This is a genomic window from Kribbella sp. NBC_01484 (assembly GCF_036227145.1).
In the GTDB taxonomy this organism is placed as follows: Bacteria; Actinomycetota; Actinomycetes; order Propionibacteriales; family Kribbellaceae; genus Kribbella.
This window is the reverse complement of sequence record NZ_CP109437.1, coordinates 7,763,582-7,819,124: the sequence shown is the minus strand read 5'-3', so window position 1 is coordinate 7,819,124 and position 55,543 is coordinate 7,763,582. Positions and strand designations below refer to the sequence as shown.

The window sequence follows — 55,543 nt, the reverse complement described above, 5'->3', positions numbered from 1 at the left end:
CCCTCGCGCCCCGCGTCGCTGGGGCTGCGTGACCGCGGCGTCGATCGCCGCTCAGGTGCGATCCGGCGAGCGGACTGCACTCGAGGTGATCGACCAGGCGCTCGAGGCTGCACTTCGCCTCGACCCGCTGCTCCATTTCGTCGACGAGCTGGACGTCGTTGGCGCCCGCGCAGCAGCCGAACGACTCGAGCCCACCGGTCCGTTCGCGGGTGTCCCGTTCTTCATCAAGGCAAGGACGCCGGACAACTCGCCGATTATCAGCCGGCTCGTGGCGGCCGGCGGGATCCCGATCGGTACGGCGACGCGCGCCAGGCCCGGCGCGGTGTCGCAAACCTTCGGATGGAACGGCCAGGACTACACCCGCAACCCGTGGGACTTGTCGCGATCGCCAGGTGGCTCGACCGCTGGTGGTGCGGCGGCGGTCGCGGCCGGCGTCGTACCGCTGGCAACTGGTGGAGACTCCGGCGGCTCACTGCGGATCCCGGCCGCGTTCTGCGGAGTGGTCGGCTTCAAAGGCACGTATGGCCGCATCCCGCGCCCGGTCGGTCGCATCCTCGGCGGGCTCACCACCGCCGGCTTCATCGGCGCCGAGCTCGACGACGTGATCCTGGCGACGAGCATCGCCAGCGGTCCACACCGCCTGGACCCGACCGCGCTGCCGGCGTGGCCGGTCCCGACCGTTCACGATCGTTCGTGGCGGATTGCGTATCGCTCCACCCTCGGCTGTCATCTGGCGGACCCTGCGGTCGACCACGTGATCCGCGAGCGGCTGACTCACGCCGGCGTCACCGTGGTCGACGTACCGCTCGAGCTTCTCCCGACTGATGAGGCGTGGCCTGTGCTGTCGGGTCTGGATGCCGGCCGCGGTGCGGAAGCGGCCGCGGCGAACCGGGCTCGCGAGGTGCGCGACAACAACAACACCGCGCTCGCCGATCTCTTCGCCGAAGTGGATGCCCTGATCACCCCGACCACGCTGACTGTTGCGCACGGCTACGACCAGCACGAGTCCAGCATCGTCACCGGCGACCCGTGCTGGGCCTTCAATGTGACCGGGCACCCCGCGGTCAGCGTCCCTGCGGGTCTGGCGGACGGATTGCCTGTGGGTGTTCAGGTTGTGGCGCCCCATGGGTCGGACGACGTCGCGCTCGCGGTGGCACGGCGGGTGCAGGTTGCCCTGCCCCCACCACCGATCCGCTGACGGGTCTCAGCGCGGGTGCTCCGACCGCCAGTGCTTGATCATCTGGTCGAGGTCGGTCTTGATGAAGGCGAAGAAGTCGGCGGCTTCGGTGAGGCGGTGGCCGACGGGGGAGTCGGGGCCGAAGAGGTCGGCGCCGGCGCGGCTGCTGGCCTCCCATTCGCCGAGGGCGTCGTTGCGGCGTTCGAGGATCGCGGCGAAGACGTCGTCGCGGATCCGGTAGTGGTCCTTGCGGGACCCGGGCAGCCGCTCGCGGGAGATGAACGACACCTGGAGCAGTTGCCGGACCGCACCGGAGACGGCGGGCTGGCTGATCCTGAGCGACTCGGCCAACTCCGCGGCGGTCATCGTGCCGGTCGGGCTGACCAGCATCCGGCCCATCACCCGGGCCGACATCGTCGGGACGCCGCTGTTGGCCAGCACGCCGGCGAAGCGCTCGACGAACTGGCTGATCTCTTCCGGGCTCGGTTCCTGCGCCATGGTTGAAGCTTACAATAATTTGATGTATCGCAACTATCACAAACTTTTGATAATTTGAATCCATGACCTCGACCTCCCACGCCGAACGGCCGACGCTGACCGGCGCGCGCCGCTTCGGAGTACTCATCGCGCTCTGCCTCGCCGTCCTCGTCCTCGGCCTGGACACGACCGTGCTCAACGTGGCACTGCCGACGCTGGCGTCCGACCTCGATGCCTCCACCAGCCAGTTGCAGTGGATGGCGAACAGCTACAACCTCGTCCTCGCGGCCCTCCTGCTGCCGGCCGGTCTCCTCGGCGACCGGTACGGGCGGCGCACGATCATCGCGATCGCGCTCACCCTGTTCGGCGCCGCCTCGCTCGCCTGCGGCCTGGCCGACTCGGCCGAGGGCCTGATCGCCGCTCGGGCGTTCCTGGGCGTCGGTGCGGCGATGATCGTTCCGGTGGCGCTGTCGCTGATCACCGTGCTCTTCCGCACCGAGGAGGATCGGAAGAAGGCGATCGGGTTCTTCGTCGTTGCCAACAGCATCGGTATGCCGCTCGGCCCGATTGTCGGCGGACTGCTGCTCGACCACGCCGGCTGGCAGTGGATCTTCTTCATGAACGTCCCGATCGCGTTGATTGCGGCCCTTGCGGTCACGCTGCTCGTGCCAGAGACCCGAAGCTCGCGGCGACCGGCCATCGACTGGCTCGGCATCGTGCTCTCCAGTGCTGGTCTGGCGTGCTTGGTGTACGGCGTGACCAAGGCCGGCGAGACGTCGTGGACCGATGGTGTCACGGTGCTGTTCCTCGGACTGGCCGTCGTACTGATCGCCGGGTTCCTGCTCTGGCAGCGGCGGACCACGCGGCCGTTGATCGAACTGCGGTTGTTCCACGAGAAGACGTTCACCGGCGGGGCGGTGCTGCTCACGGTGTCGGTGTTCGCGATCTTCGGGTTGCTGTTCACGATGCCGCAGTACTTCCAGGGCATCAACGGATCGGACGCGCTGCACACCGGGCTCAAGTTGCTGCCGTTCATCGGCGGGATGACGCTCGGCGCGAAGGTGGCCGAGCCGGTGGAGGCGAAGGCCGGAACCCGGCTGGTGGTGATGGCCGGGTTCGTGGTGATGGCCGTCGGGTTCGTGCTCGGGGCCTTCACGGGGCTCGGCACCGGGTACGGGTACACCGCGATCTGGTTCGTGGTGGTCGGCTTCGGTCTCGGGTGTTCGATGCCGCAGGCAATGAACGCGGCGTTGGGTGTGCTCGACCCGGAGCGGGCCGGGACCGGATCCGGTCTGCTGCAGGCGTTCCGCCAGGTCGGCGGCACAGTCGGTGTCGCGGTTCTGGGCACGGTGCTGAACTCGGTCTACCGCGCAGGAGTCGACACGACCGGACTGCCCGCGCAGGCCGCGGATGCGATCGAGAAGGGACTTGGTGGCGGGCTCGCCGTTGCGGCGAAGTCGGGCTCCGCCGACCTGCTGAGCGATGTCCGGGACGCCTTCATGACCAGTCTCAACACCACCATGTGGGTGTCGGCGGGAATCGCAGTCGCGGGCGCCGTGCTCGCCGCCGTGTTGATGCCACAACGGCGAGCGCCCGCTCCCAAGAGTGTGGAAGCGGGCGCTGCGCGAGTCAGCTGAGCTCGAGGCCCGGGTACAGCGGGTGCTTGTCGAGCAGTTCGGACGAGGCGGCCTTCGTCTTGTCCGCGACGCCGTCGGCGAGCACGTACTTCGCCTTGGACGGGGCACCGGCCGACGTCGTGGTCGGCGTCGTGGCGGAGATGACGTCGACGATGAGCTCGGCGACCCGGTCGAACTCGTCGCCGCCGAAACCACGGGTGGTCAGCGCCGGCGTGCCGATCCGGACACCCGAGGTGTACCAGGCGCCGTTCGGGTCGCGCGGTACGGCGTTCCGGTTGGTCACGATGCCGGCGTCGAGCAGCGCGGACTCGGCCTGCCGGCCGGTGATGCCGTACGACGAGACGTCGAGCAGCACGAGGTGGTTCTCGGTGCCGTCCGTCACGAGCTTCACGCCACGCTTCATCAGGCCCTCGGCCAGCGTGACTGCGTTGTCGGCGACCGCCTGCGCGTACACCTGGAACGAAGGCTGCCGGGCCTCGGCGAGCGCGACCGCCTTCGCCGCCATCGTCTGGCTGAGCGGACCACCCAGCACCATCGGGCAACCGCGGTCGACGGAGTCGGCGTACTCCGGCTGGCACAGCACCATGCCGCCGCGCGGGCCGCGCAGCGACTTGTGCGTGGTGGTCGTGGTGACGTGCGCGTGCGGGATCGGGTCGAAGTCGCCGGTGAACACCTTGCCCGCGACCAGGCCGGCGAAGTGGGCCATGTCGACCATCAGGGTCGCGCCGACCTCGTCGGCGATCTCGCGCATCTTCGCGAAGTTCACCTTCCGCGGGTACGCCGAGTAGCCGGCGATCAGGATCAGCGGCTTGAACTCGCGCGCCTTGCGGGCCACCTCGTCGTAGTCGAGCAGCCCGGTCTCCGGGTCGGTGCCGTAGGAGTGCTGGTTGAACATCTTGCCGGAGATGTTCGGCCGGAAGCCGTGGGTCAGGTGACCGCCGGCGTCCAGGGACATACCGAGCATCTTCTGGTCGCCGAGCGCCTTGCGGAGCTTGGTCCAGTCCTCGTCGGACAGGTCGTTGACGTGCTTGGCGCCGGCCTCGGCCAGCGCCGGGGACTCGATCCGCTGGGCCAGGATCGCCCAGAAGGCGACCAGGTTCGCGTCGATGCCGGAGTGCGGCTGGACGTAGGCGTGCGGTGCGCCGAACAGGGCCTCGGCGTGGTCGGCCGCGGCCTGCTCGACGGTGTCGACGTTCTGGCAGCCGGCGTAGAAGCGGTGCCCGATGGTGCCCTCGGCGTACTTGTCCGAGAGCCAGTTGCCCATCGTGAGCAGGGTGGCGGGGGAGGCGTAGTTCTCGCTCGCGATCAGCTTCAGCGACGAGCGCTGGTCGGCCAGTTCGGCCTTGATCGCGCCGGCGATCGTGGGTTCCACCGCGCCGATCACCTCGAGCGCGTTGCGGTACGCGGCCGATGCGGCGGCGGCATCGAAGGGTTGAGTCATCGTTGTCTCTCCTGCGGTTGCAGTGGGTCGAAGGCACCCAGGCGCACGGTGCCGACGGTCTTCGCTCCCCGGTGGTTCTCCACCTCAGCGCGCCAGTCGCGACCCGCTCACCCTATCGCGTACACACCCTTCTCTTGCGGCTTGTGTCCGAAGAACTGTGGCCTATAACCCTCGGATCTTCGGACGCAACGCGATCAGACGGCGCGGGCGAGGATCGGGGTGAAGGGAGTGGTGCGGGGGAGGGTGCCGAAGACGCCGGCCCAGTCGCCGGCCAGCCTGGACGCGACGAAGGCGTCGGCGACCTCGGGTGCCGAGTGCCGGACGAGCAGGGACGCCTGGAGGCAGACGGCCATCCGGGCGGCGAGGCGGCGTGCGCCGGCCTCCGCCTCGGACACATCGGCAAGCGTTTCCAGTACGTCGTTCACGGCGGCATCGAGGCGGTCGTCCGCACCCCGTGCCGCGCCGACCTCGAGCAGCCACGCGTCCAGCGACTCCGGCCTTCTGAGCGCACGGAGGACGTCGAGCGCATTGACGTTCCCCGATCCTTCCCAGATCGAGTTCAGCGGCGACTCGCGGAACAGGAGGGGAAGGCCGGACTCCTCGACGAACCCGTTACCACCCAAGCACTCCAGCGCCTCCGCCACCATGAAAGGCGTTCGCTTGCACACCCAGAACTTCGCCAACGGCAGCCCGATGCGCCGGAATGCGGCGGCCTGCTCGTCTCCACCGACCGACGCGTCGGCCGCAGCCGCAAGCCGCATCGCCAGCGCGGTTGCCGCCTCACTCTCCAGGGCCAGGTCGGCCAGGACGTTCTGCATCGCGGGCTTGTCGGCGAGGAGCCCGCCGAAGGCCGAGCGGTGGCGGGTGTGCCAGCTGGCTTCGACGAGCGCTCGTCGTTGGAGGGCGGCGGAGCCGAGGACGCAGTCGAGGCGGGTGGCGGCAACCATTTCGATGATGGTGCGGACGCCGGCGCCCTCGTCGCCGAGGCGGTAGCCGATCGTGCCGTGGAACTCGACCTCGCTGGACGCGTTCGACCGGTTCCCGAGCTTGTCCTTCAACCGTTGCAGCGCGAACGCGTTCCGGTTGCCATCGGCAAGCACCCGCGGCACGACGAAGCAACTCAGTCCGTCCGGCGCCTGCGCGAGTACGAGGAAGACATCGACCTGCGGCGCCGAGCAGAACCACTTGTGACCGTTCAGCTGATATTCACCGTCCGGCCCGGTCGGCGTCGCGGTGGTCAGGTTGGCCCGGACGTCCGAGCCGCCCTGCTTCTCGGTCATCCCCATCCCCGCGAGGACGCCGGTCTTCTCGGCCGCGGGCAACCGGCGTACGTCGTACGACGTGGCCGCGAGTTGCGGGATCCACTCCTTCGCGAGCCGCTCGTCCGCCTTGAGTGCCGGGACCGCGGCGTACGTCATCGAGATCGGGCAGCCGTGACCCGGCTCGACCTGGGACCAGACGTAGAACCCGGCGGCCCGGGTCAGATGCGGCGCCGGACGGTCGCTCGTCCACGGCGCGGCCTGCAGCCCGAACCCGACCGCACGCTCCATCAGCCAGTGCCAGGACGGGTGGAACTCGACCTCGTCGATCCGGTTCCCGTAGCGGTCGTGGGTGCGCAGGACCGGCGGGTGCTGGTTGGCCGGGAGGGCCTGCGCGAGCGCCTCCTCGGAGCCCGCGACCGCGCCGATCCGGTGCAGACCCGGGTCGCCGGCGAGATCGGCGTACGGACGCAGAGCGTCACCGAGTGGGGTGTCGTCGGTGAAGAAGTTCACCCCCCGCAGTGGGGGAGCCTGGTTCGTTACAGCAAATGGGTCCGCCATGTCAGTACGGTAAGCGGTATGGCACGTTCAGGGGCAGGACCCCGTGGTGGGAGCTCCCTCTCATTGGCATGGGTCCGCAAAGTCCCCGCGACGACCTGGAAGCTCCTGACCCAGACCGTCGGGGTGTGTCTGCGCTACCGGGTCACCGGTCTCGCGGCCGAGGGGGCGTTCTTCGCCATCCTCTCGCTGCCACCGCTGATCTTCGGGCTGGCCGGAAGTCTCGGCTACATCGCGAGCAAGTACTTCGAAGTCGAGACGATCGCCGACATCAAGCTGCAGATCGCCACGCTCGCCGCCCGCGCGCTCACCGACGATTCGGTGCAGAGCGTGATCGTGCCGACCCTGAACCAGGTGCTCAACGGCGGCCGGCCGGATGTGATCTCGATCGGTTTCGTGCTGGCGCTGTGGTCCGGCAGCCGCGCGCTGAACGTGTTCGTCGACACGATCACGATCATGTACGGGATGGGCGGCAGGCGCGGCATCGTCCGGACCCGGGCGCTGTCGTTCTCGCTGTACTGCGCCGCCCTCGTCATCGGTGTGATCGTGCTGCCGCTGGTGCTGGCCGGCCCGAACGCGGTCGACGCGCTGCTGCCGCACCGGCTGGACTTCCTGAACCAGCTGTACTGGCCGGTCGTGACGATCCTGTCCGCGGGCTTCTTGAACACCCTCTACCACCTGTCGGTGCCGCTGCGGACGCCGTGGGTGTCGGACCTGCCGGGGTCGTTCCTGGCGTTGTCGATCTGGATCCTGGGCAGCTTCGTGCTGCGGTGGATCCTGCAGAGCACAGTCGGCGGTACGTCGATCTACGGTCCGCTGGCGGCGCCGATCGCCGTACTGATGTGGCTGTACATGACTGCGATCGCGGTACTGATCGGTGCGGCGCTGAATGCCGTCGTCGACCGCCTGTGGCCGCACAAGGCGCGGGTGGTGGAGCTCGCCGACCAGAAGCAGGCCGAGGAGGACGAGGTCGAGCCGGTGATGAAGGCGGAGCCGGAGCGGCACCACCACGAGCACCCGGTGACCCCGCTGACGGTGGAGGAGCGGCCGGAGACCGCCATTGCGCGGAAGGTCGAGGGGCTCAGTGAGCATCGGCCGCGCGTCGTCGAGGCGCCCGCGGCTTCTGACGCGCCCGCCGTTCCTGCTGCGCCCGCCGCTTCTGCCGCCCCGGCCCTGCCTGGTGCGGATGACGTGCCTGTCGTGGACGACGTGCCTGGTGCGGACGGCGCGAAGCCGGCGGACGCTGCCGACGAGGCCGATCGCAAACCTGCCTCGGTCGGAAAATCTGGTGCGCAACGTGAGGGCGACGACCTACGCTGACGGCATCGCGACAAGCGGTCCTCGATCAGGACCGCAGGACTGGAAGGGAGGCACCGCCATGAGCTTCCATCGGGCCCACCGGGCCGATGTCTCCCACACCGTCCGTCCGCTGAGCTGATCTCGCGGCCGGACCCTCCGAAAGGTTCGCCGCATGTCAGCCACACTCCAGGCCCTGGGACTCGACAGTTCCACGGCCGACTTCCTGCAGTCCGTCCCGCATGACCTCGTACCGGGACGCGTCGCCCGGGTCGACAAGGGTCTGGCGACGGTACTCACCGAGGACGGGCCGGTCCGCGCGACCTGGTCCGGTGCGATCCTCGCGGCGATGGCCGGTGACGCCCAGGCCGGCCCATGCACAGGGGACTGGGCCGTACTGCGGTTCTGGCCGGACGAGCGGATCACGCTCGAGTCCCTGGCGCCTCGTCGTTCGGCGATCGTCCGCGCCGAGGTCAGCGGTACGTCGAAGGGCCAGGTGCTGGCCGCCAACGTCGACATGATCGCGATCGTGGTCGGCCTCCATCCCGAGCCGAACATCGGCCGGATCGAACGCTTCCTCGCGCTGGCGTGGGAGAGCGGTGCGCGGCCCGTCGTCGTACTGACCAAGGCCGACCTTGTCGGCGACGCCGACGCTGTTGCCGAGGACGTGGCGAACGCTGCGCCTGGTGCCGACGTACTGGTGTGCAGTGCGACCACTGCCGACGGTTTGGAGGCAGTGCGGTCGCTGCTGGACGGCAACGCGACTATGGCGTTGCTGGGATCGAGTGGCGCGGGCAAGTCCTCGCTGGTGAACGCACTGGCCGGTGTGGAGCTTCTGGATGTGCAGGACATCCGTGACGACGGCAAGGGACGGCATACGTCGGTGCGGCGCGAGCTGATCGTGCTGCCCACCGGCGGGATCGTCATAGACACGCCAGGGCTGCGGGGAATCGGCCTGCAAGAGTCGGGGGAGGGGCTGGCAGCTGCGTTCCCGGACATCACGGCGCTGGCCGAGCAGTGCAAGTTCAAGGACTGCGCGCACCTCACAGAGCCAGACTGCGCGGTCCAGGCGGCCTTGGCGGACGGGACGCTCCCGGTCCGTCGCTACGAGAGCTGGACGAAGCTGCAGCGCGAGGCCGCGTTCATGGCCCGCCGCAACGACCTCCGCCTCCGCGCCGAGACCAAGAAACAGTGGGCGCGTGCCTCCAAGTCGTACCGCCGGGACGTGAACCCGCGGCCGTAGCCCGTGCTCCCGTGATGAAAGGATCGGGAGCATGAATCGTTCGGTACTGGTGACGGGAGCCTCGCGGGGGATCGGTGCGGCGACGGCGCGGGCCTTCGCCGCCGCGGGGGATCGCGTGGCGGTGCACTACAGCGCATCGGCCGACGCAGCGGCCCAGGTACTGAAGGAGTTGCCGGGGACCGGACACGTGCCGGCACACGCCGATCTCGCCGACCCGGTCGCGATCCAGACGATGGTCGACGACGCGGCGACTGCTCTGGGCGGCATCGACGTACTGGTCAACAACGCCGGCGTCTACCATCCGCACCGCATCCGCGAGACGACGTACGCCGAATGGCAGCAGGCGTGGGCCGACACTCTGGCCGTGAACCTGGTCGGCCCGTCGAACGTCACCTGGTGCGCCGTCCGCCACATGAGCCGCGGCGGCCGCATCGTCAACGTCTCCTCCCGCGGCGCGTTCCGCGGCGAGCCCAACCAGCCCGCGTACGGCGCCTCGAAGGCAGCGATCGTCTCCTTCACCCAGTCCCTGGCCCGGGCGCTCGGGCCAGAGGGGATCGCGGTGACGGCGATCGCCCCCGGCTGGACGGTCACCGACATGGCCGCCGTACACCTGGATGGCGATGGCTACGACCGCCGCCGCCTGGAAAGCCCGCTCGAACGAGTAGCCGACCCTTCGGAGGTCGCCGCCGCGATCCTCTATCTCGCCTCCCCGGAAGCCGAGTTCGCGACCGGCACCGTCCTCGACTTCAACGGCGCCTCCCAACTCCGGATGTAATTCAGTCGGCAGACGCGCCCGGACTGGCTAAGGTCCTGATCATGCATCGCATTATCACTCCGCCGACCGCCGCCTAGGCGGACGGTCAACCGGTAGTGCCCAGGCTCTGACCTGGGCTCCTTCGGGCTGTTCGCAGAAGCCCCACGTCACCTTGCGAACACCCCCGGAGTCTGCAATGCATCACCGTCTCGCGTCCTCATCCAGGCGCGGCTTCCTCTACGTCACCCTGGCCGGCATCGCCTGGGGCACCGGCGGCCCGACCGGCGCGCTGTTGTTCGACCACGCCGCCCTGGGTTCCACCGCCGTGTCCTTCTGGCGCCTCGCCGCCGCCGCTCTGTGGCTGGCCCTGGCCCGCCTCGTTCTCCGCCGAGCCCCGATCCGCCCGCTGCTCGCCGCATCGCCGGTCCGCTACCTACTGACCGGCCTCGGCCTCGCCGTCTGCCAACTCGGCTACTTCGCCGCCATCCCACAGGTCGGGGTAGCTGTAGCCACCGTCGTCGCCTTGGGCGCCGGCCCGTTCTTCATCGCCCTAGGTGCCCGGGAACGCATCACCCCGGCTCTACTAGCCGCAGTAGCCGGCCTGGCCCTTCTCGTGCCCAGTGCAGGAGCCGGCTCGGCAGCCCTGCTGGGCATCGCCTTCGCACTTCTGTCCGCAGCCGGTTACGCCCTGACCACTCTGCTCAACCGCAACGAGCCAGACCCGATCTCCGGCGCCTTCCTGGGCTTCGTTGCCGGCGCCGCACTCCTCTTGCCGTTAGCAACCATCGACGGCATCATCCCCACCGCGCCCGGCTGGCCCTTGATCGCCTACTTCGGCCTGGTCCCCACCGCCCTCGCATACACCCTGTTCTACGCCAGCCTCACCACGCTCCGCGCCTCCACAGCCGCAGTAATAGCGCTCATCGAACCCGTAGTAGCCGCAGCCCTCGGCCTATTCCTCTTCCACGAGCACCTGACCACCCTCAGCCTGGTGGGCGCTGCCGTACTACTGGCCGCGGTAGTCCAACACGCACGACGGGAGTAACAACCCAACCACGGCGCTGCCGCACAAACGACGAAGGCGAGGTGTGCCTGCGGGTTCCGCAGGCTCACCTCGCCTATCGCCTTCGTGGACGATACTGGGATCGAACCAGTGACCTCTTCCGTGTCAGGGAAGCGCGCTACCGCTGCGCCAATCGTCCAAACAACACCACACAACACACTCTCACGTGACGGTGTCGAGGTGGAGACGGGATTCGAACCCGTGTACACGGCTTTGCAGGCCGTTGCCTCGCCTCTCGGCCACTCCACCAGTGAGAAAGCTGGCCCGCCGAACCCTCTCCGAGCGGACGACCGGGTTCGAACCGGCGACCTCAACCTTGGCAAGGTTGCGCTCTACCAACTGAGCTACGTCCGCATCGCTCCGGCGACTCTTTCCGCTCGGTGCGAGAGCAGAACAGTAGCGCACTTTTCGCCTACGCAAAAACCGGATTCCAGGGTGTCGCGATGCGGACGGTCCGAGCGTGATTCTCACCTCATCCGTCACAACAGCCCCACCCGGCAAGACGCCGTTTGTCCACCTGCCACGCCGGGCCGCGCGGCCTCAACTCTCCAGCGCTGCGAGGTCGACGTCGCGGAGGTAGTCGGAGTCGCCGCGCAGATCGATCGCGGTGATGCGGCCGTCGACGACCGTGAACACGAACACCACCTGCGGCTGGCCGTACTGCGACCACACCAGCCCGGCCAGCCCGTCGACCAACGTCAGCCTGGCTGCCTGCGCGCGCCCGGCGAACGACGCCGCGACCGCCCTCGCGCCGGACGCCATGGCGGCGGCACCACGCGCCGCGACGGCCGAGTCGGCCCGCACGACGACGCCGGGGTCGAGCAACTCGAGCAACGCCTCGAAGTCGCCACTGCGCGATGCCGCGAGGAACGCGCCGACGATCTCCTTCTGCCGGATCGCGTCGGTTCCGGACGGTTCCGGCGTACCTTGCACTCGACGCCGCGCCCGGCTGGCGAGCTGCCGCACCGCGGTCGGCGACTTACCCAGGATCGGCGCGATGTCGTCGTACGGCACGGCGAACATGTCGTGCAGCACGAACGCGAGCCGCTCGGCCGGCGTCAGCGTCTCGAGTACGACGAGCAGCGCGAGGCCGACCGAATCCGCCTGCACGGCTTCCAGTTCGGGATCGGGTACGGCGTCGTCCGCGAACGCGGGGGACTGGTCGCCGACCGGCTGCTCGGGCCGCCGGCGCCGGGTCCGCAGCATGTCGAGGCAGATCCGGCCGACCACCGTGGTCAGCCACCCGCCGAGGTTGTCGATCGAGCCGGTGTCCGAGCGGCTGAGCCGGATCCACGCCTCCTGGACCGCGTCCTCGGCTTCGGGCTCGGAGCCTAGGATCCGGTACGCGACGACCTGCAGGCGGTCCCGGTTCTCCTCGAACCGGGTCGCCAGCCAGTTGTCCTCACCCATCCCGACCACGTCCTTCCCCTGTGTCACACTCTCGGGCCCGCCGCCGTCATCCGATTGACGGTCCACCCGCCGCACATGTGACACCAGAATCCAGAGGAGCCCACCATGACGGACCCGGCCCGCCCGCTGTCCGAACGCAAGCAGGACACCCTCCGCCGGCTGGAGCACGACGTCGACGCCTGGGTCGCCACCGCCTCCCCGGACGGTACGCCGTACCTGATGCCACTGTCCTTCCTCTGGAACGGCGAGACACTCCTCCTGTCCACCGCGGCAGGCAACCCGACCGCCCGCAATCTCGCGAAGAGCCCGACACTGCAGCTGACGCTCGGCCACACCCGGGACGTCGTACACATCACGGCCACGACCGAGACTCTGCGCGCCGGCGATCTCACGGATGCGGAAGGCGACGCGTTCGCCGAGAAGGCCGGCTTCGACCCGCGCCCGCTGGCGAACTACTTCTACTTCCGCGCCACCCCCACCAAGATCCAAGCCTGGCGCGAAGTCAACGAACTGAAAGACCGAGTCCTGATGGAATCCAACTCCTGGCTGGTGTAGCCGGTCACCAGCCCCCGTCGTCCATCATCGCCGCGTCGCTGAACTCGCCGCGCAGTGCCTCGATCTCGACGCGGTCGGCAGTGGCCTGAAGGTCATTCATCGGTTTCCTCCGGGGCTCTGTTCTCTAGTTGGCAGGTTCTTCCGTCCACTACGACGACATGGCCACCCGGAATGTCAGGCAACGCTGAGCCTGGTCAGCTGCGCGCGGAGATGAGGCAAGATGGCGGACATGGTCGAAGGGGTCCGCGAGAGTCAGGTGATCCGCCTGATCGCGGCCCTCGAGAGCGACGATGAAGTGGTCGAGCCGATCCTGCGGCGGGTGCGGAGCGAGATCCCCAGCTACCAGGCGGTCGGTCGTGAGCAGATCGTCGCGAGCGTCCACCGGATCCTCAGGCGGGTGTGCCGCACGCTGCGGGCGGGGGAGGTGCCTCCTCCGGACGAGTTCTGGGAGGCCGAAAGAGCCACGGTCGAACGGCTCGGGGCCGGTGTGCCGATCGAGGACATCATGGCCGGGTTCCGCGTCACGATCGCGAGCATCCAGGGCCGTCTGGTCGAGTTGGCGGTGGAGTGCGGAGTCGACGGGGCCGATGTGGTGGCGTTGACCTCACTGTTGTGGAGGCTGAGCGACGCGTTCTCGGCGCGGGCTGCGGCCGACTATCACCGGCAGGGACTGGCCCTCGCGATGGCGGACCAGCGGCGCCGGGACGAGTGGCTGGCAGGCGCACTCGCGGGCGACCTCGACCATGCACAACTGGAGAGGGGATACACGGTCTATCGGCTGCGCCGGGACACGACGTACCGCGCCTTCTGCACCGGCCCGGGCGAAGAGCAGAGGATCGAACAGGTTCAGCGTGCACTCGCCGAGCACCACGGGCACGGTGTGCTGATGGCTCCGACGCGCGATCGGCTGGTGGGCATCATGGAGAATCTGCCCACGCCCGTGCCGGGTCAGCTCATTGCGCTGGGAGTTCCGGCGCCGGTGGACCGGCTCGCCACGTCCTATCGGAGTGCGCAGGATGTCCTGGCCGCCGCCCTGCTGCAGTACCGCGAGGGCGTGCACACCCCGGAGACCTTGGGCTGGCGGCTCGCCGTGCCGACGCTTGGTGAGTTGGGTGAGCTGCTACGGATGCGCTACCTCGAGCCACTTCACCGCGCGGGTGCTTTCGGCGACCAGGTCATCGAGGCGCTTCGCTGCTACCTGTCCCATGGCCGGAGCATCCCCCAGAGCGCGGCGGCTCTGCATGTCCACGTCAATACCTTGCGCTACCGGCTGTCGCGCTTCGAGGAGTTGACCGGCCGCTCGCTGCAGGACACCGACACGATCGTGGAGTTGTCGTGCGTCCTCTACGGAGCACCTGCCTCGTAGCTGGCTACGAACCAGCTCTGCCAGCGTTGGACCGGCGTTCGTAGCGAACCGAGGGACCAACGGCGCATTGTCGTGGCGTCCCATCCAAATGACGCGCGTCGCGGCCACACGCCGCCGTGTCGGGGGAGCTCCGTGACCGGTATGGAGCTGGTTGCCCCCGGCCCGCGTAGTGGTCACCCAGTTGGTGCTGGGCCGACGGTGCCGGGACGTCAGCAACGCAGGAGGAAATGATGAGCGACAGCACCCACATCGAGCAGCCGCCGCTGGGCATCCGGCTGATGCATGCCCTGGGCAAGGAACCGTCCTGGTTGACGATGACCGACCAGGAACTCGCCGCCTTTCGTGACGCCGAGAATCGCAAGCGGATGTCCCCGCTGGCCCGGGTGATCACCGGCCGTCCGGACCGCGGCGCCGTGATCGAGTGGCAGGAGATGGCGCTGCCCGGGCGCGAGCTCAGGGTCCGGGTGTACCGGCCGTCGGCCGGCGGCGCCGGCCTCCCGTTGGTGGTCCACGTTCACGGCGGCGGATTCGTCGGTACGGCGGTGCAGAGCGACTGGGTGAACAGCCACCTCGCGGCTCGGCTGCCGGCGGTGGTCGTCTCTGTCGAGCACCGCCTCCTCAGCTCGGAGACTCCGCTGTCCGCGGCGGCCGACGATGGCTGGGACGTGCTGCAGACCGTGGTGCGGCAGGCCAAGCAGTGGGGGATCGACCCAGCCCGCGCCGCTGTCTTTGGTGAAAGCACCGGCGCCCTGATCGCCGCCCTGGCAGCGATCAGGGCCAGGGAGTGCGGCCTGCAATTGCGGGCACAGGTCCTGGTGAATGCCGCCGTTGACGTCACCTCAGCTCTCTACGACCACGCGTCGATGACCACGTACGCCGACAGTCCGACCCTCACGAGGACGCAGATGGAACTGTTCTGTCGTCTCGCTGTGCCAGAGGGGACGGACCCTCGCCCGCTGTCACCGCTGCAGGCTGACGACCTGAGCGGTTTGGCCCCAGCACTTCTGGTCGTGCCGACGTTCGACCCGGTCTCCGATCAGGGCCGTCGGTATGCAGAGCGCCTGCGCGACGCCGGGACCCCGGCTCGCCTGGCCGAATTCCCTGGCGCAACGCACGCGTTCCTCAGCATGCCGAGCGTGGTTCCGCAAGCAAAGCCCGCCCGGGCGGAGATCCTTGAGTTTCTCCGGGACCGCCTCGCCGACTGACCGACCCTCATCGCTGCGTCTGTCGGCCTTTGCCGTCAGTTGTGGTGCAGTGGTGTGCGCGGCATCGCGATGGGAGTCAGGCCAAGGTCGAACGCGACTGTCTGAAGGGCGTCGACCAGGGCTTGGGTCCGTGGTTCGGGGCCGGCCGGCAGGTCGCGCCGCAGGACAGTGATGCGGCGGTGGCCCGCGACCGGTACCGATGGCAACGCGATCGCCAGGGGCGACGCGCTCGCGAGGGCCAGCTTCGGAATGACCGCGGCGCCGAATCCGCCCGCGACCAGCGCCAGGACGGTGGGGAACTCCAGGCATGTGTGGGCGCGGTGCGCGGTGAATCCGTACTGACCGGCGATCCTGTCCAATGCCCGGCCGCATGCGGTGTCCGGCGGACTGGCGACCCACGGGCGAGCAGCCAGATCCTTGATCGAGCCGGGACGAGGCGACCACGCCGTTGGCGTGACGATGCAGTACTCGTCGTCGGCGACCGGGGCGGCGGACAGGCCGCGCAATGGGCCAGGCGACCCTGAGTCGTCGGCGTCGTATTCGGCGATCACCAGGTCGATTGCTCCAGTGCGCAACTCGGTCAGCGCCGGCAGACCTTCCAGCTCCACAACCTCTGGTTCGAGATCGGGATGAGTAGTCGCCAGTTCGCGCAGCGCCGGAACGACGAGATGGCAGACCGCCGAGGAGAACGCCGCAATCGTCACCGGGCCGCTCAGCCTGCCATTCAGCTCGGTCAGCTCTCGGCGGGCCTCGGCGAGTTCCTGTTCGATGCGCTCTGCGCGGGCGGCCAGCAGTTGGCCGGCCGGTGTGAGGCTCGCCGTCCGGCGAGAGCGATCGATCAGCGGCTGGCCGACTTCCCGCTCGAGCTGTGCAAGCTGCTGGGAGACCGCGGACGGGGTCAGGTGGAGCAGCTGCGCCGCGGCCGCCATGCCACCCCGCAGCGCTACCGCGCGCAGCACCCGGAGGCGGCGGGGATCGAGCTCCATAAGCATCACTGTAGCAACGCTTCAGATAATCTCGCTTGTCATCAAGTATTCCTTCACGGAACATCGAGTCATGAGCGACAACACCGACGAGTGGCGGGTGCAGTTCGACGCCGGCGTGACCTTCGCGAACGGGGGCGGTCTCCAGGCCCAGGACTTCCGGCTGGATGTGCCGGGTCCCGACATCGGCGACGGCGCCCTGGGCGAGTTGTTCGTGCGGCACCTTGGCCTTCTGATGGTCGACAAAGTGGCCATCAGCAACAAGCGGCTGCTTCGGGAGCCGCACAAGGGATCCCGGGGTACGGCGGCCGAGCCGGCAAGTCGACCGCGGACGGTCGACCTCAGTCACGGAATCCGTGACGGGATGATCACCTACCCAGGCCTGCCTGCCCCGGAGATCAGCGATCACCTTTCGCGGCAGGCGTCCCGCGAGATCTATGCGGCCGGCACCGAGTTCAGCATCAGCCGCATCTCGATGGTCGCCAATACCGGCACATATCTCGACAGCCCTTTCCACCGCTTCGCTGAGGGGGCTGACATCGCAGCGCTGTCACTGTTCCGGCTCACTGATCTCGACGGTGTTGTGATCCGAGTTCTCGGCAGCGGGGAGCGGGCCATCGAGCGGCGTGTGCTGCTTCCCTACGACGTTGCGGGGAAAGCTGTGCTGATCCACACTGGCTGGGACCGGAACTGGGGCACCGAACGCTATGCGAGCGGCTATCCCTTCCTGACCGCGGACGCGGCGGCGTGGCTTGCAGCGCAGCAGCCCGCATTGGTGGGAATCGATTCCCTGAACATCGATGACGCAGGCGACGGCAGCCGTCCGGCGCACACGGCACTGCTGGACGCCGGAATTCCCATCGTGGAGCATCTGCGTGGGCTGGAGCAGTTGCCGCCGTACGGTTTCCGGTTCCATGCCGCGCCTCCGGCCATCGAAGGCATGGGGACATTCCCGGTCCGTGCGTACGCCGTCGTGGACCAGGACCGTTAGTCCGATGGAAGCCGTCATCGCTGTGGTCGGCTGGACCGGCGCTGGAGTGCTGCTGGCCGCCTATGCGTTGGCTTCGGCTGAACGGATCGCGGCAGGCGGGCAGGTATTCCAGGTGATGAACCTGCTGGGTGCCGTGGCGCTCACCGTGAACTCGGCTTGCCACCGGGCGTGGCCCTCGGCCGTGCTCAACGCCGCGTGGATCACGATCGGAATGGTGGCGCTGAGCCGTCGCTCAACGTCTGTGGGGAGTGCCCACGTCGCCGCACCCGACCGTCACGACGCAGAGGATCTTCCAGTGTCACCATGAGCCGCCTTGGCCCTGCGCCGCGGCTCGATGCCCAGGGCGGCGCAGGCGCCGTCCACGGCCACCCGGCGGAGCTCGTCCTTTGGCACATCGGCGAACTGGATGGTGCAGTCCTGGAGGCCGCCCAAGGCGATCACGGCCCGGGCGGCCTGCTCCAGCGTGGGTTCGGGGCCTTGCAGCAGCTTGACCAGCCGCCTGCGCCAGTCCAGTACAAGGTCGATCAGGCCCAGGTCGGCGAGCGTGGTCAGTTCGCTGAGCATGAGCACCATCTCCGCGCGGTGGCGGTAATGGAAGTCGAAGTAGCCCTCCAGCAGGGCGCGGGGCTCGACCTCGCCCAGCGCCTCCTGGCCCACGAGGAACGTCTCTTCCTCGTCGAGGATCGGCTGCACGATGCTGCGGACCAGTTCCTCGCGTGAGGAGAAGTGGTAGTAGAGCGACGGCTTGGTGATGCCCAGCCGGTCGGCGATCTCCTGCAGGCTGGTCCGCTGCACACCCTGCTGTGCGAACAGCTCGCGGGCGACCTCCTGGATTCGCTGCTTGGTGCCAGGGGGACGAGTCATGTCGCCAGCCTATCTTACTTAACGATAGGTAGGTGGCCGTGTTACCGTACCTACCTATCGTTAGGTAAGGAGGCATGAGCATGCGAATTCTCATCTCCGGCGCCAGCGTCGCCGGTCCGGTGCTGGCGTACTGGCTCACCAGGCACGGCCGCTCCGTCACGGTCGTCGAGCGCGCGCCGGCTCTGCGCAAGACCGGTGGTCACTCGGTTGACCTGTTCCGGCCTGCGATGGCCATCTCGGACAAGATGGGCGTGCTCGCGCGCGTCAGTGAGCGGGCCACCGGCACGAACCGGATGACCCTGAAGCGGGAGGGCGTACGGCGTCCCGTCCGGGTGGACCTCTCCAAGATCTTCAGCGCCACGCCGGACGAGCACGTCGAGATCATGCGTGACGACCTGAGCGGGATCTACTACGACGCCGCATGCGACGACGTCGAGTATCTCTTCGGCGACTCGATCACCGCGATCTCGCCCGACGGCGAGGTGCGTTTCGAGAACGCCGCGCCGCGCCGCTTCGACCTCGTCGTCGGCGCGGACGGGCTGCACTCCAACGTGCGCCGTCTCGTCTTCGGTCACGAGTCTCGCTTCAGCGACTTCATCGGGGCCTACTTCGGGGTGCTGACCCTGCCCAACACCTTCAGCCTCGACGGCGAGCTGCTGATCCACGTCGGCGTCGGCCGCACGGCCGGCATCTACAGCGCGCGGCACCTCGACGAGGCGCGCGCGCTGTTCCTCTTTCGCAGCGAGCGCGAGCTCGACTACCACCACCACGACGTGCCCCGGCAGAAGGACTTGCTGCGCGGTGCGTTCCGCGGCCTTCACGCCGACGTGGACCGCTGGCTGGACGAGCTCGACCGTACGCCGGCGTTCTACTTCGACTCGATCACCCAGGTCCGCATGGACACCTGGTCGCGAGGGCGGGTGACCCTCGTTGGCGACGCGGGCTACTGCCCAGGCCCGGCCGTCGGTGGGAGCACCAGCCTGGCCGTCGTCGGCGCATACGTCCTCGCCGGCGAGCTGGCGCGGGCGGGCGGCGACCACGAGCGCGCCTTCCCGGCGTACGAGCGCGCGATGGCGGAGCACGTGCGCGGCAGCCGCGCGGTCGCGCTGAGCGCCGCGAAGACCCTGATCCCCACGTCGCGCCTCGGCGTGTCGGCACTGGCTCATGGCGCCCGCCTGATCTCTGCCCTGCCCGCGGGGCCTAGCCGCGCCCTCCTGCGTCTCACCACCAAGAGCGCGCGCGTCTACAACTCCATGACGGTCGACGACTACCCCATCGCCCGCCGGATCACCAACGCGGGTCGGCCTCGCGGAGCGGATCGGCCGCTCACCTGAAAGCGCTGAGGTTAGGCTGGAGCCATATGAATGAAGAACCGAACTACGAGCACGCGGGTATCTTCTGGGTGGGTGGTCCGGCGGCGGCGGGCAAGACCACGGTGAGCCGGCTACTCGCCCGAAAGCATGGATTTCTCTGGTACAGCGTAGATGCTCATGCATTCGCTCACGAGAAGCGCGCAGCTGCGGCCGGGATTCATGTCATGGGTGCCGGGCCCGGAGACTTTGATCGCCGGCCGATGATCCTGGCAGACATCCAGTCGCTGCCCGTGGATACATCGGTTGTCGTCGAAGGTGCATTCGTCACTCCCGAAATGGCTGGGATTTCCGAAAACGCAGTGTGGCTGATGCCGTCCGGGGAGGAACAGCTCGCGCGACTGGAACACAGGCGGCCGGGCGGTGACCATCGAGGTCAGATCTGGGGCTGGGGGCTGGTGCGGAGCCAACTTGAGGGAACCGGCGCAAGCATCGTCGTCGTCGACGGTCAGACAATCGAGCAAACACTCATGGCGGTCGAGCAGAGGTTCAGCGCAATTTTGAGATCTTTCTCCACAGCGCGCACCACCGATGAGCGACAGTCCTTGATTCGTATCAGCAATCGCCAACTCGCCGAACAGGCGAGAGAAAGACTGCGATTGGGACGCGACAAGGAGTACGGACACCACGCGGTCCGCGTATTTGATTGCGAGTGCGCACAGGCAAATTGCCATGAGCTTGTCGAACTTGCCGTCGATGAGATGCCAACTTTGCTCGCTCAGTCGCCCCCATCAATTGTCTCACCCGCACACTCCAACTTGACCTGAAGCCGCCCTGGGCCCAGAGCTGGAGGCCGACATGCTGAGTCACCGGCACGTGATTGCGCCGGGCAACCGACTTCGCAGACCTCGCCAACTGGCTCTCGGCTCCATCGCCGTAGTTGCGGTCGCGGCGAGCACCGGTCCGGCGGAACGTGCCCCAAAAGGTTGCGTCGTCGGGCGGTGATCGTTCTCACTTGTAAATGAATTACCGCCCCCTGGCGGCAGGCGTAGCGTGCTTTCCGTGTGTGAGTTGATCTTCCGAGGGAAGGACCGAATCCGCCCTTCCTGGCGGGTGTTTTCAGTCGTTGGGCTTGTACTGATCGTTCGTGCGATCATCGGTCACGTCGGCGTCGTGGGACTCTGCTTGCTGGCGGGCCTGACGGCCGCGGTGGTCGGTCTCGGCATCGGCGCGGCGCGGCGCGGCGGAGCTGGACCAGGGTCGGGCCGGAAGGAATCACCGTCTGCTGGGGCATCGGGCGGCGTGGTCGAACCTTTCCTTGGCAGGAGATCCGATGGATCGACGTCCTGGGAAAGCAGCGGTGCACACCTCGGATGCGCGGCCCGGATAACCCTCGCGAACGGGCGGCGTCTCAGGCTGCCTGCGCTCGCGAGCACCAGCGCCTACCCACAGCCGACCTTTCCCGAGGACTTCCGGCGAGTCGTCGCCTGGTGGGAGTTCAGCACCGACCCAGCCGCACGGTTCCAGCCACGGCTGACGTTGCGAACCCGGCTGGCGCCCTACATGCCCGGCGTGACCATAGCTCTGCTCATAGTTGTCGGCGTCGTCATCGCCCAGGTCGTACAGACTTAACGGGTCGAACCGTCCTGTCGCGTCGGTCCGGCGCGCTCTCGCGGCGCGGGTTCGAGTTGACGTCGGAAAACCCCAGGCGTGCCGGAGACATGATCTACATCCCACGGACGAGCCGGTCGCCGAGGTCCGAGCGGCGGTAGAGGACCGAGCGGCCGTGGCGGGCCGAGATGAGTAGGCCGGCGGCGCGCAGTGCGCGCAGGTGCTGGTTGGCGGCGGTGGTTGTGACGTTGAGGCGGACGGCGAGTTCGGTTGACGATGTCGGCGTCTCGAGCAGCCTCAGCAGTTGGGCGCGGACACGGCCGATCAGGCCTACCAGGGCGGTTGGCGGTGTGGTCGTCTGGGTTTCCCAGAGCGTTCCGAGGCCGCGTGCCGGGTAGATGAGGTCCGGTGGTTCGTTGGGGGAGATCGGTACCGATCCGCGTCGGCTGAAGAGCGAGGGGGTGAGGGTCAGGCCGCGGCCGGCGGTCGAGGTGCGGTAGGAGTGGTCGCTGCGCAGCCGTATCCGCAGGACGGTGTGATCGAGGCGGACGTGTGGGTCACGTTCAGCGGCGAGATCGCGAACCGTACTTCGCCGAGGTCGTTGCCCGCGAGCAACGGGTGTAGGTGACGTTCTTCAGGTGCGCGGCTCGTACTCGATCATGAAGCAATACGCTACATCTCTGGTGTCGGGGGAGGTTCGGGTGCCACAACTGTCGGGTGCCTGAACTCCTCCGCGATCCGCTCGGACGCGCGCTCGCGTCCGCGGTGGCCGCGATGTCGCTGTCGCGTGGCATGTTCTTCGCCGTCAGCGCCCTGTATTTCACCCGCGGAGTCGGGCTGTCTGCGGCCGTCGTCGGGATCGGTCTCACCGCCGCTGGAGGGGTCGGCGTGGTGGCGTCGTACGCCGGTGGTCGGCTGAGCGACCGCTGGGGTGCCGATCGGCTGCAGCAGTGGGCGCTGGCCGCGAACGGCGTCTCGCTGCTGGCCTATGCCCTGGCCGGCAACGTCGTCAGTTTCGTGCTGGTCGCGGCGTGTGTCTCGGCCAGCCGCGGCCTGATGAGCACCGCTCAGATGACGTTGCTCGCCCGGTGGTACGTCGGCCCGGAGCGGGTCGCTGTCCGTGCCCGGCTGCGGGTGGTGATGAACGTCTTCATCGGCGTCGGCACCCTGCTCGCGGGACTGGCTCTCCTGGCCGACACCACCATGGCCTACCGCCTGACGGTGGTCCTCGTCGGCGCGATCACGATCCTGGGCACGGTCCCCCTGATCGGTCTGCGCCGCAGGGTCGCCGGGCTGGCGGCACGGATGGACGCCGCCGGCACCGCCGGGGCGTCACGCGGGCGCTCACCGCTGCGGGATCGCACCTACGTCGCCTCGACAGTCCTCAACGCCGTACTCGCGATCCACTTCGGGCTGACCACGGTCGGGGTACCGCTGTGGGTCGCCGACCACACCGATGCCCCGACGGTCGTGGTCTCCGCGCTGCTGCTCGTCAACACCGCCTACGTAGCGCTCTTCCAGGTCCGTGCCTCCCGCGGCACGCAGAACCTGCGCACCGCCGGGCGGTCAGTACGCCGAGCGGGCCTGCTCCTGCTCACCGCCTGCCTGCTGTTCGCCTTAGCAGGCCATCTCGGCGCCGCGGCAGCAATCGCCGTCCTGGTCCTCGCCGCTCTCGCCTCCTCCGCGGCCGAGACGCAGGGCGAGGCCGGAGGCTGGGGCATGGCCTTCGAACTCGCCGACCCCACTCGCGCCGGCGCCTACCAAGGCCTCAGCCAAACCGGCAACGCACTCGCCCTGATGCTCGCCCCCGCCGTCGTCACCACAACCGCCATCGACCACGGCACACCAGGCTGGATCGCCCTCGGCACCCTCTTCGCAGCCACCGGCACCGCAACCGCAGCCGTCGCAAACCACGCCGCCACACGCAGGAACCAACGCAACACGCCCGTCGGCACCACTCCCGCCTGCACTTAATGCCAGTGACCCGATGACCGACTGTGCAGGCGACGCACGGCAATCGAACTCAGGACCACACCAACAGAACCCGGATGCCCCGGTCGGTTGATCTGTGGCGCAGTTGCCGCGCGGAGATGGTGAGGGCGGCGGGGCCACGGGTTCTCGATCTAGCGCGCGACCACAGGAGCCCGCGTGCTTAGGCGGGCGGGATCGCGGAGCCGAGCGCAGCGTGGGCGCAAATCCGACGGCGGCGAGCAACCAGGGAGCCGAGCGAAGCGTGGGCGCAAACCCGACGGCGGCGAGCAACCAGGGAGCCGAGCGAAGCGTGGGCGCAAACCCGACGGCGGCGAGCAACCAGGGAGCCGAGCGAAGCGTGGGCGCAAACCCGACGGCGGCGAGCAACCAGGGAGCCGAGCGAAGCGTGGGCGCAAACCCGACGGCGGCGAGCAACCAGGGAGCCGAGCGAAGCGAAGGCGCAAGGGGGTGCGGGTGGCGAAGCCCCCGCTCGCGGCAAGCGAAGCGCAGCCGCACAACACGAAGCAGGCGACGCGGCTCGCGCTTTCCGCGAGCACACGTCGCCTGTCGACTGCGTGGGCGATACTGGGTTCGAACCAGTGACCTCTTCGGTGTGAACGAAGCGCGCTACCACTGCGCCAATCGCCCGTACTGTTGGTGCTGTTGTTGCTTTCTGGTGCCTTGCGGGTGAAACCTTAGCGCATCATGGAGCGACGATCTAATCGGCCCGGGCTACTCTTGCTGCAGGACGGAGACCCCGTCGCGTTGGAGACGTGATTGTGACTTTCTCGCACGACACCGAGCAGGCGCTCGGCACGCTGGTCCGGCTCGTCAACACCCTGCCCGGACCGAACAGCCAGGTCGACACGATGGAGACGCTCGAGGAGCTGGAGAAGTTCGTCCACGAGCGCGAGTTCAGTGCGGTCGACACGCTGACGGAGAAGGACCTTGCCGAGGTTCGCGACCTGCGTCCGTTGTTCTCGCCGGTGTTCACCACGGATTCCGACGCCACGGCAGCGGTGATGATCAACGCGATCGTCGCCCGCGGTACGACGACGCCGCGGCTGACGAATCACGACGGGCACCCGTGGCACATCCACTACTCGCGGGACGGTGCGTCACTGGCGTGCCGGATCACGGTGGAGTGCGGGATCGCGCTGGCCCAGGTGATCTCCGCCGGCGAACGCGAACGCCTCCGTCGCTGCGAGGCACCGGACTGTGATGACGCCCTGATCGACCTGTCCCGCAACCGTTCCAAGCGGTACTGCGACGCCCGCACCTGCGGCAACCGTCTGCACGTGGCCGCCTACCGCGAACGCCGCAAAGCCTCCGGCGAGTAGCCCCTGAAGTGGGCATCGGATCGCGCTTTTCGGAACATTCTCTGCGCCAGGCGGCAGAAATCATCCGGAAAGTGCGTCCATTAGGGGTTGGGGTTTTCGGCTGAGCGTTCGGTGAAGATCTTGGTGACCTGGGCGGTGATGGCGCCGGGTGCCGGGAGGTCGCGGTTGTCGACGCGGTGGATCGCTTGGACGTCGCGCGTGGTGGAGGTGAGGAAGACCTCCTCGGCGTCGTGCAGGCGCTCGAGCGGAACATCGCGCTCCACTCCGCCGAACCACTCGAGCACCAGCGCGCGGGTCACGCCGGCCAGCGCCCCCGACTCCAAGGTCGGCGTGACGAGCTCGCCGTCGTACACGCAGAAGATGTTCGAGCCCGTGCCCTCGCACAGGTTGCCGATCGTGTTTGCGAAGATCGCCTCGCTGCCGCCGCGTTCCTTCGCGTAGGCGAGTGCGCGGACGTTCTCGGCGTACGACGTCGTCTTCAGGCCGGCGACCGCGCTGCGTTCGTTGCGGACCCACGGCACGGTGACGATCGCCGACGTCGGCCCGGGGCGCTTGATGGCTTGTGTCGCGATCAGGATCGTCGGTCCCGACGTACCGCGATCGGACGACAACGGTGAGACACCACCCGTGTACGTGATCCGCAGCCGGCCGAACGGGATGTCGGGATCGGCCTTCACGACCGCCGCGACGCCCTCCTCGAGCTGGGCCACGTCCGGCTCCGGCAGTCCGAGGCCGACCGCGGACCGAACCAGCCGCTCCAGATGCCTCGTCACCGCGAAGGGACGCCCGTCGACGATCTTGATCGTCTCGAACACACCGTCACCGGTGGTGAGCCCGTGATCCAGTGGCGAGACCGTCGCCTCGTCGTCCTGCAGGGCGCCGTTGAGCCAGATACGCATGTGCCGCTCCTTCCGCGGAACACCTTAGTGCGCAGGCGATCCGGGTCCGCCGGGCGGTCCGAAGGTGACCGGACGATGACGGTACGTCGACGTCGAGGGGACCCCGATTTTTGAACTCCGGGCGAGATGGGCTAGTGTTCTTCTCGCGCCGGGGGAGTCGAAAACCCGGTCGCGATGCGGACGTAGCTCAGTTGGTAGAGCGCAACCTTGCCAAGGTTGAGGTCGCCGGTTCGAACCCGGTCGTCCGCTCGGAGAGGGTTCGGCGGGCCAGCTTTCTCACTGGTGGAGTGGCCGAGAGGCGAGGCAACGGCCTGCAAAGCCGTGTACACGGGTTCGAATCCCGTCTCCACCTCGACACCGTCACGTGAGAGTGTGTTGTGTGGTGTTGTTTGGACGATTGGCGCAGCGGTAGCGCGCTTCCCTGACACGGAAGAGGTCACTGGTTCGATCCCAGTATCGTCCACGAAGGCGATAGGCGACTCGTGTCCGCGGAAAGCGCGGACCGGGTCGCCTTCGTCGTTTGTGCGGCAGCGCTTCGCTCGCCGCGAGCGGGGGCTCCGCCACCCGCACCCCCTTTGCGCCTTCGCTTCGCTCGGCTGCTGTGGTTGATCGCCGCTCGGACGGTTCCGCGCTGGGGTTGCCCGTCGCTGAACGTTCCCGGCGGTGGTTGCCCGCCGCTGGATAGCACCCGGGTCTGGTGGCCCACTCCTGGACAGTTGTCGGCTCCGGTTTCTCGTCGCGGTCTGCTGCCGGGTCCTGAAGGATTGCTGGCGGTGGTTGCGCGCTGCGGCGTGCTGCGGCGTGCTCTACGGCTGTGGTTGCGCCGGGAGTGTGACGTCGGCTGTGGGTTGCGCTGGTACGCGGCCATCGGCCGGCCTGGGGTTGATTGCGGCTGCTGCGCCGGGCTGGGGACGAGATCGAGGGTGGCGCCGGATCGTGGAAGCGCGGGTGCGGGCGGGACTCCGTCGAGGGTGAGTGCGTCTTGAGTACAGCGAAGCGGGCCGAAGGCGCTGGCCGAGATGAGGGCACGGGTGACCCACGGATGGTCGCCGCTCAGAGTGTGATTGATTGGGCGATGCGTAGGCCGAGGTCCTCGATGGCGAAGGTTGGGTGGGAGCGGCGCCGGACGGTGGAACCGACTGAGCGTTCCGGGTCGTCGAAGCCGGCGCCGCGGAAGATGCGGTACGCGCCGTACGTCGCCGGGTCGTAGAGGTCCCAGCACCACTCCCAGACGTTGCCGAGCATGTCGTGCAGACCCCAGTTGTTCGGCGTTTTGAGCCCGACACGATGTGGGTGACCGTCGGAGTTGCCTGCATACCAGGCGATGTCGTCGACAGGCCCGTAGCGGTACGCGGGCACACCCGCGGTGCACGCGTACTGCCATTCGGCCTCCGTCGGCAGGCGGTATCCGGGCGAGCTCGACGACCACGCGACCTCCTCCCCGTCGATCACATACGCGGCGGGCAGACCGTCCTCAGCGGACAACTTGTTGCACAAGGCAACCGCGTCGTACCAGCTGATGCCGGTGAGCGGTACGTCGTCCGCCCCGACGACCGGGTAGCGGCCGAGCCGGAACGCGGCCAGCGAGACCTGCCAGCGAGTACCGAGGCGGTCGTCCCGGAGGGCGATGGAGCCCGCCGGGAGGTCGACCAGAGGGCGCATCGTCCAACCGTACGTGCGTCAGTAGTACCTCCTCAGCTTCGGCCACAGCGTGGACCACGGCTCGGTCGGCGCCGAGCACAGCACGAGCGCGGTGCCGTCCTCGTCGTTCGAGACGAGGTTGTCGATCGTGCCCACCTGCGAGCAGTCCGTGAAGTTCGCCTCGAACGACGGCGTCCGCTCGATCTCGACGAGCAGAACCGGCCCGGTGTTGCTGTCCGGCGGGCGGCCCCAGTCGGCGAAGCTCATGTGTCCCGAGTACGCCGATGGCAGCCCATGTGCGGGCCCATAGCGGAGCAACGCCCCGGCCTCGCCGTAGTTGCCGGCGAAGATCGTGGCCGACGACCGTTGGTCCGCTGGGATTCGCTCCCACGCCGTCGCGACGGCTGCCGCCATCGAAGGCCAGCCGATCTGCTCGCCTTGCTCCTTGTTCACCGGGATGACGAAGTCCACCGCCGACGCCGGAAGCACCGGCAAAGTGAACAGTGCGGACGTCAAAGCGGTGAGCACGAGCCCAACCACCGCAAGCGGCCTGTGGCGGTCGATCCAGCCCAGCGCCGGCTCGCTCCCGGCCGCCACCAGGACGAGCAGCAATGGCAGCGCGTAGTACGACTTCCCGCCGACCGCCAGTACGACGACACACAGCAGCGGGTACGCCAACGCGATGGACCGGGCCCACGGAGTCCGCCACAGCCGCACGAACCCGGCCACCCAGATCGGCACCAGGAACGGCGACAGTTGCAGAATCTGCAGCGGGATGAACATGATCCGGTTCTCGGTGCCGTCGTCCTCGCTGATCCCGCCCGCGACGGTGAGCTGTGGCCAGTCGTGCTGGAACTGCCACACCACGTTGGGCAGAGCGGCAAGCCCGGCCAGCGCGACGCCGGCCAGCAGCCACCACGACCGCAGCACCTCTCGCGGACCGACGATCAGCAACGCGACCAGCAACGCGCCGACCGGGAGAACGACGAGGTACTTGTTCTCCAAGGCGATCCCGACCGTCAGCCCGAGCGCGAGCCACCACCGCCCGTCGCGGGTCCGCAGCAGCTTGACCGCGAACAGTCCGATCAGCATCCACGCCAGCAGGTCGTACGTCGCCGTCGACACGAGATGCCCGACGCCGAGGACGAACCCGGACACGGCCGCACACACCGCCGCCAGCACCTGCCCACGCCGATCGCTGCCGAACTCACGGGCGATCAGCGCCACCACGATGATCGTGATCACGCTGCTCACCGTCGACAGCACCCGAAGACCCATCACGGTGTCCCCGAACACCGAGGTCGAGAGCCGCGCCAGCAAGGGCGTGAGCGGCGGCTGATCGACGTACCCCCAACTCAGCCGGCGCCCGGCAACCATGAAGTACAGCTCGTCGCGGTGGAACCCGTACCGCCCGGACAGCGCCGTCAGCACGAGCCCGACGGCGACCGCGACCGCGACCACGGGACGAGCTGCGAAGGCAGGCATTGCTGGGCGGGTCATGCCGGAATGTTGTCAGCCCATCGGGTCCCGTCACCAGGATCTGATCCGGAACTCCTCCAGACTTTTTCCGGCATCGATGTCACTCGAGAAAGCGTGGCTCCGCACCGCGATCCAGCAGCACCACCCGACCGGCCAGAGACTCGTCTTCGACGAAGCGCACAACGGCGTCGGTCAGGACCTCGAGTGGGACCAACTCAGGGCCACGTTCAGCCACCGGAAGAGCGGCCCCGCCGCCGGCGTTGTTGACCAGGATCTGCGGTTGACATGCCATCAGGTCGGTCACCGCCGCGTCGTCGCGCATGTCGACCTGCACGAACCGCGCCGATGAGCTGATCAGCTCACACGTGCGACTACCGCCCGCGACGTCGATATCGGCCACCACCACCTCTGCGCCGGCCGCGGCCAGGCGCAGGGCGATGGCGCGGCCGATCCCGACCGCACCTCCGGTGACCACTGCGCGTTTCCCGTCGATTCGCATGACAGTCACGCTGCCACCGCCCACCGACAGTGAGGGATGATTTGATATGTCAACCGGACAACAGGTGAGGTGGCGGCGTGGCATTGCTGTACGAGCGGATCTGCAACCACGTCCTGGAGCAGCTCCGGCGCGGTGCACTGAGGCCCGGTGACCGCGTCCCGTCCGAGATGGAGCTCGCAGCGCAGTTCGAGGTCAGCCGGATCACGTCGAAGCGCGCTCTCGAGGTCCTGCGGGAGGCCGGCCTGGTCGAACGCATCCGCGGCAAGGGGACGTTCGTCGTACGGCGCCTGCCCGATCTGAGCCGGATCACGATGCCTCTGCGCGGCCGCCCGGGTCCGCGGCAGGAGGCTCGTTCGATCGCGCTCATCGTGCCGGACATGTCGGAGGCCTACGGTCTGGATCTCCTGAACGCCATCGAGGAGCGCTGCGCGGAGTACGGCGCCCATCTGGTCGTACGGCGAACCCACGGGCGGCAGACCGACGAGGAGAAGGCCGTGGACTCGCTCGTGGCGAGTGTGGACGGCCTGATCGTGTTCCCGGTCCACGGCGACTTCTACAACGCCAGCCTGCTCCGGCAGGTGCTGGACGGCTACCCAGTAGTCCTCGTCGACCGGCATCTATCCGGGATCCCGGTCGCGGCCGTCCACACCGACAACGTGGCGGCCGCGCGGGCGCTGACGTCGCGGCTGCTCGACCAGGGACACCGTCACATCGCCTTCCTCTCCCCACCGCCCGTCAACACGTCGTCGATCGAGGAGAGGCTGGAGGGGTTCCGCTCTGCGTTCGAAGGCAGGGGACAGGCATACGAACTGACCGACCTGCGCAGCACTCTGCCCGGTTCGACGACCACTGAGAGTGTGCGGGCGGACATGGAGGTGATCCGCGCGTTCCGGGAGCGGCTGCCGGAAGTGACGGCGTACTTCGCCTGTGAGTACAACTTGGCCCGGATGGTCGACCGCGCACTGGGCGGCGACGGAGTGGTCGCGTGTTTCGACTCACCAGGCGACTCCATCGGCGGACCGCCGTACCTGCACGTCCGGCAGAACCAGGCGGAGATGGGCCGGCGCGCAGTCGACCTGCTGCTCGCCCAGCTGCGCGGGGAGCCGGTGCCGAACCTGTCGATGGTCCCCTTTGAGCTGGTCGATGCCGACAGCAACACCTGACTTTCGGCAGTACGGCGACATGCAAGCGACTGTGTAGCGTCTACGGCATGACGTGGCGGCGCCTGGGGGACGTCGGCCTGTGGGCCGCGCTGAGCTTCCTCGTGCTCGCCGAGAGCGGCACACGCGGTGATCCGTACTGGGTGCGCGCATCGTGCGTCGGCGTACTGCTCCTGGCCGCGTTCGGTCGGCGCAGGTGGCCGCTGGCCGCACTGGCCGTGGTCGCCTGGGCGCAGATCCTCATTCTGATCTTCGCCCTCGGTACGACGCACGGTGTGCAGATCGCACTGGTCCCGGCGATCAGCCTGTTGAGCTATCTGGCCGGCCGGCGCGAGACGCAGCTGAAGCACTTCGTCATGGTGTGCAGCTGGTCGCTGCTCGGGGGCCTCGCGCTGACGTTGGTGATGAGACGGCAGGTCCGCGCCACGGAGTCGATCCTGTCCTGGCTGGTGATGCTCCTGCTGGCCTTGTTGCTGGTCGTGCTGCCATGGCTGGTCGGCCGGTACCGCGCACAGCAGGCGCTGCTGGCCTCGGCCGGCTGGGAGCGGGCCGAGCGGATCGAACGCGAGCAGCGGATGGCGATCGAGCAGGAGCGCTTGCGCGAACGGTCCCGGATCGCCGAGGACATGCACGATTCGGTCGGTCACGAGCTGAGCCTGATCGCGCTGCGAGCCGCTGCGCTGGAGCTCGATCCCACTCTGCCGGAGGAGCATCGGCGGGCCGCGACATCGCTGCGTGAGGCAGCGGCCACCGCGACCGAGCGACTCGGCGAGATCGTCGGCGTACTGCGGGACGCGGATGCGCCCGTCATGCCGCATGACGAAACCGTGGCCGCACTGGTCGACCGTGCGGCTGCGTCAGGTCTCAACGTGCGACTGGTTGAAGAGGGCACCGGTGAGCTCTCACCGATGGTGGACCGGGCAGTCCACCGCGTCGTCCAGGAATCGTTGACCAATGCGAACAAGCACGCGCCAGGTGCTGCGGTGACCGTGTCCGTGACCTCCCACGAGGACAATGTGCAGATAAGCATCGTCGACGCCGGTGCAACGCGGCCACAGCAGGCAGTGCCGTCAAGCGGTCGCGGCCTGGACGGGTTGCGGGAGCGCGTGCGGCTGGTCGGCGGGACGCTGACCGCAGCACCCCGGCCCGGTGGTGGATTCGAGGTGGTCGCGACGATGCCGCGCGCCGGCGGCCGCCCCGAAGCTGAGAAGCCGACCGACACGGCGGAAGAACGAGCCACGGTACGACGGTCCGCCCGCCGCGGACTGATCACCGTGGTGGCCGCGCCGCTGATCCTCGGCGCCGTCGTCGGAGTGGTTGCCCTCGGCTACTACCTCGTCGCCGGCTACAGCTCGATCCTGCGGCCCGCGCAGTACGACGCGCTGACGATCGGCCAGCGCGAGGACGACGTGGAGAGGGTGCTGCCCGCGATGGAGATGATCGACCCGCCGGGGGAGGGCTACCACCCACCGGCCGGCTGGAGTTGCCGCTACTACCGCCCGGACGCCCCGTTCTCCATCACGTATGTCTATCGCCTCTGCTTCGCCGACGGCGCGCTCGTCGCCAAGCACCTGGTGCAGAGCGGTTCCGTCACACCGACCCCGGAGGCGACCGGATGATCCGGGTGCTGCTGGCCGACGACGAGGCGATGGTGCGGGCCGGCGTCCGCGCGATCCTCGGCACCGATGACGCGATGGAGGTGGTTGCCGAGGCAGCCGACGGCGTGGCAGCGGTCGAGGCGGTACGGCGGCATCGGCCGGACGTCGCCGTACTCGACATCCGGATGCCGCGGATGGACGGACTGGCGGCCGGTGCCGAGATCCGGCGGACCGTGCCCGAGACCTCGGTGGTGATGCTCACGACCTTCTCTGAGGACGCGTACATCGCCCGCGCGCTCGGCGACGGCGCGAGCGGGTTCCTGTTGAAGTCGGGGACCCGCGGGAGCTGATCGCCGGCCTGAAGGCGGTGGCGGAAGGCGCCGCGTACCTGTCGCCGCGCGTCGCCCAGCGGGTGATCGCCGAGCTGGGTGCCGGATCCGGCGGCGGTGCGATGGCCCGGGCCGCAGCCGCCAAGGAGCAGGTGGCCGTCCTGAGTCCCCGCGAGCTGGAGGTCCTCAGCCTGGTCGGTGCCGGGCTGTCGAACGCCGAGATCGCGGCGCGGCTCTACCTGGTCGAAGGGACCGTAAAGGCCTATGTCAGCGCCGTCCTGCTGCGTCTCGCGGTGAAGAACCGGGTCCAGGCGGCCATCGTCGCCTACGAGGCGGGATTGGTGACATCTTGAGTCGTCAACGGCCGAGCGACGCTCCGGGTCGTGACATTGCGTGGACACCGTGTCATGGGATAGTGGACCTCTCCCGGAGACCTCACCTCCGGAATCGAACCAGCAGCCTCCAGGGGCACCGCCCCCACTGACAGAATCGGGGATCCAGGTCGTGACCGACTCGCACAACTCCGGACAGCACAAGGACCGGGAAGCGGCGGCGGCCGAGGTCCGGAGAATGTGGCAACCGACCCCCTCCTGGACCCAGCCGGACCCGAACCGGGAAGGCGACCCCGAGCCCGCCACCGAGGAGAAGCCGGATGCCTTGTCGGCGGACTACCCGGTCGACTCGTGGTCCCGGCCCGCCGACCAACCTGCGCCGTGGACCCAGCCCGAGCCCCAGCAGTCAACCCCGTCCTGGACGCAGCCCGTCGCCGAGTCCGCCGCCTCGTGGACCCAGCCTGCGGCCGAGCCCGATGAGCTCGAGGAAGCCGGCGACAGTACGGCGGACGACCAGGAGACCAGCGGGACAGCTGCTCAGGCTGACCCCGGTACGACGCCCACCGCAGGCCCGAGCAGCCCAGTCTTCGGCGGCGCGTCATTCCACGGTTCAGGCTCCGGCTACAGCGCTCCTGGCACTCCTGCCGCCGGTGGCCCGGCGCAAGGCGGTCAGCAGCTGTCTCCGGCCGCTCAGCACTTCTTCCCGCAGGGCATCCCCGGTCAGCAGGCACCGCAGCAGCGCGAGGTGTCCTACCGCACCGACGAGTTGATGCAGGCCCTGCCGCTGCCGCGGGAGGCTCCGGCCGAGCGCGGCGTACGGAGTGTGCTGAAGCTGCGTCCGGGCAGCTCCGAGCGGTCGGAGCGGATCGCGCGGGCGACCGCGGCGACCGCGTTCCGCCGTCCGGTGACGATCGTCGTCGCGAACCCCAAGGGTGGTTCGGGCAAGACGCCGACCACGCTGCTGCTCGCCGGCGCGCTCGGTCTGGCCCGTGGCGGCGGTGTCGTGGCGTGGGACAACAACGAGCTGCGCGGCAACATGCACCTGCGCACGCACGACACGAACGCACGGTCCACCGTCACGGACATGCTCCAGGCGATGCAGATGCTGACCCAGCCGGACGCCCGGCTCGGCGACGTCGCGGCGTACCTGCGGCACCAGGTCGCCGGCCAGTACGACGTGCTCACGTCCGCCACCACGACGTACGCACAGATCGAGGCCAAGGACTTCGACCAGATCCACCGGCTGCTGAGCCGCTTCTACAAGGTGCTCGTGATCGACACCGGGAACAACGAGGGCTCCAGCAACTGGCGTGAGGCGATGAAGGCGGCCGACGCCCTCGTCATCCCGATCAAGTGGAAGAGCCTGTCCTGCGCGGCCGCGGTGCAGATGCTCGAGGAGCTCGACAACCAGGGCCCGGAGGCGCAGCGGCTGATCCGCCGCGCGGTGATTGCGGTCTCCAACGGTCCCGGCGACGTGAACAAGGAGGTCGAGAAGCAGCTCCGCCCGTACTTCGAGTCCCGCGCGGCGGCCGTGATCGACATCCCCACCGACATGCACATCGCCGCCGAGGGTCCGCTCGACCACTCGGCCCTGCAGCCGGCCACCCGGCGCGCCGGCCTGGAGCTCGCGGCCAAGGTGTCGGAGCAGATCACTATCGCCCTCAACGTTCCGCGCTGAGGACGGCGAGGCTCAACCGGCTGAGGCGGTCCGGATCGGCGATGACGTCGTACGACGTGATCCGGTCCGCCTCGCTGGTGAAGACGATGGCCAGGAACAGCTGCCCGTGCGGGGCCAGGACCAGGCCGACCTGGCCGTCGACGAGGGCCACCTCGGCCAGCTGAGAGCGACTCGCGAGGACGACCGTGCCCTCGGCGACGGCGCGCGCACCCCGCAGCTCCGCGGCCATGCCAGGTGCCAGGGCGGCTGCGTCGACCCGGCGTACGACGTCGGGGTCCAGCACATCCAGGACGGCCGCGAGATCACCGGCCCGGGCTGCGTCGAGGAAGGCTGACACGACGCGCCGCTGCCGGGCGAGCTCGGCCGCCGGTACGACGGGGGTGCCCTGGACCCGCTGACGAGCCCGGCTGGCGAGCTTCTTGGTCGCGACCGGGGTCCGATCGACGATCGGCGCGATCTGCGCAAACGGTACGGCGAACATGTCGTGCAGCACGAACGCGATCCGCTCGGCCGGCGCCAACGTGTCCAGGACGACGAGCAGCGCCCGGCTGACCGAGTCGGCCACCAGCGCCTCGTCCTCCGGCGTGCTCCAGGTCGCGGGCGCCTGCTCGAGCAACTCAGGTCCGGTGGGATCCTCCGGGCGAACCTTGCGTGCGCGCAGCACATCGAGGCAGATCCGGGTGACCACGGTCCGGAGCCAGGCGCTGAGGTTCTCGACGCTGTCGACGCGATCGAGGCGGATCCAGGCCTCCTGCACCGCGTCCTCGGCCTCACTCCGCGAGCCGAGCAGCCGGTAGGCGACCGCCTCGAGCTTGCCGCGCTCCGCTTCGAACGCCTCGGTCAGTTCGTCGCCGATCACTGGTCACCTTTCCCGCTCCGGTCCGTCACCCAGTCTGACGACCACGACCCGACGAAGGTGACCATGTTGCTCCATCTGGATTCCAGTGCCAATCGCTCCGACGAGTCGGTGACGCGGCGGCTGTCCCGCCTGTTCGCGGACCGCTGGCAGGCTGTTCACGGCACGGCCGGGTACCGCTACCGCGACCTCGCCGTGGACCCGGTGCCGCCGATCGACACGGCGTACTGTCGGCTCGGCCGGCGGTCCGAGCGGCAGGGCGTCGTACCGCTCACGCTGGTCGGCACACTGATCGAGAGCATCGCCGAGGCCAACGCCTGGGCGCTGACGAGGCCGCTGATCGACGAGGTGGTGTCGAGCCGGACGATCCTGATCGGTGCGCCGATGTACAACTTCTCGCTTCCGGCCGCACTGAAGGCTTGGATCGACCGGATCACCTTCCCCGGTGCCTTCCGCGACGGGGTCCTCAGCGACACGGAAGTGGTCGTGATCAGTAGCCGTGGCGGTGCCTACGGTCCGGGAGCTCGCCGGGAGGGCTGGGACTACGAGTTTCCCTATCTGCGGGCGTACTTCACCAACTACGGAGTCCCCGACGACAACCTCCGCTTCATCAGTGCCGAGCTCGCTCTGGCCGACCTCATCCCGCGGTTCGCGGACCAGCGTCCATCGGCGGCGCGTTCGCTGGCCGCGGCGTGCGACGAGGTGGTCTCATGCGTCGCGGCGGCTGAGCACGCGGGTGCCAAGCGCTAGACCCCCGACTGCCCACGCGACGAGCACTATGACGCTCAGAGTGGGGGAGATCGGGTCGGTAGTGCCGGTCAGATAGTTCTGGCCGGCACCGCCCGGCAGGAGTGCCCCAATCCAGATCAGCGGGCGCAGAGAGCTCTGGCTGAGCATCAGTGGGATGACCAGCAGCAGAAGGAATGCTTCTAGGAGTTGAGGCTCTACCTGAGCTTGAGGCTTCCGTTTGCGCAGGCGGTGCCGGACGACCTCGACGATCACCGTCACCGTGAGGGCGAGGCCGATGCCGAGGATCACGCCCTTCAGTGGGTTGTCCTCGAAGGCCTTACCGCCGATGTAGCCCACCAAGGTGCAGTACAGACCCCAGCTGGCCGCGGCCAGTCCGGCGTACGCCGAGAACTTCCGCAGGGGATAGCGCACCGACCCCATGGTCAGAGTGACGGCCGTGCGACCGCCAGGGACGTACCGGGCGACCACGAGGACCAGTCCGCCTCGCTCTGCCAACGCTCGCCGGGCCCAGAGCACAGCCGCATGCCGTTTGCTACCAGCCTTCATCCGATCGAGCAGCCGGCCACCGGCGCCGCGGCCGAGCGCATAGGACACATGGTCCCCGACGAACGCGCCGATCGCCGCGACCACGATCACGGCGTACAGATTGGGTTCACCATTGGCTGCCGCGAACACGCCCGCGGTGACGACCAGCGTCTCGCTCGGGATGGCCGGGAAGAAGCCGTCCAGCGCGGCGAAACCCCACAGCGCGAGGTAGATCCACCACGAGGACATCAGCTCGTCGGCGAAGTGCAGGAGCTGGTCACTCACGAGGCCACCGCCGCGCCGTACTGGACGCTGTCCGCGGTGAGCTCCATGTACGCCTCCTCCAGCGAGGCCCGCTCGGTGTGCAGCTCGTGCAGCCGTACGCCGAACTCGTGAGCCAGATCGCCCACCCGCTCCGCCGGTACGCCGGTGACGCGGCCGGGGGAGACGGTCAGGTCGAGTGCGTCCACCGCACGGGTGGCGCCGTACCTCTTGGTGAGTCCTTCGAGGGTGATCACGCTCTAGAACCTAGGAATCCGGGCACCCCCGGCACATCGGACCAACGGCTGGGCCGACCCCCGACTTTCGTCAGGTGCCGCAGGCCTGTGGATACGCCGTCGGGGCGCGGCGCCGGAGTGGATACCATCTGTGCTGACCGGCAAACCGGCTGGTCGCCGTACCCGAGGAGTGAACGTGTCGGAAGTCAAGGTCCATCTGATCGGCGTCGAGGGCGAGGCTGAGCGGAGTGTGACCGAGACGACGACGATCGGGGAGCTGTTCGCCGGGATCTTCGGTCAGGACCGCTCCGCCATCGCCGCCCGCGTCAACGGCGAGCTGCGGGACCTGTCCCGGGTGGTCGCCGACGGCGACCAGATCGAGCCGGTCAAGGCGTCGTCCGAGGACGGCCGGGCGATCATCCGGCACTCGACCGCGCACGTGCTCGCGCAGGCCGTGCAGGACCTGTTCCCGGAGGCGAAGCTCGGCATCGGCCCGCCGGTGGAGAACGGGTTCTACTACGACTTCGACGTGCCCACGCCGTTCACGCCCGAGGACCTGGGCAAGCTCGAGAAGAAGATGCAGCAGATCATCAAGGAGCGGCAGCGGTTCAGCCGCCGCGTGGTCTCCGACGACGACGCGCGGACCGAGCTGGCGAGCGAGCCCTACAAGCTCGAGCTGATCGGCATCAAGGGTTCCGCGGCCGACGCCGCCGAGGGGGCGAGCGTCGAGGTGGGTGGCGGCGAGCTGACCATCTACGACAACGTCCGGCGCGACGACTCGGTCGCCTGGAAGGACCTGTGCCGTGGTCCGCACGTCCCCGCGACGGGCTACCTGGGCAACTTCAAGCTGATGCGGACGGCCGCGGCGTACTGGCGCGGGAGCGAGCGGAACCCGCAGCTCCAGCGGATCTACGGGACGGCGTGGGAGTCCCGCGACGAGCTGAAGGCGTACCTGACCCGGCTGGAGGAGGCGGCCAAGCGCGACCACCGCAAGCTCGGCAGTGAGCTCGACCTGTTCAGCTTCCCGGACGAGATCGGCTCCGGCCTCGCGGTGTTCCACCCGAAGGGCGGCGTGCTGCGGAAGGTGATGGAGGACTACTCCCGCCAGCGCCACGTCGAGGACGGGTACGAGTTCGTCTACTCACCGCACATCACCAAGGCCCAGCTGTTCGAGACCTCGGGTCACCTGGACTGGTACGCCGACGGCATGTACCCGCCGATGCACCTGGACGAGGAGCGCGGCGCGGACGGGCAGATCCGCAAGCAGGGCCAGGACTACTACCTGAAGCCGATGAACTGCCCGATGCACAACCTGATCTTCGCCGCCCGCGGCCGGTCCTACCGGGAGCTGCCGCTGCGGCTGTTCGAGTTCGGCACCGTCTACCGGCTGGAGAAGTCCGGCGTCGTGCACGGCATGACCCGCGCCCGCGGCTTCACCCAGGACGACGCGCACATCTACTGCACCCGCGAGCAGATGCGCGACGAGCTGCGCGATCTGCTCACGTTCGTTCTCGGCCTGCTCGCGGACTATGGCCTGGACGACTTCTACCTCGAGCTCTCCACCAAGAACCCGGACAAGTTCGTCGGCTCCGACGAGGTCTGGGACGAGGCCACCGAGACCCTGCGGGAAGTTGCCGAGGGCTCCGGTCTCGAGCTGGTCCCGGACCCGGGCGGCGCCGCGTTCTACGGCCCGAAGATCTCGGTCCAGACCAAGGACGCGATCGGCCGGACCTGGCAGATGTCGACGATCCAGCTGGACTTCAACCTGCCGGAGCGGTTCGAGTTGGAGTACACCGCGCCGGACGGCTCCCGGCAGCGGCCGGTGATGATCCACCGCGCGCTGTTCGGGTCGATCGAGCGGTTCGTCGCGGTGCTGACCGAGCACTACGCCGGCGCCTTCCCGCCCTGGCTGGCGCCGGTCCAGGTGATCGGCATCCCGATCACCGACGGCCACGTGGACTACCTGTACGACGTCGCCGCGCAGCTGAAGGCGCTCGGGATCCGGGTCGAGGTCGACTCGTCCGACGACCGGATGCAGAAGAAGATCCGGAACGCGCAGAAGTCCAAGGTGCCGTTCATGCTGATCGCCGGTGACGACGACATGGCCGCCGGGTCGGTGTCGTTCCGGTATCGCGACGGCACGCAGAAGAACGGCGTACCGATCGCCGACGCGGTCGCCGAGATCGTCGAAGCAGTCCAGAAGCGCGTCCAAGTATGACGGGAACCCCCGACAACCCGTCCTCCAGCGACGTACCTGACTCGCCGTACGCGCCGGACGAGGTCGTGCTGCGGGACGGGGTCGGGGTGCCGGACGAGTTCCTGCGGTTGTGGACGCCGCATCGGATGGCGTACATCGAGGGGGAGAACAAGCCGACCAGCTCGGAGGCCGGGTCGGGGTGCCCGTTCTGCCGGCTGCCGGGGTTGCCGGACGCCGAGGCGCTGATCGTGCACCGGGGTGAGGCGGCGTACGCGGTGCTGAACCTGTACCCGTACAACCCCGGTCACCTCATGGTCGTGCCTTACCGGCACGTGGCCGACTACACCGAGCTGACCGCCGAAGAGGTCACCGACGTCGCCACGCTGACGCGTCAAGCGATGCAGGCGGTCCGCACGGTCTCGGGTGCGCACGGCTTCAACATCGGCATGAATCAAGGGCAGATCGCCGGCGCCGGGATCGCGGCCCACCTGCACCAGCACGTCGTACCGCGCTGGGAAGGTGACACCAACTTCATGCCCGCCATCGCGCACACCAAGGTCCTGCCGCAGTTGCTACCCGACACTCGGGCGCTGCTCGCCAAGTCCTGGCCGACCGAGCCCTGACCTGCGGATCGCCCGCCTCAGCCAACACGGGGTGACCGCGATGGATCACTCGCCGGCGAGGTTGGGGTCGGTGAAGTTCTTCCGGTGGAAGTCGACAGGGTGCCGCGGGTCATTTCAGCGTATGAACAAGGGCAGCAGTGGGTCGACGATGCCGGTCAGGGCGTCGAGGGAGACTGCGCGCGGCGGGTTGGTCAGCGCGGTGACCCGGACGACCCGGCGGCCCTGGCGGAAGACGAGTTCGCCCGCTTCGGGCAGGTAGTAGCCCGGCTGGCCGATCGGGGCGAGCCGGGGCGGCGGCACCTGCTCCGCCTCTGGGATGCTCGGCTGGTCGAACGCCTCGACGATCGACACAGTCGCGTCGAATGTCCCCCAGATGCAGGTCAACGCGCCCTTGACCCGGTAGTCCCGACGCAACTGCACACGCAACCCGACGAACCGCTCGGCCGCCGAGTTCGACAGCTGACAGGCCGCGTCCACCTGTCGCGCCGGCCGCAGGTTCCGAGGTACGGCGTCCCGCGCCGCAACCGCGATCGTGACAGCCTTCTCCCGGTCGATTCCGTTCAGAGCACCGCTGTCGATGCCACCGGCCGGGGTGATCCGGACGGCCCGGTCACCGGTGATGAAGGCGAGTTGCGAGTCGGCGATCAATGCCCGCGGCCCGAGCTCGGGCAGCGCCTGGATGGTCGCGGCGCCGTGCATGAGGCGGGTGAGCGCGTCGGGCTGGCTCGGGAGCGCGCTGACGCCGATCGTCACCATGCGGTTCTGGACGAGCAGGGTGCACAGATCCATGGACGGCAGGCCGCCGTCGTTCCAGGCGTTGGGCTTCGCGGTGACGGGGACGCGGAGTTTCGCGGTCAGCGTGCCGGTGATCGCCGTACACACCTGTGGTCCGGGGGCGCCCGCCGTACCGTCCAGGCCTTCGGCCTGCGGGGGAGCGACGACCGTCGGGACGACGGTCGGCAGCGGCCTGATCCGCGGCTGGGACTCGTTGGCCTTGCGCGCGACCGAGCACCCGCCGGCCGCGATCAGCACAGCGAGCACACCCGCCAGCACGCTCCGGCTCCCGGCCCGCATCCACTCACCTCCTGCCGCACTGCCTCCAGGATCGCGCGAATCCAGGTCTTTCGCAGGCGGAATCGGGTGGCTTGTCACCTGATGGTGATCCGGCTGGACTACGATCGCGTCGCCATGCTTAACAGATTCCGGCAGTTCTGGACCAAGGTGATCACGCCGATCGCCAACCTCCTGCTCAAGCTCGGCGTGAGCGCCGACGCGGTCACGCTCGTGGGCACCATCGGGGTGTGCGCCGGCGCGCTGATCTTCTTCCCGCGCGGCCAGCTCTGGCTGGGCGTCGTGGTCATCACCTGTTTCGTGTTCTCCGACATGATCGACGGGTTCATGGCCCGGACGTCGGGGACGTCGTCGAAGTGGGGCTCGTTCCTCGACTCGACCCTGGACCGGATCGGCGACGGTGCGATCTACGGCGGCCTGGTGCTGTACTACGCCAACTCGCAGGCGGGCGACTCAACGCTGATGGCGGCGGTGACGCTGTGGGCGCTGGTGATGGGCGCGGTCACGTCGTACGCGCGGGCCAAGGCCGAGAGCCTCGGACTGAAGGCGAGCGGCGGTCTGGCCGAGCGCGCGGACCGGCTCGTGTTCACCCTGATCCTGGCCTTCTTCTCCGACGTCCTGAACCTCCCGATCCTGCTGGTGATCGTGCTCTGGGCGGTCGCCGTCGCGAGCACGATCACCGTGATCCAGCGGATCCTCGGGGTCCGCAAGCAGGTCCTGGCCGACCCGGCCAATGCCGGCCTGGACACGCCGCCGCCGGCCGAACCCGACGCGCAGAGCTGAGGATGGGCGGCCTCCGTCAGCGGGCGGTCGATCTGGCGTTCGCGCTCGCCTGGGCGCTGGTACGACGCCTGCCCGAGCGGACCGTCACGTGGCTGTTCCACCAGGCCGCGGACCGCGTCGTACGCCGGAACGGGCGCGGCGTACGGCGGTTGCGCGGCAATCTGGCCGTGGTCCGTCCGGACGCGACCGAGGCGGAGCTCGACGCGCTGACGCGGGCGGGGATGCGGTCGTACCTGCGCTACTGGCAGGAGGCGTTCCGGCTGCCGGAGTGGAGCGACGAGGAGATCGTCGGGCGGGTCCGGACGGTCAACGAGAAGCTGGTGCGTGACGCGTACGCCGCCGGGCGCGGTGTGATCTGCCCGCTGCCGCACCTCGCGAACTACGACCACGCGGGCGCCTGGGCGGGCCTGACCGGGATGCCGGTGTCGACCGTGGCCGAGCGTCTGCAGCCTGAGTCGCTGTTCGATCGCTTCATCGCCTATCGCAAGAAGCTCGGCATGGAGGTCCTCCCGCTGACGGGCGGTGATGAGGACGTCATCGGCGTACTCGCGGAACGCCTGCGCGCGGGCGCATTCGTGTGTCTCGTGGCCGACCGGGATCTGTCCGAGCGGGGGGTCCCGGTGACGTTCTTCGACCGTCCGTCCCGGATGCCGGCCGGTCCGGCCGCGCTGAGCCTGCGGACGGGTGCGCCGCTCATCCCGGTGACCCTGCACTACGACGGGCCTGACCTCGTCATCACCTTCCATGACGCCATCGACCCCGACGGGGGCATGGCCGCGATGACGCAGCGCTGCGCGGACGCGTTCGCCCAGGGGATTGCGGCACATCCGCAGGACTGGCACATGCTGCAGAGGATTTTCCTGGACCAGTAAGAATCGTTCCGTGAGGATCGGTGTGGTGTGCCCGTACTCGCTGGGCACGCCCGGCGGGGTACAGAACCACGTGCGCGACCTCGCCGAGGCGCTGCTGGCGCTGGGCCACGAGGTGTCGGTTCTGGCTCCGGTCGACGACGCCGACGCGGCTCCGCCGTACGTCGTCTCGTCCGGCCGGGCGGTCGGGGTCCCGTACAACGGCTCGGTCGCCCGGGTCACCTTCGGGCCGCGCACGGCCGCCCGAGTGAAGAGCTGGCTGGCCGAGGGTGACTTCGACGTCGTCCACGTGCACGAGCCGACCACGCCGAGTGCGTCGATCATCGCGCTCTGGTCGGCGGAGGGGCCGTTCGTCGCGACGTTCCACACCTGGCAGGTCCGGTCGCGCGCGATGAGTGCGGCGGCCGGTCTGCTCCGGCCGGCGCTGGAGAAGATCGACGCCCGGATCGCGGTCTCGGAGAACGCTCGCTCGATGATGGTCCAGCACATCGGCGGCGAGGCCGTGGTGATCCCGAACGGGCTCTACACCGCTCACTTCAAGGGCAGTCCGCGGCGGGAGTGGCTGGGCGCCGACGGCACGATCAGCTTCCTCGGCCGGCTGGACGAGCATCGCAAGGGCCTCGGCGTTCTGATGAAGGCTGTGCCGGCGCTGGTCGCCGAACGTCCCGGACTGAAGATCCTGGTCGCCGGCGCCGGTCAGGCCGACGAGGCCCGTCGCCTGCTGCCGGCGCACTGTCGCGACAACGTCCTGTTCCTGGGCGCTGTCGACGACGAGGCCCGCGCGGACATGCTGGCCGGTTCGGATCTGTACGTCGCGCCGCATCTGGGCGGTGAGAGCTTCGGCATCGTCCTGCTCGAAGCCATGGCCGCCGGAGCGCCCGTGCTGGCGAGTGACCTGGCCGCCTTCCGCCAGGTGCTCGACGGCGGCCGGCTGGGGGAGCTCTTCGAGCCAGGCGACGTGGGTGAGCTCACCACTCGCGCACTGAGGCTCCTCAGCTCGCCGGACGAGCGTGACAAGCTCCGCGCCGCGGGACTGAGCGCCGTACCGCGTTATGACTGGTCGGTGTTGCTCCCGGAGTTGCTGTCCGTCTACGAGCTGGTCGCGCGGCGGTAGCGCTCGGCCAGTCGCTGCAGGACGTGCGCGAGTTCTTCGCGTCGATCAGCGGCGATCGCGGAACGCGTTGAGGAGTGCGCTGCGGGCGTCACCCGGCAGACCGTCGGCGGGCAGGTCGGTGAGTGCCTGCGACGTCTGGCGGATCTGGTCGAGGTAACGCTCGCAGCCGTCGCACAGGGCGAGATGGTCGACGAAGTCCTGCTCGGCTTCGGTGCTCAGGGCGCCCTCGAGGAACGCCGTGACCTGCTCGACGAACTCACGGCACTCGAGGTCGCTCATGAGTCATCACCTTCCCGTCGGTAGTACTCCTCCAGTTTGCCGCGCAGGAACGTGCGCGCCCGGTGCAACAAGACCCGCTGGTTGGCCGGTGTGATCCCGAGCAGTTCACAGACTTCGTCGTACGGGCAGCCCTCGACGTCTCGCAGTACGACGACCAGGCGCTGGCGCTCGGGGAGTTCGGCCAGGGCGTCGGTGAGGTGGGTGCGAACCTCCGCGGTGAGCAGGCCTTGCTCGGGGGACGGCCAGGCCGGCGGGAAATCCCACCAGTGACCGGGGAAGGGATCGCCCGCCGGCCGGAAGCGGCTCGGGTCCACGGTCGGGCCGCTGTCGTCGACACTGCTCATCGGGACGACCTTGTGCTCGCGGACGCCGCGCCGCTTGGCCGTGTTGGTGAGGATCCGGTAGACCCAGGTCTTCAGCGACGACCGGCCTTCGAACCGGTCGATGCCCTCGATCACCGCGAGCCACGTCTCCTGGACGACGTCCGCGGCCGATTCCTCGGTCGACACGAACGACCGGGCCAGCCGCAGCATCCCGCCGGACCATCCGTCCACGAGCGCCCCGAACGCGTCCTCGTCCCCGGCGCGCAACCGCTCCAGGAGGGCGTCGTCCGTCATCGGCTCAGCGTAGTGCGTCAGCATGCCGCTGAACCCAGACGAGCGCCGCCCCGCCGAGCGCGACCGCAGCGGTGATCATCCAGCCGGACACGTACACACCGGCATGCTTGCTCACGGCACCGAATACGAGCGCGAACGGAGTGAACAGCATCCACGAGACCGCACTGACCCCGGACGCCACGCCGGTCCGGATCGTCGACGGTACGGCGTCGTGCAGCAGGCGACTGAGGTGGATGCCGATCACCACGAGCAGGAAGGTCAGCGCGGTCATCGCGGCCGTCAGCACGGCCAGGTTGCGGCTCGTGGTCATCGTCACGCACGCCGCGAGCATGGTCAGTACGACGACCGCGAGCGGGAGCGGTCGCTCGAGGTGGATCCGGTTCGCGAGCAGGCCGCCGATGCCGAGCGTGCCGACCAGGAGCGCCCAGAACGGGCCGTAGTACCCGGCCTCGGTCTTGAGCGTGATCAACCAGAGCGGCCCGAACTCGAACATCGCCTGCAGGATCATCGCGGCCATCACCGTGGCGGCCGCGATCGGGATCAGCCGGCCGCGGTCGGTGATCGCGCGGTAGGTGACTCGGAGGTGGTCCCGGAGCGAGGTGCACTCGGCGGTCTGGTGCAACTTGGGTTCGCGCAGCCGGGTCAGGGCGACGAGGTAGAGGAGTGCGAACGGCAGGGTGAGGAAGTAGGTCGCTCGGGGCGAGAGGGCTGCGGCGATCCAGCCGCCTGCGAGGGCGCTGCCTACCAGGGCGACGCTCTCGACGAAGCGGACCCGGCCGATCCGGCGCTCGTACTCCGCGCTGTCACCGGTCTCCTCGAGCACCACGTCGTACACGATCGCCTCGACGGTGCCGGAGTACATGGCGAAGTAGATCCCGAGGATGAGCGCCGCCACGATGTAGGTCGCCACGTTCTGGCTCACCGCACCGATGAAGACGCTCACCGTCAGCGCGACGCCCGCGACCATCAAGACCCCGCGCCGCGACCACCGGTCTGCCAGCACTCCGGACACGACCTCGGCCAGTGGCGTCATCACGGCGTACGCGGCGGCCATCAGTCCGATGGATGCCGCATCGAACCCGATGCTGGTCACGAACAGCTTCTCGACCGGCACCCAGAAGCCCACCCCTTGCAGGAAGGCGGCGACCCAGAGCGGCGCGAGTCGCGCGCCCACGCGCGAACGGGGTGCGGTTGTTGTCTGCAGCATGACAACTCCAGGGCTGGTTAGGTGCGGTCAGCCCCGCAGTGTCTTGGGGGTGGGGAAGTGTTACACCAGTTTCGCGGCGATGGCGTTGATCTGGTCGAAGTCACCCGGAGTCGGGTGCCAGGGGAGTTGGAGCGGGTCGTCCTGGTAGCGGGGGATGACGTGCAGGTGGGTGTGGAAGACCGACTGCCACGCGGCCGCGCCGATGCAGCTGAGGAGGTTGGCGCCGTCGGCGTTCAGGCGCTCGATCACCCGGCCGACCAGCGACTGCGCGAGCAGGGTCGCCGCGGTCAGATCCTCGGCGTCCGCCGTCCGCAGGTCGGTCGAGTGCGCTCGCGGGATCACGAGCAGGTGACCGGCCGTCGCGGGATTGATGTCCATGATGGCGATCGCCCGGTCGGTCTCGGCCACCGGCGTCGACGGAATGGTGCCGGCCACGATCCCGCAGAAGACACAGTTCTCGCTCATCGCCCCAGGCTAGTGCCCCGCCGCGCCGGCGCCGGCCGGGAGGAACGGGGAGGGCGGAATCGCCTCAGGCTATACACTGCGCGAGCCGAACCCTGCCCGCCGAGGAGCCCCATGCCGGACGAACTGTTGCGCCCGACGATCGGCGCCGGTGTGGACATGTCGGTGCGCCCGTGGCGGCTGATGTCGCAGGCGTACGTCGCCTTCTTCGGCGGCGTGATCGGCTCGACGATCATCGCCTCGCTCAACGCCCGCCGCCTCGGCGTGGATGCGGCCAAGCGCCGCCTCATCCTGCTCATCGGCGCCGGCGGCCTCGTGGCCGTGATCGCCGTTTCCAGCCTGCTGAACGGCGACGACGACCTCGCGTCAGGTCTCGGTGTCGGCATCCGCGTCGTGGCCATCCTCACCTGCCTGGCCCAGCTCCGGCTGCAGCGCCCGATGGACCGCGCCTTCCAGCTCCGCGGCACCGACTACGGCTCGCTCTGGGGGCCGGGCATCGCGGCCACGATCGGCGGCGCCATCGCCGAAGCCCTGATCCTGCTCATCGCTGCGAGGGTCTTGTGAACGAACCGACCGAGGCCCGCCTCCGGATGGCCGGCCACTGGCTCCAGATCGGCCACCCCGAGCGCACCCTGGACGAGCTCCAGGGCCTGACGGGTAACGCGGCCCTCGATTACCGCGCGTACATGTTCCGCGGCGCCGCTCTGCACACCCTCGACCGGAACGCCGAGGCCATCGACGTACTCCGCGACGGCCTGGCCCAGTACGGCCCCTTCCCGCCGCTCCTCCAGGTCCTGGGCTCCTCGTTGCGCTCCGAGGGCCAACTCCCCGAAGCCGAGGCCGCCTTCCTCCAGGGCCTCAGCCTGGACCCGAACGACCCCGACCTCCTGATCGGCTACGCCCGCGTCTGCCTCGCTGCCGGTCAGGCCGAGAAGGCGAGCGCTCTTGTCGAGCGCGCTGCCTCGTACGCTCCCGAGAGCGCCGCCGTCTCCGCCGCTCGCGCGCAGGTCGCGTTCGCCCTCGGCAACGACCGCGACATGCACCGCCACAGCACCGAGGCTCTGTCCCACGACCCCGAGGACCCGAACGCACGGGCCCTGCACGGTACGGCGTCGATGCTCACCGGCGACTCACGATCCGGGTACACCTCGCTCGCCTCCGCGGCCGCGTCCCAGCCCGGCGACGCGGACCTGCGTGCTGCTGCTCGTCAGGCCAAGCTGATCAACCATCCGTTGATGCTGCCGCTGCGGCCGTTCGCGCGGCTCAACCCGCTGGTCGTCTGGATCGGCGCGGTGGCGATCATCTACGGTCTCCGGATCGCCGGTCTGGGACCGCTGTCGTTCGCGTTCGCGATGATCTGGCTGGGCTTCTGCGTGTACTCCTGGGTGGTCCCACCCCTCGTCCGCCGCTGGCTCAACCGAAGGTGGGGAACATGACCAACGACCGGATTGTCGCGCTGCGTAAGGCGGTCGAGGCCAACCCGGACGACGTCCTGCTGCGGCTCGTCCTGGCTGAGTCGCTGGTGACTGCCGGTGACACCGAGGAGGCGCTCGACCAGTACGTCGTACTCCTCGATCAGCAGGGGCTTCCGGACGATCAGTTCGTGCCGGTCGGCGAGTTGGCGGCGGCGAACGGGCGGCTTGCGCTGCTGCGGAGCTTGCTCGAGGCGGCCCGTCTGCAGGGCGTGGTCGAGGGGACCGGTCGGCTGCAGCAGTTGGTCGACGGGATGATCGCGGAGCGCAGCGGGGTGCGGATCAAGGTCGGTCCCGAGGCAGAGACGCCGTACGACGTGGAGACGCCGAAGGAGACCACAACCTTCGACCAGGTCGGTGGGATGGAGGAGATCAAGCGGGTCATCCACCGGATGGTCATCCTGCCGCTGAGCCGCCCGGAGCTGTACGAGAAGTACGGGCGGAAGTCGGGCGGCGGCGTGATGCTCTACGGCCCGCCTGGCTGCGGGAAGACGTTGCTGGCGCGGGCGACCGCGGGGGAGTGCGGTCTCCCGTTCGTCAACGTCCGGATCGAGGACGTGATGGACCCGTACCTCGGCGTCTCCGAGCGCAACCTGCACGAAGCCTTCGAGCGCGCCCGCGCGAACGCGCCGTGCGTCCTGTTCCTCGACGAGCTCGACGCACTGGCCTTCGCCCGGCACAAGCACGGCGGATCCGAGGCCCGCCGGCTGGTCGACGTACTGCTCCAGGAGCTCGACGCGATCGGCTCCGAGAACGAGGGTCTGCTCGTCCTCGCCGCGACCAACGCGCCCTGGGACGTGGACGAGGCGATGTTGCGACCCGGCCGGTTCGATCGGGTGATCTTCGTGCCGCCGCCGGACGAGCCCGCACGGGCCGACATCCTGTCCGTGCTGGTGAAGGAGGTGCCGGCCGACGGACTGGATCTGAAGGCGCTCGCCGGTCAGACGCCGATGTTCAGCGGCGCGGATCTGCGCGCGCTGATCGAGCGCGGTGTGGACCGGGTGATCGACGAGGCGCTCGCCGGCGGTGGCGAGCCGCCGCTCGCGATGCGGCACCTGACCGAGGCGCTGCCAACGGTCAAGCCGTCGACACTCGACTGGCTGCACCGCGTCCGCTCGTACATCGAGTTCGCCAACCAGAGCGAGCGGTACGACGACGTCGCCGCGTACCTGAAGTCCCGCGACGTCCGCCGCCGGCTCAGCCGCGACACCAAGGGCTGAGCCGGCGCACAGTCGTCAGGTCGACTTCACCTTCGCCGCTGCCGACTCCGGCATCGGCTCGTACCGGGAGAACTGCCGGCTGAACGACGCCGAGCCATGCGACAGCGACCGCAGGTCGATCGTGTAGCGGGTGATCTCCACCTGGGGTACCTCGGCCTTCACCAGGGTCCGGTCGTCGCCGACCTTGTCCGTGCCGAGCAGCCGCCCACGCCGTCCGGACAGATCGCTCATCACGGTGCCGACCAGGTCGTCCGGCACCAGCACCGACACCAGATCCACGGGCTCCAGCAGGTTCACCTTGGTCGCGGCCGCGGCCTCGCGCAAGGCCAGCCCGCCGGCCATCTGGAACGCCATGTCGGACGAGTCGACGCTGTGCGACTTCCCGTCCAGCAGCGTGACCCGGATGTTCACCATCGGATACCCGGCGTGGACACCCTTCTCCATCTGCGCCCGCACGCCCTTCTCGACGCTCGGGATGAACTGCCGCGGCACCGCGCCGCCGACCACCTTGTCGACGAACTCGAAGTCGGACCCCTGCGGCAGCGGCTCCACCTCGATGTCGCAGACGGCGTACTGACCGTGGCCACCGGACTGCTTGACGTGCCGCCCGTGGCCCTTCGCCTTCCCGCCGAACGTCTCCCGCAATGGCACCCGCAACTCCACGGTGTCCACGGTCACGCCGTACCGGTTGGCCAAGGCGTCGAGTACGACGTCGGAGTGGGCCTCGCCCATGCACCAGAGCACGATCTGGTGGGTCTCCGGGTTCTGCTCGATGCGGAGCGTCGGGTCCTCGGCCGCCAGCCGCTGCAACCCACCACTCAGCTTGTCCTCGTCGGTCTTCGCATGCGCCTGGACGGCGATCGGCAGCAACGGCTCGGGCATCGTCCACGGCTTGAGCAGCAGTGGATCCGCCTTGTCGGACAGCGTGTCGCCGGTCTCCGCCCTGGTCAGCCGCCCGATCGCGCACAGATCGCCCGCGACCACGGCCGGCGCCGGCCGCTGCACCTTGCCCAGTGGGAAGGACAGTGAGCCGATCCGCTCGTCCTCGTCGTGATCGGTGTGCGAGTTCTGCGCACCGAAGAAGGACGTGAAATGGCCCGACACGTGAACCGTCGTGTCGGGCCTGATGGTGCCGGAGAACACCCGCACCAGGCTGACCCTGCCGACGTACGGATCCGACGTCGTCTTCACCACCTCGGCCAGCAGCGGTCCATCCGGGTCGCAGGTCAGGCCCTTGCGCGCCACACCGTGTGGGCTGAACACCTCGGGCAGCGTGTGCTCGAGCGGCGACGGGAACCCGCTGGTCGCGACCTCGAGCAGCTCGAACGTGCCGATCCCGGACGCGCTGCAGACCGGGATGACCGGGAAGAACGAGCCGCGCGCGACGGCCCGCTCGAGGTCGTCGATCAGCACCTTCTGGTCGATCTCCTCGCCCTCGAGGTACCGATCCATCAGCGACTCGTCCTCGGACTCCTCGATGATGCCCTCGATCAGAGTGCCGCGCAGTTCCTCGATCTGGTCGCTGTACGACGACTCCGGGGCCGAGGTCGTGCGTTTGCCCCCGGCGTAGCCGTAGTACGTCTGGGAGAGCAGCCCGATCAGCCCGTCACCAGCGGGCAGGTACAGCGGCAGCACCTTGTCGCCGAACGCGGCCTGCGCGGTGGCGAGCGCGTTCTGGTAGTTGGCGCGGGCGTGGTCGAGCTTGGTGACCACGACGGCCCGCGGCATCCCGACCTGGTCGCACTCCTGCCACAGCGCCTTGGTCGGCTCGTCGACGCCCTCGCTCGCCGAGATCACGAACAGCGCGCAGTCGGCGGCGCGGAGTCCGGCCCGCAGTTCGCCGACGAAATCGGCGTACCCGGGGGTGTCGATCAGGTTCACCTTGACGCCGTCGTGCGGCAGCGAGGCGAGCGACAGGCCCACCGAGCGCTGCTGCCGGATCTCGGCGTCGTCGAAGTCGCACACCGTGGTTCCGTCCAGGACGGTGCCGGGTCTGTTCAGGACGCCGGAGGCCACCAGCAAGGCCTCGACGAGAGTGGTCTTGCCGGACCCGGACGGGCCGACGAGCACCACGTTGCGGATGGCGTCCGGGCTGTCCACAGCGGGCGCGGCTCCGGTGCCTTGGGAAGTGTTCGCCTTGTCTGCCATGACGTTCCTCCTGGTCCACCCACCATTCCCCCAACGGCCACTTCGCACAAGAGCCATCACGTTCCGGATTCGCCTGACCCGTCGGCCGCTGGCCGCCGCGGGCCGCCTCCCACCGGCGGACCCCCGCCGTCGGTACTGTCACAGCATGCGTAGGGCACTTCTCACCGCGATCGCCATGCTCGTCACCGCACTGGCCCTGGCCGGCTTCGCACTTCCCGCGTCGGCCGCCAGTGGCGACGAGGTGAAGAACTTCACGATCGACTACACCGTGACCCCTGACGGCGTGCTGCAGGTGAAGGAGACCATCGCGTACACCTTCGGAAGCACCGGCCGGCACGGCATCTACCGCGACCTGGTGACCCGGGAGCCGTACAAGGACGACGATTCGAAGGACCAGGAGTACGAGGTCTCGAACATCAAGGTGTCCGCGAGCCCGGGCGTGTCCAGCGAGTTCAGCACCGAGACGACGTCGTCCAACCAGGACCGGTACGAGACGATGCGGATCAAGATCGGCTCCGCGAACCAGACGATCTCCGGGTACGACGCGACGTACGTGATCACGTACGACGTCCGCGGCGCACTCCGGCATTTCGCGGACCACAGCGAGCTCTACTGGGACGCGACCGGATCGGCCTGGGACGCCGAGCTCAAGCGGGTCGACGTCACCGTGACTGTGCCGGAAGGTGTGCAGCAGACCCAGTGTTTCCAGGGGACCGCCGGCTCGACGCAGGACTGTCTGAACACCGTGAGCGACGGCAAGGGGATCTTCGGCGCTGCCAACCTCGCTCCGGGCGAGCAGATGACCATCGTTGCCGGGATCAAGGCCGGCGTGGTCAGCAACGACGCCCCGATCGTGGTCGACCCGCCGAGCTGGATGGAGCGCAACGGGCTGTCCTGGCTCGCGCTGATCGGCTCGGGCGCGGTGAGCCTGGCCGCGATCGCCGTGGCGGTGCTGTACTCGCGGAACGGGAACAAGGACCAGCGATTCGCCGGGATGCCGCCTGGCACGTTCCCACCGAACGGAGTCGCGGCCGAGCCCGTGAAGGACGACCTGACCGAGGACCAGATCCCGGTCGCGTTCGCGCCGCCGCGGATCCCGGTGGCCGAGGGCGGCCTGCTGATCGACGCGAAGGCGACCACCACGGAGACAGCCGCAACGCTGATCGACATGGCGGTGCGTGGCGGCATACGGATCGAGAGCACGGGGGAGAAGCAGAAGGCCGTGCTGCTGAACCCGGCGGTCGCGACGGCGCCGCACGAGCAGGTGCTGATGTCGGGACTGTTCCCGTCGCTGCAGCCGGGGTCGGAGATCAAGTTGCGCCGCGGCAAGGTGGGTGACCACAGGATGGAGCAGGCGCACGACGGGATGATCGCGGCGCTGCGGGATCAGGTGAAGCAGCGTGGGTGGTACCTGCGGATGCCGCGGGCGGGCGGCGGATCGGTGTTCAAGAACGGCTTTGGCTGCGCGTGCATGGGGATGATCGCGATCTGGGTGTTCGGGGCCGGGCTGGCCGGAACGATCACCGGTGCGGCGACCGGTGGGCTCGGGCGCGGCATCGTGATCGTGGTTCCGGTGGTCGCCGTACTCGTTGCCGTCGGCATCTGGATCGCGAAGCGCGGCAAGGGGCAGCGGAACCCGGCCGGCCGGGCGGTCGCGGATCAGCTGATCGGGTTCCGGAAGTACCTGGCCACCGCTGAGGCTGACCAGCTGCGGTTCGAGGAGGGGGAGGACATCTTCAGCAAGTACCTCCCGTGGGCGATCGCGTTCGAGTTGGCCGACCGCTGGCAGAAGGTCTGCGAGCAACTGGTCGCCGCCGGCCGCCTGACGCCCGACCCGTACTGGTACAGCGGGCCGTCGTACTACACCTCCGGCTGGACCGCCGGCCTGGTCGGCTCCACCCTCGCCCAAACCTTCGACCCGCCGCCCGCCCCGGCCAGCAGCGGGGGAGGCGGCGGCAGTTCCTCCGGCTTCAGCGGGGGCTCTTCCGGCGGTGGCGGGGGCGGCGGAGGCGGCGGCAGCTGGTAGGAACTCAGACCGCGCCGCCGGCAGCCGGGGGAGCTGTCGGGTCGTTGCCCGCGTCGCCGGCCACCTCGCGAGCCAGGAAGTCCTCGAGGTTGAACAGGTTGTCACCGGCCCGCTTCGCGACGTTGACCAGCGTCTTCATCGTGGCGACCTCCTCGACCTGCTCCTTGAGGAACCACTGCATGAACTGCTCGCCGACGTAGTTGCTCTCGTCCCGCGCGGTCCGGGCCAGCGTCTCGATCTGCTTGGTGACGGTGATCTCCTGCGCCAGCGCGAGCTCCAGCGGCTCGAGCGCGGTCTTGAAGTCCGACTCCACCTCGCCGACCGACGGGATCTGCGGCCGGATGTCCTTGTCCAGCAGGTATTGCACCATCATCATCGCGTGGTTGCGTTCTTCCAGCGCCTGCTTGTAGAAGTGCCTGGCCAGCTGCGGCAGGTCCTGATCGTCGTACCAGACAGCCACCGCCGTGTACTGCTGGGACGCCGTGAATTCGTTACGGATCTGTTCTTGCAGAAGTTTTTCGTACGTGCTCATCCCGTCAATCTAGTGGGCACGACCGGATTCCACATCGTTGGGGGCCTCCCCTAACCGACTCGGTTCTGTGCCAGTTCGACCACCTCGGTGCCACCGCCGGGCAGGGTGATCCGGACCGTCGTCCCGTCCACCGCGACATCGATGCCCTCGGCAAGCGCTTCCGGCCGGAGCGCGTCCCGGGTCAGCAGTACGGCGCTCACCAGCACCAGCGGATCGCCGCGGTGCGCAGCCGTCAGGTACGGCGTCGCCGAGTGCACACCGAACGGGTTCGCCCCCAGATCCCGGTGCACACCGGCTTCGTCGTACCCGTGCAGTCCGACGACCGCGGTCAGCAAGCCGTCGTCGTTCCGCGCCGACGCCGTCCGCGCTCCAGCGGTTGCCTCAGGCAAGGACTCGCCGGCGACCGCGAAGCCGCCGCTGCGCACCATCGCCCCGACCGGTCCTTCGACGAGTGCACACCGGATCTCCCAGCCACCGTGGACGACCGACGCGGTCTCGATCCGCCACGGTCCGTCCGTGCCGAGCCACGCCTTGTGCCACGAGGACGCCGTACGCCCGCTGACCGCGATCCGCCGGATTCGCCCACGCGAGCTCGCCCGGCCATCCGCGTCGACCAGCGAGATCAGGTTGTCGACGTGCGGTGCTTGGTCGGACAGCTCCGGCCCAGCGTGGTTCGCGTACGCCAACCGGTTGTAGTGCGGATCGCCCTCCGGCTCCACACCCTCGGGCTCGGCGACCGGCGCGTGGTCCGCGCCATGGTTGACCAGTTGCACGATCTGGTCGTGCCGGCTCGCGTGCACGATCCACCCCGGCGCCGGCATCGCCCGTACCTGATCCGCGTCGTCCAGCGGGATCGAGTCCTCCGAGTCCGTCCACACCGGGTGGTCCGGCGGCAACACCAGCCCGATGAAACCCTTCGAGGCCCAGTACGGCGAGCCAGGCCCGGAGTACTGCTGTGTCGTCGGCAGGAACGTGTCGTACCACCCCAGTGTCAGCAGACCACGCTCATCCGGCACACCGTGCTGCACGAAGTGCCGCGCGATCCCCGAGCACAGCCGCCGCGTCTGCCCAGGCGACAGGGGAGTGGCGTCCAGCAGCGCCCCCATCCAGTACGGCGTCGCAGCGGCCATCCGATAGGTCAGTGAGCGGCCCTGGTAGATCGGTGCGCCGTCGTTGCCGACCAGATGCACCGCGTCTTCGAGGAACAGGCTCAACCGCTCTCGGTACAGCTTCAACCGGTCCTCGTACGCCGCCCCGGGCGTGGCAGCGGCCATCCGGGTCCACAGCGCCGGGTAGAGGTGCATGGCCCAGCCGATGTAGTTGTCGAAGTTCTGCCCGTCGCCGTCGGAGTACCAGCCGTCGCCGACGTACCAGTCCTCGATCCGGTCCAGCCCGCCGTCGATGTCCTCCTGCGAGTACGGCGCTCCGACCGACGCGAGGAACTGCTCACTCACGACCTGGAACAGCCGCCAGTTGTTGTCGTGCGTGGTCGACCCGTTGAAGCCGCCCAGCCACTCCGCGACGTGTTCCTGCGCGCGGGTGTCGAGCCGGTCCCAGATCCACTCCCGCGTCTCGTGCAGCGCGACCGCGATCGCCGCCGCCTCGACCATCTGCTGGGAGCGCGGGGTGAGCCGCAGCCACGCCTCGGGGTGGTCGGGATCCGCTCCGTTCGCGACACCCCGCGCGTACCGCTCGATCAGCTCTTCGCAGCCCTTGCCCTGCACGCCGGCGATCCGGAACGCGGCCAGCATGAACGACCGCGCAAACCCCTCCAACGCATCAGACGCCGTCCCCGACCGACTCGGCCGCCCAGGCAGCGCGATCAGCGAGGCACCGGGGGAGAAGTACGGCACGAGCGAATCAAGCAGGTGATCCGCCAAGGCCTCCCAGTGCGCGCGACTCCATCCCGTCTGGCGCGACAGAACACGATCGGTATCAGGCAGTACGAGGCGTGTCATGGGGCCTCCCGGTCTGGACTGAGGAGTGGAGGGAGCGAAGCGACTGGAGCGAAGCGACTGGAGCGACGAGGGAAGGCCGGGAGTTGAAGCCCCATGACCGTCGCGCCGGAGGCGCGGCCAAAAGCACTGTCATGCGAGCCTTCTGAGTTCGGTGGGGCTGATGGCGTGCAGTAGTGGCCGGCCGGTGGCGAGGCGTTCGAGCTCGCTGACG

At 68.8% G+C, this 55,543-nt stretch carries 53 protein-coding genes, 7 tRNA genes and 1 riboswitch (1 of these 61 only partly in view); of the genes, 33 read left to right on the top strand and 27 right to left on the bottom strand.

Annotation, left to right across the window (positions count from 1 at the left end; genetic code table 11):
* The first annotated feature begins 28 nt into the window (after positions 1-28).
* On the top strand, positions 29-1,198 hold the full coding sequence (locus OG555_RS37785) for an amidase (protein ID WP_329478064.1): 1,170 nt from the start codon (positions 29-31) through the stop codon (positions 1,196-1,198).
* A 6-nt stretch (positions 1,199-1,204) separates the two neighbouring features.
* On the opposite strand, the gene OG555_RS37780 is transcribed toward OG555_RS37785, so the two are convergent.
* Entirely contained in the window at positions 1,205-1,675 is a 471-nt protein-coding gene (locus tag OG555_RS37780; protein ID WP_329478062.1) for a GbsR/MarR family transcriptional regulator, read from the bottom strand.
* Between the two features lie 62 nt (positions 1,676-1,737).
* Between OG555_RS37780 and OG555_RS37775 the strand changes: the two genes are divergently transcribed.
* A complete protein-coding gene (locus OG555_RS37775) occupies positions 1,738-3,291 on the top strand; it encodes a DHA2 family efflux MFS transporter permease subunit (RefSeq protein WP_329478060.1) in 1,554 nt (517 codons plus the stop codon).
* Here OG555_RS37775 and OG555_RS37770 read toward each other — a convergent pair.
* On the bottom strand, positions 3,284-4,732 hold the full coding sequence (locus OG555_RS37770; protein ID WP_329478057.1) for a glycine hydroxymethyltransferase: 1,449 nt from the start codon (positions 4,730-4,732) through the stop codon (positions 3,284-3,286). The genes OG555_RS37775 and OG555_RS37770 overlap by 8 nt on opposite strands.
* A 28-nt stretch (positions 4,733-4,760) precedes the next feature.
* Positions 4,761-4,840, bottom strand: a riboswitch (ZMP/ZTP riboswitch).
* An 86-nt stretch (positions 4,841-4,926) separates the two neighbouring features.
* Positions 4,927-6,552 (bottom strand): acyl-CoA dehydrogenase family protein, encoded by a 1,626-nt coding sequence (locus OG555_RS37765; protein WP_329478055.1) that lies wholly within the window; start codon positions 6,550-6,552, stop codon positions 4,927-4,929.
* A gap of 18 nt (positions 6,553-6,570) precedes the next feature.
* On the opposite strand from OG555_RS37765, the gene OG555_RS37760 reads away from it, so the two are divergent.
* From OG555_RS37760 to OG555_RS37745, 4 genes are all read left to right on the top strand, one after another.
* Positions 6,571-7,869, top strand: coding sequence for a YihY/virulence factor BrkB family protein (locus tag OG555_RS37760; protein ID WP_329478053.1), 1,299 nt, complete (start codon positions 6,571-6,573; stop codon positions 7,867-7,869).
* Positions 7,870-8,020: 151 nt separating this feature from the next.
* Positions 8,021-9,088 carry a ribosome small subunit-dependent GTPase A gene (gene rsgA, locus OG555_RS37755; protein ID WP_329478051.1) on the top strand — a complete coding sequence of 356 codons (1,068 nt, stop codon included), beginning with the start codon at positions 8,021-8,023 and terminating at the stop codon, positions 9,086-9,088.
* 31 nt (positions 9,089-9,119) lie between these two features.
* Positions 9,120-9,863, top strand: coding sequence for an SDR family NAD(P)-dependent oxidoreductase (locus tag OG555_RS37750; protein ID WP_329478049.1), 744 nt, complete (start codon positions 9,120-9,122; stop codon positions 9,861-9,863).
* A gap of 175 nt (positions 9,864-10,038) precedes the next feature.
* Positions 10,039-10,887 carry a DMT family transporter gene (locus OG555_RS37745; RefSeq protein ID WP_329478047.1) on the top strand — a complete coding sequence of 283 codons (849 nt, stop codon included), beginning with the start codon at positions 10,039-10,041 and terminating at the stop codon, positions 10,885-10,887.
* An 85-nt stretch (positions 10,888-10,972) separates the two neighbouring features.
* On the opposite strand, the gene OG555_RS37740 is transcribed toward OG555_RS37745, so the two are convergent.
* From OG555_RS37740 to OG555_RS37725, 4 genes are all read right to left on the bottom strand, one after another.
* Positions 10,973-11,044: transfer RNA gene (locus tag OG555_RS37740), tRNA-Val, on the bottom strand.
* 39 nt (positions 11,045-11,083) lie between these two features.
* A tRNA-Cys gene (locus OG555_RS37735) sits at positions 11,084-11,154 on the bottom strand.
* Positions 11,155-11,186: 32 nt separating this feature from the next.
* Positions 11,187-11,259: transfer RNA gene (locus tag OG555_RS37730), tRNA-Gly, on the bottom strand.
* Positions 11,260-11,445: 186 nt separating this feature from the next.
* A complete protein-coding gene (locus OG555_RS37725) occupies positions 11,446-12,315 on the bottom strand; it encodes a sigma-70 family RNA polymerase sigma factor (RefSeq protein WP_329478045.1) in 870 nt (289 codons plus the stop codon).
* Positions 12,316-12,420: 105 nt separating this feature from the next.
* Here OG555_RS37725 and OG555_RS37720 point away from each other — a divergent pair, with 105 nt between their 5' ends.
* From OG555_RS37720 to OG555_RS37710, 3 genes are all read left to right on the top strand, one after another.
* The gene (locus OG555_RS37720) at positions 12,421-12,870 is read left to right on the top strand and encodes a pyridoxamine 5'-phosphate oxidase family protein (protein WP_329478043.1); all 450 of its coding nucleotides are present in this window, start codon (positions 12,421-12,423) and stop codon (positions 12,868-12,870) included.
* Positions 12,871-13,090: 220 nt separating this feature from the next.
* Entirely contained in the window at positions 13,091-14,236 is a 1,146-nt protein-coding gene (locus OG555_RS37715; RefSeq protein WP_329478041.1) for a PucR family transcriptional regulator, read from the top strand.
* Positions 14,237-14,466: 230 nt separating this feature from the next.
* Positions 14,467-15,441 carry an alpha/beta hydrolase gene (locus OG555_RS37710; RefSeq protein WP_329478039.1) on the top strand — a complete coding sequence of 325 codons (975 nt, stop codon included), beginning with the start codon at positions 14,467-14,469 and terminating at the stop codon, positions 15,439-15,441.
* Between the two features lie 35 nt (positions 15,442-15,476).
* Here OG555_RS37710 and OG555_RS37705 read toward each other — a convergent pair whose 3' ends face one another.
* Positions 15,477-16,427, bottom strand: a complete 951-nt coding sequence (locus OG555_RS37705) for a LysR family transcriptional regulator (RefSeq protein ID WP_329478037.1) — start codon at positions 16,425-16,427, stop codon at positions 15,477-15,479.
* Between the two features lie 97 nt (positions 16,428-16,524).
* Between OG555_RS37705 and OG555_RS37700 the strand changes: the two genes are divergently transcribed.
* The gene (locus tag OG555_RS37700; protein WP_329478035.1) at positions 16,525-17,415 is read left to right on the top strand and encodes a cyclase family protein; all 891 of its coding nucleotides are present in this window, start codon (positions 16,525-16,527) and stop codon (positions 17,413-17,415) included.
* A 4-nt stretch (positions 17,416-17,419) separates the two neighbouring features.
* Complete coding sequence (locus OG555_RS37695; protein ID WP_329478032.1) at positions 17,420-17,722, top strand: CBU_0592 family membrane protein; 303 nt, start codon at positions 17,420-17,422, stop codon at positions 17,720-17,722.
* On the opposite strand, the gene OG555_RS37690 is transcribed toward OG555_RS37695, so the two are convergent.
* Positions 17,689-18,279, bottom strand: a complete 591-nt coding sequence (locus OG555_RS37690; RefSeq protein WP_329478030.1) for a TetR/AcrR family transcriptional regulator — start codon at positions 18,277-18,279, stop codon at positions 17,689-17,691. The two genes, OG555_RS37695 and OG555_RS37690, sit on opposite strands and share 34 nt — an antisense overlap.
* Positions 18,280-18,359: 80 nt before the next feature.
* On the opposite strand from OG555_RS37690, the gene OG555_RS37685 reads away from it, so the two are divergent.
* On the top strand, positions 18,360-19,613 hold the full coding sequence (locus OG555_RS37685) for an FAD-dependent monooxygenase (RefSeq protein WP_329478028.1): 1,254 nt from the start codon (positions 18,360-18,362) through the stop codon (positions 19,611-19,613).
* Positions 19,614-19,639: 26 nt separating this feature from the next.
* A complete protein-coding gene (locus OG555_RS37680; protein WP_329478025.1) occupies positions 19,640-20,416 on the top strand; it encodes an AAA family ATPase in 777 nt (258 codons plus the stop codon).
* Positions 20,417-21,315: 899 nt separating this feature from the next.
* Here OG555_RS37680 and OG555_RS37675 read toward each other — a convergent pair.
* Positions 21,316-21,495 (bottom strand): ArsR/SmtB family transcription factor, encoded by a 180-nt coding sequence (locus OG555_RS37675; RefSeq protein WP_329484924.1) that lies wholly within the window; start codon positions 21,493-21,495, stop codon positions 21,316-21,318.
* Positions 21,496-21,917: 422 nt separating this feature from the next.
* Between OG555_RS37675 and OG555_RS37670 the strand changes: the two genes are divergently transcribed.
* Positions 21,918-23,174 (top strand): MFS transporter, encoded by a 1,257-nt coding sequence (locus OG555_RS37670; protein WP_329478023.1) that lies wholly within the window; start codon positions 21,918-21,920, stop codon positions 23,172-23,174.
* A 573-nt stretch (positions 23,175-23,747) separates the two neighbouring features.
* On the opposite strand, the gene OG555_RS37665 is transcribed toward OG555_RS37670, so the two are convergent.
* A tRNA-Val gene (locus OG555_RS37665) sits at positions 23,748-23,819 on the bottom strand.
* 131 nt (positions 23,820-23,950) lie between these two features.
* On the opposite strand from OG555_RS37665, the gene OG555_RS37660 reads away from it, so the two are divergent.
* Complete coding sequence (locus OG555_RS37660) at positions 23,951-24,511, top strand: CGNR zinc finger domain-containing protein (protein ID WP_329478021.1); 561 nt, start codon at positions 23,951-23,953, stop codon at positions 24,509-24,511.
* An 80-nt stretch (positions 24,512-24,591) separates the two neighbouring features.
* Here OG555_RS37660 and OG555_RS37655 read toward each other — a convergent pair whose 3' ends face one another.
* Positions 24,592-25,410, bottom strand: a complete 819-nt coding sequence (locus OG555_RS37655; protein WP_329478019.1) for an aminotransferase class IV — start codon at positions 25,408-25,410, stop codon at positions 24,592-24,594.
* 176 nt (positions 25,411-25,586) lie between these two features.
* Here OG555_RS37655 and OG555_RS37650 point away from each other — a divergent pair.
* The 3 genes from OG555_RS37650 (at position 25,587) to OG555_RS37640 (ending at position 25,873) form a co-directional block, all read left to right on the top strand.
* A tRNA-Gly gene (locus tag OG555_RS37650) sits at positions 25,587-25,659 on the top strand.
* Positions 25,660-25,691: 32 nt separating this feature from the next.
* Positions 25,692-25,762 (top strand) — tRNA-Cys (locus tag OG555_RS37645).
* 39 nt (positions 25,763-25,801) lie between these two features.
* Positions 25,802-25,873: transfer RNA gene (locus tag OG555_RS37640), tRNA-Val, on the top strand.
* 590 nt (positions 25,874-26,463) lie between these two features.
* On the opposite strand, the gene OG555_RS37635 is transcribed toward OG555_RS37640, so the two are convergent.
* The 3 genes from OG555_RS37635 to OG555_RS37625 all read right to left on the bottom strand — a co-directional run bounded on the left by OG555_RS37635 (position 26,464) and on the right by OG555_RS37625 (position 29,029).
* On the bottom strand, positions 26,464-27,072 hold the full coding sequence (locus OG555_RS37635; protein WP_329478017.1) for a formylglycine-generating enzyme family protein: 609 nt from the start codon (positions 27,070-27,072) through the stop codon (positions 26,464-26,466).
* Between the two features lie 18 nt (positions 27,073-27,090).
* Positions 27,091-28,551 carry an ArnT family glycosyltransferase gene (locus OG555_RS37630; protein ID WP_329478015.1) on the bottom strand — a complete coding sequence of 487 codons (1,461 nt, stop codon included), beginning with the start codon at positions 28,549-28,551 and terminating at the stop codon, positions 27,091-27,093.
* 79 nt (positions 28,552-28,630) lie between these two features.
* Complete coding sequence (locus OG555_RS37625; RefSeq protein WP_329478013.1) at positions 28,631-29,029, bottom strand: SDR family NAD(P)-dependent oxidoreductase; 399 nt, start codon at positions 29,027-29,029, stop codon at positions 28,631-28,633.
* 77 nt (positions 29,030-29,106) lie between these two features.
* On the opposite strand from OG555_RS37625, the gene OG555_RS37620 reads away from it, so the two are divergent.
* The 5 genes from OG555_RS37620 (at position 29,107) to OG555_RS37605 (ending at position 34,126) form a co-directional block, all read left to right on the top strand.
* The gene (locus tag OG555_RS37620; RefSeq protein WP_329478011.1) at positions 29,107-30,192 is read left to right on the top strand and encodes a GntR family transcriptional regulator; all 1,086 of its coding nucleotides are present in this window, start codon (positions 29,107-29,109) and stop codon (positions 30,190-30,192) included.
* 47 nt (positions 30,193-30,239) lie between these two features.
* The gene (locus OG555_RS37615; RefSeq protein WP_329478009.1) at positions 30,240-31,808 is read left to right on the top strand and encodes a sensor histidine kinase; all 1,569 of its coding nucleotides are present in this window, start codon (positions 30,240-30,242) and stop codon (positions 31,806-31,808) included.
* Positions 31,805-32,137 carry a response regulator gene (locus OG555_RS43060; protein WP_442914466.1) on the top strand — a complete coding sequence of 111 codons (333 nt, stop codon included), beginning with the start codon at positions 31,805-31,807 and terminating at the stop codon, positions 32,135-32,137. The genes OG555_RS37615 and OG555_RS43060 overlap by 4 nt, the downstream gene beginning before the upstream one ends.
* Positions 32,138-32,154: 17 nt before the next feature.
* A complete protein-coding gene (locus OG555_RS43055) occupies positions 32,155-32,469 on the top strand; it encodes a response regulator transcription factor (protein WP_442914465.1) in 315 nt (104 codons plus the stop codon).
* A 151-nt stretch (positions 32,470-32,620) separates the two neighbouring features.
* Positions 32,621-34,126, top strand: coding sequence for an AAA family ATPase (locus OG555_RS37605; protein WP_329478007.1), 1,506 nt, complete (start codon positions 32,621-32,623; stop codon positions 34,124-34,126).
* Here OG555_RS37605 and OG555_RS37600 read toward each other — a convergent pair.
* Positions 34,110-34,985 carry a sigma-70 family RNA polymerase sigma factor gene (locus OG555_RS37600; protein WP_329478005.1) on the bottom strand — a complete coding sequence of 292 codons (876 nt, stop codon included), beginning with the start codon at positions 34,983-34,985 and terminating at the stop codon, positions 34,110-34,112. The two genes, OG555_RS37605 and OG555_RS37600, sit on opposite strands and share 17 nt — an antisense overlap.
* Before the next feature lie 63 nt (positions 34,986-35,048).
* On the opposite strand from OG555_RS37600, the gene OG555_RS37595 reads away from it, so the two are divergent.
* Positions 35,049-35,732 (top strand): FMN-dependent NADH-azoreductase, encoded by a 684-nt coding sequence (locus tag OG555_RS37595; protein ID WP_329478003.1) that lies wholly within the window; start codon positions 35,049-35,051, stop codon positions 35,730-35,732.
* Here the strand turns inward: OG555_RS37595 and OG555_RS37590 are convergent.
* Both OG555_RS37590 and OG555_RS37585 read right to left on the bottom strand, forming a co-directional pair.
* Entirely contained in the window at positions 35,691-36,542 is an 852-nt protein-coding gene (locus OG555_RS37590; protein WP_329478001.1) for a DedA family protein, read from the bottom strand. The two genes, OG555_RS37595 and OG555_RS37590, sit on opposite strands and share 42 nt — an antisense overlap.
* Entirely contained in the window at positions 36,539-36,775 is a 237-nt protein-coding gene (locus OG555_RS37585) for a hypothetical protein (RefSeq protein WP_329477999.1), read from the bottom strand. Before OG555_RS37585 ends, OG555_RS37590 begins: the two co-directional genes overlap by 4 nt.
* A gap of 175 nt (positions 36,776-36,950) precedes the next feature.
* Here OG555_RS37585 and thrS point away from each other — a divergent pair, with 175 nt between their 5' ends.
* Together thrS and OG555_RS37575 are read left to right on the top strand one after the other, a co-directional pair.
* Positions 36,951-38,972, top strand: coding sequence for a threonine--tRNA ligase (gene thrS, locus OG555_RS37580; RefSeq protein ID WP_329477997.1), 2,022 nt, complete (start codon positions 36,951-36,953; stop codon positions 38,970-38,972).
* Positions 38,969-39,574 carry an HIT family protein gene (locus tag OG555_RS37575; RefSeq protein ID WP_329477995.1) on the top strand — a complete coding sequence of 202 codons (606 nt, stop codon included), beginning with the start codon at positions 38,969-38,971 and terminating at the stop codon, positions 39,572-39,574. The genes thrS and OG555_RS37575 overlap by 4 nt, the downstream gene beginning before the upstream one ends.
* A 114-nt stretch (positions 39,575-39,688) precedes the next feature.
* Here OG555_RS37575 and OG555_RS37570 read toward each other — a convergent pair whose 3' ends face one another.
* On the bottom strand, positions 39,689-40,648 hold the full coding sequence (locus tag OG555_RS37570; RefSeq protein ID WP_329477993.1) for a hypothetical protein: 960 nt from the start codon (positions 40,646-40,648) through the stop codon (positions 39,689-39,691).
* 114 nt (positions 40,649-40,762) lie between these two features.
* Between OG555_RS37570 and pgsA the strand changes: the two genes are divergently transcribed.
* Genes pgsA through OG555_RS37555 form a run of 3 tightly spaced genes read left to right on the top strand, consistent with a single transcriptional unit; the run spans position 40,763 to position 43,411 of the window.
* Positions 40,763-41,428, top strand: a complete 666-nt coding sequence (gene pgsA, locus OG555_RS37565; RefSeq protein ID WP_329477991.1) for a phosphatidylinositol phosphate synthase — start codon at positions 40,763-40,765, stop codon at positions 41,426-41,428.
* 2 nt (positions 41,429-41,430) lie between these two features.
* Entirely contained in the window at positions 41,431-42,300 is an 870-nt protein-coding gene (locus OG555_RS37560; protein WP_329477989.1) for a phosphatidylinositol mannoside acyltransferase, read from the top strand.
* Between the two features lie 10 nt (positions 42,301-42,310).
* The gene (locus OG555_RS37555) at positions 42,311-43,411 is read left to right on the top strand and encodes a glycosyltransferase family 4 protein (RefSeq protein ID WP_329477987.1); all 1,101 of its coding nucleotides are present in this window, start codon (positions 42,311-42,313) and stop codon (positions 43,409-43,411) included.
* A gap of 45 nt (positions 43,412-43,456) precedes the next feature.
* Here OG555_RS37555 and OG555_RS37550 read toward each other — a convergent pair whose 3' ends face one another.
* The 4 genes from OG555_RS37550 to OG555_RS37535 are packed head-to-tail and all read right to left on the bottom strand — an operon-like array spanning position 43,457 to position 45,979.
* Positions 43,457-43,690 carry an anti-sigma factor family protein gene (locus OG555_RS37550; RefSeq protein WP_329477985.1) on the bottom strand — a complete coding sequence of 78 codons (234 nt, stop codon included), beginning with the start codon at positions 43,688-43,690 and terminating at the stop codon, positions 43,457-43,459.
* Positions 43,687-44,307, bottom strand: a complete 621-nt coding sequence (locus OG555_RS37545; protein WP_329477983.1) for an RNA polymerase sigma factor — start codon at positions 44,305-44,307, stop codon at positions 43,687-43,689. Before OG555_RS37545 ends, OG555_RS37550 begins: the two co-directional genes overlap by 4 nt.
* A 4-nt stretch (positions 44,308-44,311) precedes the next feature.
* Positions 44,312-45,514, bottom strand: a complete 1,203-nt coding sequence (locus OG555_RS37540; RefSeq protein ID WP_329477980.1) for an MFS transporter — start codon at positions 45,512-45,514, stop codon at positions 44,312-44,314.
* 60 nt (positions 45,515-45,574) lie between these two features.
* The gene (locus OG555_RS37535; RefSeq protein WP_329477978.1) at positions 45,575-45,979 is read right to left on the bottom strand and encodes an HIT family protein; all 405 of its coding nucleotides are present in this window, start codon (positions 45,977-45,979) and stop codon (positions 45,575-45,577) included.
* 111 nt (positions 45,980-46,090) lie between these two features.
* Here OG555_RS37535 and OG555_RS37530 point away from each other — a divergent pair, with 111 nt between their 5' ends.
* Genes OG555_RS37530 through OG555_RS37520 form a run of 3 tightly spaced genes read left to right on the top strand, consistent with a single transcriptional unit; the run spans position 46,091 to position 48,668 of the window.
* On the top strand, positions 46,091-46,540 hold the full coding sequence (locus tag OG555_RS37530; protein ID WP_329477976.1) for a hypothetical protein: 450 nt from the start codon (positions 46,091-46,093) through the stop codon (positions 46,538-46,540).
* Positions 46,537-47,412, top strand: a complete 876-nt coding sequence (locus tag OG555_RS37525) for a tetratricopeptide repeat protein (protein WP_329477973.1) — start codon at positions 46,537-46,539, stop codon at positions 47,410-47,412. The genes OG555_RS37530 and OG555_RS37525 overlap by 4 nt, the downstream gene beginning before the upstream one ends.
* Entirely contained in the window at positions 47,409-48,668 is a 1,260-nt protein-coding gene (locus OG555_RS37520; RefSeq protein WP_329477972.1) for a tetratricopeptide repeat protein, read from the top strand. The genes OG555_RS37525 and OG555_RS37520 overlap by 4 nt, the downstream gene beginning before the upstream one ends.
* A 15-nt stretch (positions 48,669-48,683) precedes the next feature.
* On the opposite strand, the gene OG555_RS37515 is transcribed toward OG555_RS37520, so the two are convergent.
* Positions 48,684-50,816: an elongation factor G-like protein EF-G2 gene (locus tag OG555_RS37515; RefSeq protein ID WP_329477971.1), complete on the bottom strand. Its 2,133-nt coding sequence runs from the start codon at positions 50,814-50,816 to the stop codon at positions 48,684-48,686.
* Between the two features lie 145 nt (positions 50,817-50,961).
* On the opposite strand from OG555_RS37515, the gene OG555_RS37510 reads away from it, so the two are divergent.
* Positions 50,962-52,842: a DUF2207 domain-containing protein gene (locus OG555_RS37510; protein ID WP_329477969.1), complete on the top strand. Its 1,881-nt coding sequence runs from the start codon at positions 50,962-50,964 to the stop codon at positions 52,840-52,842.
* A gap of 4 nt (positions 52,843-52,846) precedes the next feature.
* On the opposite strand, the gene OG555_RS37505 is transcribed toward OG555_RS37510, so the two are convergent.
* The 3 genes from OG555_RS37505 to OG555_RS37495 form a co-directional block, all read right to left on the bottom strand.
* On the bottom strand, positions 52,847-53,374 hold the full coding sequence (locus tag OG555_RS37505) for a ferritin (protein ID WP_329477967.1): 528 nt from the start codon (positions 53,372-53,374) through the stop codon (positions 52,847-52,849).
* A 50-nt stretch (positions 53,375-53,424) separates the two neighbouring features.
* Positions 53,425-55,332 carry a DUF2264 domain-containing protein gene (locus tag OG555_RS37500; protein ID WP_329477965.1) on the bottom strand — a complete coding sequence of 636 codons (1,908 nt, stop codon included), beginning with the start codon at positions 55,330-55,332 and terminating at the stop codon, positions 53,425-53,427.
* A gap of 129 nt (positions 55,333-55,461) precedes the next feature.
* A protein-coding gene (locus OG555_RS37495; protein WP_329477963.1) for a hydroxyacid dehydrogenase crosses the window boundary here: on the bottom strand, positions 55,462-55,543 show its final stretch. It continues 935 nt past the right edge of the window; 82 of the gene's 1,017 nt are visible here — the last part of the coding sequence; its start codon lies off the right edge, out of view; its stop codon occupies positions 55,462-55,464.

Coding starts and splice junctions, on each gene's coding strand:
- OG555_RS37780 (WP_329478062.1), bottom strand. CDS start 1,675: ATGGCGCAGGAACCGAGCCCGGAAGAGATCAGCCAGTTCGTCGAGCGC.
- OG555_RS37775 (WP_329478060.1), top strand. CDS start 1,738: ATGACCTCGACCTCCCACGCCGAACGGCCGACGCTGACCGGCGCGCGC.
- OG555_RS37770 (WP_329478057.1), bottom strand. CDS start 4,732: ATGACTCAACCCTTCGATGCCGCCGCCGCATCGGCCGCGTACCGCAAC.
- OG555_RS37765 (WP_329478055.1), bottom strand. CDS start 6,552: ATGGCGGACCCATTTGCTGTAACGAACCAGGCTCCCCCACTGCGGGGG.
- OG555_RS37760 (WP_329478053.1), top strand. CDS start 6,571: ATGGCACGTTCAGGGGCAGGACCCCGTGGTGGGAGCTCCCTCTCATTG.
- rsgA (WP_329478051.1), top strand. CDS start 8,021: ATGTCAGCCACACTCCAGGCCCTGGGACTCGACAGTTCCACGGCCGAC.
- OG555_RS37750 (WP_329478049.1), top strand. CDS start 9,120: ATGAATCGTTCGGTACTGGTGACGGGAGCCTCGCGGGGGATCGGTGCG.
- OG555_RS37745 (WP_329478047.1), top strand. CDS start 10,039: ATGCATCACCGTCTCGCGTCCTCATCCAGGCGCGGCTTCCTCTACGTC.
- OG555_RS37725 (WP_329478045.1), bottom strand. CDS start 12,315: ATGGGTGAGGACAACTGGCTGGCGACCCGGTTCGAGGAGAACCGGGAC.
- OG555_RS37720 (WP_329478043.1), top strand. CDS start 12,421: ATGACGGACCCGGCCCGCCCGCTGTCCGAACGCAAGCAGGACACCCTC.
- OG555_RS37715 (WP_329478041.1), top strand. CDS start 13,091: ATGGCGGACATGGTCGAAGGGGTCCGCGAGAGTCAGGTGATCCGCCTG.
- OG555_RS37710 (WP_329478039.1), top strand. CDS start 14,467: ATGAGCGACAGCACCCACATCGAGCAGCCGCCGCTGGGCATCCGGCTG.
- OG555_RS37705 (WP_329478037.1), bottom strand. CDS start 16,427: ATGGAGCTCGATCCCCGCCGCCTCCGGGTGCTGCGCGCGGTAGCGCTG.
- OG555_RS37695 (WP_329478032.1), top strand. CDS start 17,420: ATGGAAGCCGTCATCGCTGTGGTCGGCTGGACCGGCGCTGGAGTGCTG.
- OG555_RS37690 (WP_329478030.1), bottom strand. CDS start 18,279: ATGACTCGTCCCCCTGGCACCAAGCAGCGAATCCAGGAGGTCGCCCGC.
- OG555_RS37685 (WP_329478028.1), top strand. CDS start 18,360: ATGCGAATTCTCATCTCCGGCGCCAGCGTCGCCGGTCCGGTGCTGGCG.
- OG555_RS37680 (WP_329478025.1), top strand. CDS start 19,640: ATGAATGAAGAACCGAACTACGAGCACGCGGGTATCTTCTGGGTGGGT.
- OG555_RS37655 (WP_329478019.1), bottom strand. CDS start 25,410: ATGCGTATCTGGCTCAACGGCGCCCTGCAGGACGACGAGGCGACGGTC.
- OG555_RS37635 (WP_329478017.1), bottom strand. CDS start 27,072: ATGCGCCCTCTGGTCGACCTCCCGGCGGGCTCCATCGCCCTCCGGGAC.
- OG555_RS37630 (WP_329478015.1), bottom strand. CDS start 28,551: ATGACCCGCCCAGCAATGCCTGCCTTCGCAGCTCGTCCCGTGGTCGCG.
- OG555_RS37625 (WP_329478013.1), bottom strand. CDS start 29,029: ATGCGAATCGACGGGAAACGCGCAGTGGTCACCGGAGGTGCGGTCGGG.
- OG555_RS37615 (WP_329478009.1), top strand. CDS start 30,240: ATGACGTGGCGGCGCCTGGGGGACGTCGGCCTGTGGGCCGCGCTGAGC.
- OG555_RS43060 (WP_442914466.1), top strand. CDS start 31,805: ATGATCCGGGTGCTGCTGGCCGACGACGAGGCGATGGTGCGGGCCGGC.
- OG555_RS37595 (WP_329478003.1), top strand. CDS start 35,049: ATGTTGCTCCATCTGGATTCCAGTGCCAATCGCTCCGACGAGTCGGTG.
- OG555_RS37575 (WP_329477995.1), top strand. CDS start 38,969: ATGACGGGAACCCCCGACAACCCGTCCTCCAGCGACGTACCTGACTCG.
- OG555_RS37570 (WP_329477993.1), bottom strand. CDS start 40,648: ATGCGGGCCGGGAGCCGGAGCGTGCTGGCGGGTGTGCTCGCTGTGCTG.
- pgsA (WP_329477991.1), top strand. CDS start 40,763: ATGCTTAACAGATTCCGGCAGTTCTGGACCAAGGTGATCACGCCGATC.
- OG555_RS37560 (WP_329477989.1), top strand. CDS start 41,431: ATGGGCGGCCTCCGTCAGCGGGCGGTCGATCTGGCGTTCGCGCTCGCC.
- OG555_RS37550 (WP_329477985.1), bottom strand. CDS start 43,690: ATGAGCGACCTCGAGTGCCGTGAGTTCGTCGAGCAGGTCACGGCGTTC.
- OG555_RS37545 (WP_329477983.1), bottom strand. CDS start 44,307: ATGACGGACGACGCCCTCCTGGAGCGGTTGCGCGCCGGGGACGAGGAC.
- OG555_RS37540 (WP_329477980.1), bottom strand. CDS start 45,514: ATGCTGCAGACAACAACCGCACCCCGTTCGCGCGTGGGCGCGCGACTC.
- OG555_RS37535 (WP_329477978.1), bottom strand. CDS start 45,979: ATGAGCGAGAACTGTGTCTTCTGCGGGATCGTGGCCGGCACCATTCCG.
- OG555_RS37530 (WP_329477976.1), top strand. CDS start 46,091: ATGCCGGACGAACTGTTGCGCCCGACGATCGGCGCCGGTGTGGACATG.
- OG555_RS37520 (WP_329477972.1), top strand. CDS start 47,409: ATGACCAACGACCGGATTGTCGCGCTGCGTAAGGCGGTCGAGGCCAAC.
- OG555_RS37515 (WP_329477971.1), bottom strand. CDS start 50,816: ATGGCAGACAAGGCGAACACTTCCCAAGGCACCGGAGCCGCGCCCGCT.
- OG555_RS37510 (WP_329477969.1), top strand. CDS start 50,962: ATGCGTAGGGCACTTCTCACCGCGATCGCCATGCTCGTCACCGCACTG.
- OG555_RS37505 (WP_329477967.1), bottom strand. CDS start 53,374: ATGAGCACGTACGAAAAACTTCTGCAAGAACAGATCCGTAACGAATTC.
- OG555_RS37500 (WP_329477965.1), bottom strand. CDS start 55,332: ATGACACGCCTCGTACTGCCTGATACCGATCGTGTTCTGTCGCGCCAG.